Annotated in this window: 50 protein-coding genes and 3 tRNA genes (1 of these 53 running past the window's edge); 21 read left to right on the forward strand and 32 right to left on the reverse strand. The window is 60.3% G+C overall.

Features of this window, described 5'->3' with window-relative positions:
- The 11 genes from QD461_RS25805 to QD461_RS25855 all read right to left on the reverse strand — a co-directional run.
- A protein-coding gene (locus QD461_RS25805; RefSeq protein WP_184702292.1) for a PrkA family serine protein kinase crosses the window boundary here: on the reverse strand, nucleotides 1–554 show its 5' end (the start). It extends 1,393 nt beyond the left edge of the window; the window shows 554 of its 1,947 coding nt (coding positions 1–554); the start codon lies at nucleotides 552–554; the stop codon falls past the left edge of the window.
- A gap of 339 nt (nucleotides 555–893) precedes the next feature.
- A tRNA-Phe gene (locus QD461_RS25810) sits at nucleotides 894–969 on the reverse strand.
- A gap of 196 nt (nucleotides 970–1,165) precedes the next feature.
- Nucleotides 1,166–1,381 carry a DNA gyrase inhibitor YacG gene (yacG, locus tag QD461_RS25815; RefSeq protein WP_414090196.1) on the reverse strand — a complete coding sequence of 72 codons (216 nt, stop codon included), beginning with the start codon at nucleotides 1,379–1,381 and terminating at the stop codon, nucleotides 1,166–1,168.
- Nucleotides 1,382–1,385: 4 nt separating this feature from the next.
- Complete coding sequence (locus QD461_RS25820) at nucleotides 1,386–2,006, reverse strand: Maf-like protein (RefSeq protein WP_184702289.1); 621 nt, start codon at nucleotides 2,004–2,006, stop codon at nucleotides 1,386–1,388.
- A 114-nt stretch (nucleotides 2,007–2,120) separates the two neighbouring features.
- Nucleotides 2,121–2,339, reverse strand: coding sequence for a translation initiation factor IF-1 (gene infA / locus QD461_RS25825; RefSeq protein WP_004117876.1), 219 nt, complete (start codon nucleotides 2,337–2,339; stop codon nucleotides 2,121–2,123).
- A 142-nt stretch (nucleotides 2,340–2,481) separates the two neighbouring features.
- Nucleotides 2,482–2,961: a low molecular weight phosphatase family protein gene (locus QD461_RS25830; RefSeq protein WP_414090197.1), complete on the reverse strand. Its 480-nt coding sequence runs from the start codon at nucleotides 2,959–2,961 to the stop codon at nucleotides 2,482–2,484.
- A 5-nt stretch (nucleotides 2,962–2,966) separates the two neighbouring features.
- Nucleotides 2,967–3,440 (reverse strand): UPF0262 family protein, encoded by a 474-nt coding sequence (locus QD461_RS25835; protein ID WP_184702284.1) that lies wholly within the window; start codon nucleotides 3,438–3,440, stop codon nucleotides 2,967–2,969.
- Between the two features lie 3 nt (nucleotides 3,441–3,443).
- Complete coding sequence (gene hisD / locus QD461_RS25840; protein ID WP_414090198.1) at nucleotides 3,444–4,742, reverse strand: histidinol dehydrogenase; 1,299 nt, start codon at nucleotides 4,740–4,742, stop codon at nucleotides 3,444–3,446.
- Nucleotides 4,743–4,800: 58 nt separating this feature from the next.
- Nucleotides 4,801–5,244 (reverse strand): DUF2948 family protein, encoded by a 444-nt coding sequence (locus QD461_RS25845; RefSeq protein WP_414090199.1) that lies wholly within the window; start codon nucleotides 5,242–5,244, stop codon nucleotides 4,801–4,803.
- Between the two features lie 221 nt (nucleotides 5,245–5,465).
- On the reverse strand, nucleotides 5,466–6,758 hold the full coding sequence (gene murA / locus QD461_RS25850) for a UDP-N-acetylglucosamine 1-carboxyvinyltransferase (RefSeq protein WP_184702277.1): 1,293 nt from the start codon (nucleotides 6,756–6,758) through the stop codon (nucleotides 5,466–5,468).
- Nucleotides 6,759–6,919: 161 nt separating this feature from the next.
- Nucleotides 6,920–7,153: a hypothetical protein gene (locus QD461_RS25855; RefSeq protein WP_414090200.1), complete on the reverse strand. Its 234-nt coding sequence runs from the start codon at nucleotides 7,151–7,153 to the stop codon at nucleotides 6,920–6,922.
- 155 nt (nucleotides 7,154–7,308) lie between these two features.
- Between QD461_RS25855 and QD461_RS25860 the strand changes: the two genes are divergently transcribed.
- Nucleotides 7,309–7,383: transfer RNA gene (locus QD461_RS25860), tRNA-Thr, on the forward strand.
- Nucleotides 7,384–7,496: 113 nt separating this feature from the next.
- On the opposite strand, the gene QD461_RS25865 is transcribed toward QD461_RS25860, so the two are convergent.
- A complete protein-coding gene (locus tag QD461_RS25865; RefSeq protein ID WP_414090201.1) occupies nucleotides 7,497–8,123 on the reverse strand; it encodes a hypothetical protein in 627 nt (208 codons plus the stop codon).
- Nucleotides 8,124–8,405: 282 nt separating this feature from the next.
- Between QD461_RS25865 and QD461_RS25870 the strand changes: the two genes are divergently transcribed.
- A complete protein-coding gene (locus QD461_RS25870) occupies nucleotides 8,406–9,470 on the forward strand; it encodes a D-alanine--D-alanine ligase family protein (protein ID WP_414090202.1) in 1,065 nt (354 codons plus the stop codon).
- Nucleotides 9,471–9,509: 39 nt separating this feature from the next.
- On the opposite strand, the gene QD461_RS25875 is transcribed toward QD461_RS25870, so the two are convergent.
- Entirely contained in the window at nucleotides 9,510–9,857 is a 348-nt protein-coding gene (locus QD461_RS25875; protein WP_414090203.1) for a CAP-Gly domain protein, read from the reverse strand.
- 243 nt (nucleotides 9,858–10,100) lie between these two features.
- Here QD461_RS25875 and QD461_RS25880 point away from each other — a divergent pair, with 243 nt between their 5' ends.
- Complete coding sequence (locus QD461_RS25880; RefSeq protein ID WP_414090204.1) at nucleotides 10,101–11,282, forward strand: four-carbon acid sugar kinase family protein; 1,182 nt, start codon at nucleotides 10,101–10,103, stop codon at nucleotides 11,280–11,282.
- Nucleotides 11,279–12,295 carry a 4-hydroxythreonine-4-phosphate dehydrogenase PdxA gene (pdxA, locus tag QD461_RS25885; protein ID WP_414090205.1) on the forward strand — a complete coding sequence of 339 codons (1,017 nt, stop codon included), beginning with the start codon at nucleotides 11,279–11,281 and terminating at the stop codon, nucleotides 12,293–12,295. The genes QD461_RS25880 and pdxA overlap by 4 nt, the downstream gene beginning before the upstream one ends.
- Here pdxA and QD461_RS25890 read toward each other — a convergent pair.
- Entirely contained in the window at nucleotides 12,292–13,212 is a 921-nt protein-coding gene (locus QD461_RS25890; protein ID WP_414090206.1) for a LysR substrate-binding domain-containing protein, read from the reverse strand. The genes pdxA and QD461_RS25890 overlap by 4 nt on opposite strands.
- 112 nt (nucleotides 13,213–13,324) lie before the next feature.
- On the opposite strand from QD461_RS25890, the gene QD461_RS25895 reads away from it, so the two are divergent.
- The 3 genes from QD461_RS25895 to QD461_RS25905 all read left to right on the forward strand — a co-directional run bounded on the left by QD461_RS25895 (nucleotide 13,325) and on the right by QD461_RS25905 (nucleotide 15,626).
- Nucleotides 13,325–14,071 (forward strand): SDR family oxidoreductase, encoded by a 747-nt coding sequence (locus QD461_RS25895; RefSeq protein ID WP_414090207.1) that lies wholly within the window; start codon nucleotides 13,325–13,327, stop codon nucleotides 14,069–14,071.
- A gap of 102 nt (nucleotides 14,072–14,173) precedes the next feature.
- Nucleotides 14,174–14,647: a VOC family protein gene (locus QD461_RS25900; RefSeq protein ID WP_414090208.1), complete on the forward strand. Its 474-nt coding sequence runs from the start codon at nucleotides 14,174–14,176 to the stop codon at nucleotides 14,645–14,647.
- A gap of 232 nt (nucleotides 14,648–14,879) precedes the next feature.
- The gene (locus QD461_RS25905; protein WP_414090209.1) at nucleotides 14,880–15,626 is read left to right on the forward strand and encodes a metallophosphoesterase family protein; all 747 of its coding nucleotides are present in this window, start codon (nucleotides 14,880–14,882) and stop codon (nucleotides 15,624–15,626) included.
- 154 nt (nucleotides 15,627–15,780) lie between these two features.
- Here the strand turns inward: QD461_RS25905 and QD461_RS25910 are convergent, their stop codons facing one another.
- From QD461_RS25910 to QD461_RS25930, 5 genes are all read right to left on the reverse strand, one after another.
- Complete coding sequence (locus QD461_RS25910; RefSeq protein ID WP_414090210.1) at nucleotides 15,781–18,936, reverse strand: efflux RND transporter permease subunit; 3,156 nt, start codon at nucleotides 18,934–18,936, stop codon at nucleotides 15,781–15,783.
- Between the two features lie 22 nt (nucleotides 18,937–18,958).
- Entirely contained in the window at nucleotides 18,959–20,107 is a 1,149-nt protein-coding gene (locus QD461_RS25915; RefSeq protein WP_414090211.1) for an efflux RND transporter periplasmic adaptor subunit, read from the reverse strand.
- Between the two features lie 59 nt (nucleotides 20,108–20,166).
- Nucleotides 20,167–20,775 (reverse strand): TetR family transcriptional regulator, encoded by a 609-nt coding sequence (locus tag QD461_RS25920; protein ID WP_184711394.1) that lies wholly within the window; start codon nucleotides 20,773–20,775, stop codon nucleotides 20,167–20,169.
- A gap of 229 nt (nucleotides 20,776–21,004) precedes the next feature.
- A complete protein-coding gene (locus QD461_RS25925; protein ID WP_414090212.1) occupies nucleotides 21,005–21,484 on the reverse strand; it encodes a hypothetical protein in 480 nt (159 codons plus the stop codon).
- Between the two features lie 114 nt (nucleotides 21,485–21,598).
- Complete coding sequence (locus tag QD461_RS25930; RefSeq protein ID WP_414090213.1) at nucleotides 21,599–22,030, reverse strand: OsmC family protein; 432 nt, start codon at nucleotides 22,028–22,030, stop codon at nucleotides 21,599–21,601.
- Between the two features lie 334 nt (nucleotides 22,031–22,364).
- Between QD461_RS25930 and QD461_RS25935 the strand changes: the two genes are divergently transcribed.
- Together QD461_RS25935 and dgoD are read left to right on the forward strand one after the other, a co-directional pair.
- Nucleotides 22,365–23,159 (forward strand): FadR/GntR family transcriptional regulator, encoded by a 795-nt coding sequence (locus tag QD461_RS25935; protein WP_414090214.1) that lies wholly within the window; start codon nucleotides 22,365–22,367, stop codon nucleotides 23,157–23,159.
- Nucleotides 23,160–23,190: 31 nt separating this feature from the next.
- Complete coding sequence (dgoD, locus tag QD461_RS25940) at nucleotides 23,191–24,339, forward strand: galactonate dehydratase (RefSeq protein WP_414090215.1); 1,149 nt, start codon at nucleotides 23,191–23,193, stop codon at nucleotides 24,337–24,339.
- Nucleotides 24,340–24,738: 399 nt separating this feature from the next.
- Here dgoD and QD461_RS25945 read toward each other — a convergent pair whose 3' ends face one another.
- From QD461_RS25945 to QD461_RS25970, 6 genes are all read right to left on the reverse strand, one after another.
- The gene (locus tag QD461_RS25945; protein ID WP_414090216.1) at nucleotides 24,739–25,455 is read right to left on the reverse strand and encodes a Bax inhibitor-1/YccA family protein; all 717 of its coding nucleotides are present in this window, start codon (nucleotides 25,453–25,455) and stop codon (nucleotides 24,739–24,741) included.
- A 22-nt stretch (nucleotides 25,456–25,477) separates the two neighbouring features.
- Entirely contained in the window at nucleotides 25,478–26,248 is a 771-nt protein-coding gene (locus tag QD461_RS25950) for an anti-sigma factor family protein (protein ID WP_414090217.1), read from the reverse strand.
- Nucleotides 26,235–26,774, reverse strand: coding sequence for a sigma-70 family RNA polymerase sigma factor (locus tag QD461_RS25955; protein WP_414090218.1), 540 nt, complete (start codon nucleotides 26,772–26,774; stop codon nucleotides 26,235–26,237). The genes QD461_RS25950 and QD461_RS25955 overlap by 14 nt, the downstream gene beginning before the upstream one ends.
- A gap of 65 nt (nucleotides 26,775–26,839) precedes the next feature.
- Nucleotides 26,840–27,763, reverse strand: a complete 924-nt coding sequence (locus QD461_RS25960) for a bestrophin family protein (RefSeq protein WP_414090219.1) — start codon at nucleotides 27,761–27,763, stop codon at nucleotides 26,840–26,842.
- Nucleotides 27,764–27,894: 131 nt separating this feature from the next.
- A complete protein-coding gene (gene msrA / locus QD461_RS25965; RefSeq protein WP_414090220.1) occupies nucleotides 27,895–28,647 on the reverse strand; it encodes a peptide-methionine (S)-S-oxide reductase MsrA in 753 nt (250 codons plus the stop codon).
- Nucleotides 28,648–28,766: 119 nt separating this feature from the next.
- A complete protein-coding gene (locus QD461_RS25970) occupies nucleotides 28,767–28,976 on the reverse strand; it encodes a SlyX family protein (protein WP_414090221.1) in 210 nt (69 codons plus the stop codon).
- A 235-nt stretch (nucleotides 28,977–29,211) separates the two neighbouring features.
- Here QD461_RS25970 and QD461_RS25975 point away from each other — a divergent pair, with 235 nt between their 5' ends.
- The 5 genes from QD461_RS25975 (at nucleotide 29,212) to QD461_RS25995 (ending at nucleotide 34,361) form a co-directional block, all read left to right on the forward strand.
- Complete coding sequence (locus QD461_RS25975; protein WP_414090222.1) at nucleotides 29,212–30,048, forward strand: metallophosphoesterase family protein; 837 nt, start codon at nucleotides 29,212–29,214, stop codon at nucleotides 30,046–30,048.
- Nucleotides 30,045–31,208, forward strand: coding sequence for an ABC transporter ATP-binding protein (locus QD461_RS25980; protein ID WP_414090223.1), 1,164 nt, complete (start codon nucleotides 30,045–30,047; stop codon nucleotides 31,206–31,208). Before QD461_RS25975 ends, QD461_RS25980 begins: the two co-directional genes overlap by 4 nt.
- Nucleotides 31,201–32,124 (forward strand): carbohydrate ABC transporter permease, encoded by a 924-nt coding sequence (locus QD461_RS25985; RefSeq protein WP_414090224.1) that lies wholly within the window; start codon nucleotides 31,201–31,203, stop codon nucleotides 32,122–32,124. Before QD461_RS25980 ends, QD461_RS25985 begins: the two co-directional genes overlap by 8 nt.
- Nucleotides 32,121–32,957, forward strand: a complete 837-nt coding sequence (locus QD461_RS25990; protein ID WP_414090225.1) for a carbohydrate ABC transporter permease — start codon at nucleotides 32,121–32,123, stop codon at nucleotides 32,955–32,957. Before QD461_RS25985 ends, QD461_RS25990 begins: the two co-directional genes overlap by 4 nt.
- Nucleotides 32,958–33,095: 138 nt before the next feature.
- Nucleotides 33,096–34,361: an ABC transporter substrate-binding protein gene (locus QD461_RS25995; RefSeq protein WP_184711366.1), complete on the forward strand. Its 1,266-nt coding sequence runs from the start codon at nucleotides 33,096–33,098 to the stop codon at nucleotides 34,359–34,361.
- 142 nt (nucleotides 34,362–34,503) lie between these two features.
- Here the strand turns inward: QD461_RS25995 and QD461_RS26000 are convergent, their stop codons facing one another.
- Nucleotides 34,504–35,481, reverse strand: coding sequence for a substrate-binding domain-containing protein (locus tag QD461_RS26000; protein ID WP_414090240.1), 978 nt, complete (start codon nucleotides 35,479–35,481; stop codon nucleotides 34,504–34,506).
- Between the two features lie 248 nt (nucleotides 35,482–35,729).
- Between QD461_RS26000 and QD461_RS26005 the strand changes: the two genes are divergently transcribed.
- Nucleotides 35,730–36,650, forward strand: coding sequence for a YncE family protein (locus QD461_RS26005; protein WP_414090226.1), 921 nt, complete (start codon nucleotides 35,730–35,732; stop codon nucleotides 36,648–36,650).
- Nucleotides 36,651–36,840: 190 nt separating this feature from the next.
- On the opposite strand, the gene QD461_RS26010 is transcribed toward QD461_RS26005, so the two are convergent.
- Nucleotides 36,841–38,427 carry an aldehyde dehydrogenase (NADP(+)) gene (locus tag QD461_RS26010; protein ID WP_414090227.1) on the reverse strand — a complete coding sequence of 529 codons (1,587 nt, stop codon included), beginning with the start codon at nucleotides 38,425–38,427 and terminating at the stop codon, nucleotides 36,841–36,843.
- A 248-nt stretch (nucleotides 38,428–38,675) separates the two neighbouring features.
- Between QD461_RS26010 and QD461_RS26015 the strand changes: the two genes are divergently transcribed.
- Nucleotides 38,676–40,190 (forward strand): mechanosensitive ion channel family protein, encoded by a 1,515-nt coding sequence (locus QD461_RS26015; protein ID WP_414090228.1) that lies wholly within the window; start codon nucleotides 38,676–38,678, stop codon nucleotides 40,188–40,190.
- Here QD461_RS26015 and QD461_RS26020 read toward each other — a convergent pair.
- Nucleotides 40,140–40,418, reverse strand: coding sequence for a hypothetical protein (locus QD461_RS26020; protein ID WP_414090242.1), 279 nt, complete (start codon nucleotides 40,416–40,418; stop codon nucleotides 40,140–40,142). The genes QD461_RS26015 and QD461_RS26020 overlap by 51 nt on opposite strands.
- Here QD461_RS26020 and QD461_RS26025 point away from each other — a divergent pair.
- Both QD461_RS26025 and QD461_RS26030 read left to right on the forward strand, forming a co-directional pair.
- On the forward strand, nucleotides 40,402–41,292 hold the full coding sequence (locus QD461_RS26025; protein ID WP_414090229.1) for an amino acid ABC transporter substrate-binding protein: 891 nt from the start codon (nucleotides 40,402–40,404) through the stop codon (nucleotides 41,290–41,292). The two genes, QD461_RS26020 and QD461_RS26025, sit on opposite strands and share 17 nt — an antisense overlap.
- A gap of 200 nt (nucleotides 41,293–41,492) precedes the next feature.
- Nucleotides 41,493–44,054 (forward strand): GcvT family protein, encoded by a 2,562-nt coding sequence (locus QD461_RS26030; protein ID WP_414090230.1) that lies wholly within the window; start codon nucleotides 41,493–41,495, stop codon nucleotides 44,052–44,054.
- Between the two features lie 131 nt (nucleotides 44,055–44,185).
- On the opposite strand, the gene QD461_RS26035 is transcribed toward QD461_RS26030, so the two are convergent.
- On the reverse strand, nucleotides 44,186–45,376 hold the full coding sequence (locus QD461_RS26035) for a DUF418 domain-containing protein (protein WP_414090231.1): 1,191 nt from the start codon (nucleotides 45,374–45,376) through the stop codon (nucleotides 44,186–44,188).
- Nucleotides 45,369–45,983 carry a TetR/AcrR family transcriptional regulator gene (locus QD461_RS26040; protein ID WP_414090232.1) on the reverse strand — a complete coding sequence of 205 codons (615 nt, stop codon included), beginning with the start codon at nucleotides 45,981–45,983 and terminating at the stop codon, nucleotides 45,369–45,371. The genes QD461_RS26035 and QD461_RS26040 overlap by 8 nt, the downstream gene beginning before the upstream one ends.
- Nucleotides 45,984–46,515: 532 nt before the next feature.
- Here QD461_RS26040 and tnpB point away from each other — a divergent pair.
- On the forward strand, nucleotides 46,516–46,692 hold the full coding sequence (gene tnpB, locus QD461_RS26045; RefSeq protein ID WP_414090233.1) for an IS66 family insertion sequence element accessory protein TnpB: 177 nt from the start codon (nucleotides 46,516–46,518) through the stop codon (nucleotides 46,690–46,692).
- Between the two features lie 73 nt (nucleotides 46,693–46,765).
- Here the strand turns inward: tnpB and QD461_RS26050 are convergent, their stop codons facing one another.
- Nucleotides 46,766–47,002 (reverse strand): helix-turn-helix domain-containing protein, encoded by a 237-nt coding sequence (locus QD461_RS26050; RefSeq protein ID WP_414090241.1) that lies wholly within the window; start codon nucleotides 47,000–47,002, stop codon nucleotides 46,766–46,768.
- A 154-nt stretch (nucleotides 47,003–47,156) separates the two neighbouring features.
- Here QD461_RS26050 and QD461_RS26055 point away from each other — a divergent pair, with 154 nt between their 5' ends.
- Together QD461_RS26055 and QD461_RS26060 are read left to right on the forward strand one after the other, a co-directional pair.
- Nucleotides 47,157–47,921 (forward strand): hypothetical protein, encoded by a 765-nt coding sequence (locus tag QD461_RS26055; protein WP_414090234.1) that lies wholly within the window; start codon nucleotides 47,157–47,159, stop codon nucleotides 47,919–47,921.
- Between the two features lie 5 nt (nucleotides 47,922–47,926).
- A complete protein-coding gene (locus QD461_RS26060; protein WP_414090235.1) occupies nucleotides 47,927–48,232 on the forward strand; it encodes a hypothetical protein in 306 nt (101 codons plus the stop codon).
- A 162-nt stretch (nucleotides 48,233–48,394) separates the two neighbouring features.
- Here the strand turns inward: QD461_RS26060 and QD461_RS26065 are convergent.
- Nucleotides 48,395–48,471: transfer RNA gene (locus tag QD461_RS26065), tRNA-Met, on the reverse strand.
- Nucleotides 48,472–48,626 lie beyond the last annotated feature (155 nt).

A 48,626-nucleotide genomic window follows, 5' to 3' on the forward strand; every position in this document is an offset into this window, starting at 1 on the left:
AGGCACCAGGGGCTCATGAGCCCCGTCAGGCGCCGACGGGGAATGCCGTAGCGTTCCTCGATCATCGGCCCCATGGTGACGGGATCGAATAGACTGAGCGGGCTTTCAAAAACCGGGCTCAACTCGTTTCCGGCCTTGAGCACATGAATGGGATGGACTTCCATCAATGATTTCAGCCGCTCGGCGAGCGAAGACTTGCCGCCGCCGACAGGCCCGAGCAGATAGAGTATCTGCTTTCGCTCTTCCAGCCCTTGCGCCGCATGGCGGAAGAAGGCGACGATGCGCTCGATCGTCTCCTCCATGCCGAAAAAGCCCGAAAAAGCCGGATAAGTCCGGATGGTTCGGTTCATGAAGATGCGCCCAAGTCTCGTGTCCTTGGCCGTATCGATCAGCAGAGGTTCTCCCATGGCTGCCAGCAGCCGCTCTGCCGCATTCGCGTACATGAGCGGATCGTCCCGGCACGCCTCCAGGTACTCGGAGAATGACATCTCGACTTCGCGCCGTGCTTCGAAAGTACGGGCGAACGTGTTGAATAGAACATCGTTGTTTGACATGGCGCCCCGTTAGCTTGCTATTGCAAATAAACGCTGGACTTAACGAGATCACTTGATCCCGCTAGTATCTAAGGTGCGGTATCAGTCTCTTCGAATCAATAGGTGACTCGTACAATAATTCGTACGCCTGATTGCAAATGCCATCAACATCTTGAAGTACTCGTACACCGAATTAATGAAGCGCAACCTTCAAGTTGTCGTGATGACAAAGAACTCATCATAGGATGCATATTCTTACTATGGAACTTCCACGGGCTTTGCCTGTGAAAACCCGCTCTTAACGAGAAATGGTCGAAGCCAGCGTCGGGTTCCATTGTCAGCACGATTTGGGAGAAAAGATGGTGCCCAGAGCCGGAATCGAACCAGCGACACGCGGATTTTCAATCCGCTGCTCTACCAACTGAGCTATCTGGGCATCCAGGCTTCGCGTCAAAAGAAGAGCCTTGAGAGGCGCTGGGCGGTTGGTTCGCCCCGGAAGCGAGCGGGGTTATAGCATCTTGTTCGGCCATGTCCAGCAGCAAATGACTCTTTTTTGACAGGAAATGGAATTTTGGTAATTCGCGAACAAAATGAAGGGGTTCGTAAGCTCGGGCAACGCGGGAAAACCGCGTTCAGCTCTGATCGGAGCTGTCGGCCTTCGTCTCATCCTCTGTGACGGGGATGGCATAGGAGCCGTTCAGCCAGCGCGAAAGATCGAGCGAGCGGCAGCGATCCGAACAGAATGGATAGTGTTCGCGCACCGAAGGCTGGCCGCATTCGGTGCAGGGGCGCGTCTTGCGCAGCGGCTCGACCTTCGAGCCCACCTTGATCTCTTCGATTTTCGCCATGTCGCTATCCTTCCTGCCATCCGGCGTGAACATCGAAGCCCTCGCCCGCCAGCAGAAGCATGGTTTCATAAAGCGGCAATCCGACGACATTGGTGTAGGAGCCGACAAGTTTCTGCACGAACGAGCCTGCAAGCCCCTGAATGCCATAGGCTCCGGCCTTGCCGCGCCACTGGCCCGACGCCAGGTACATTTCGATGTCGAAGCCCGAAAGCCGCTTGAAGCGTACCTTGGTCTCGACGACCTTCTGGCGCAGCTTGCGATCCGGCGTGATCAGGCAGATGCCGGTATAGACCACATGACCGCGACCGGAGAGCAGATGCAGCGCCGACGAAGCCTCGTCGACGAATTCCGCCTTCGGCAGAATGCGGCGCCCGACGGCCACCACCGTATCGGCCGACAGGATATAGCTGCCCTGCCAGGCGGCATCGCTCTTGATGGCCGCGTAAGCCGCCTCGCCCTTCTCAGCCGAAAGCCGCCGCGCAAGCGAGCGCGGATGCTCAGACTTCTTAGGTGCTTCGTCGATATCCATCGGCATGAGGCGCGCGGGTTCGATGCCGGACTGATGCAACAGTTCGACGCGACGCGGCGATCCGGAGGCCAGTATCAGCTTATGTTTCAACGCCATCAGACCTCGACCTGTCATGCGGGAATGAAAACGCGCTCCAGAGCATGATGCCGAAAAGTGTTAGGGGATTTCGGACGACATCATGCTCGACTTCTTTGAACAGAGCGCGGCGAACTACTTGAAGCGGTAGGTGATGCGGCCCTTGGTCAGGTCGTAAGGGGTCATTTCCACCAGCACCTTGTCGCCGGCAAGAACGCGGATGCGGTTCTTGCGCATGCGGCCCGCAGTGTGGGCGATGATCTCATGCTCGTTTTCCAGCTTCACGCGGAAGGTCGCGTTCGGCAGGAGTTCGGTGACAACACCGGGAAATTCGAGGACTTCTTCTTTCGGCATTAAAGCTTCTTTTCCTGTCGGTTGGGGTCGGCGCCCATGGCAGAAAGCCGAGGGTCGCCGGAAATTGCGCGGAAACTACACAATCGCCGCGGTTTTGTGAACCTCGTTGATAAGGGTTTCTGCATTTGTTTCATCGGCAGCTCTAAAGCGAACCGCGATGCTCCACAAGTCGGCTTTCAATCAGGCCCAGCAGATGGTCCCGAACACCGCGATAGGCATCAAGAACCTGGTCACGCGTGCCATCGGTCGCAGAGGGGTCCATGGTCGGCCAATAGATGACCTCTATGGCATTCGCCCGCGTCAGCTCAAGCGCCGCGTGATGCGCCTCCGGCGAGAGCGTGATGATGACATCGAAGAAGTCGTCCTCCAGCTCCTCCAGGGTCTGCGGCTGCCGGCGCCCTAGCGAAAGCCCGATCTCATCGAGCACGACGTCTACGAAGGCATTACGCTCGCCGGCACGCACCCCCGCCGAGGCGATATAGGTGCCCTGCGGCAACATACTGCGCGCAATCGCTTCGGCCATCGGCGAGCGGATGGCATTGAGCCCGCACATGAAGAGGATGGCGCCGGGCGCTTTGCCGTTGTACTCGCCCCCCTGCCTCTGCTCCTGCGGCTGCTCCATGCCGGTCACCCGCGCCAATGGAGTACGCAGACGAGCGTGAAGAGCCGGCGGGCCGTGTCGAAATCGACGGTAATCTTGCCGTCCAGCCGGTCCATCAGCGTTTGGGAGCCTTCATTGTGAATGCCGCGCCGGCCCATGTCGATGGCCTCGATGCGGCTTGGCGTGGCCGAACGGATCGCCTCGTAATAGCTCTCGCAAATCATGAAGTAGTCCTTCACGATGCGTCGAAACGGCGTCAGCGACAGAATATGTGTCGCGACGATGCTGCCATCCTCGATGCGGATGTCGAAGACGAGCTTCTGGTTGACCAGCGAGAGGTTGAGCAAATACGGGCCGCCCTTGTGCCCAACGGGCTGGAAGCTGTTTTCCTCGATCAAGTCGAAGATGGCGACGGCGCGTTCGTGCTCGACGTCCGGCGTCGAACGGCCGATCGTGTCGTCCAGGACAACATCGCTCAGCCGGAAGACGCCCTTAGCCATACCTTACCCCTCGAGATTAAGGCGGATCGCAACCGACCGCGCATGTGCGTCGAGCCCTTCGGAATTGGCAAGCGCGATCGCCGCCGGCCCGAGTGCGCGAAGCTGCTCCGGCCCAAGCCGGAGGATAGATGTACGCTTGACGAAATCCAGCACGGAAAGGCCGGAGGAGAAGCGCGCGGAGCGCGCCGTCGGCAGCACGTGGTTGGAACCGCCGACATAATCGCCGATCACTTCAGGCGTATGGMGGCCGACGAAGATCGCGCCGGCATTGCGGATACCGGCCAGCAGCGGCTCCGGATCATCGAGTGCGAGTTCCAGATGCTCCGCCGCGATGCGGTTTGCGAGCGGAATGGTCTGCCTGAGATCGGAAACCAGAATGATGGCGCCAAAATCCCGCCAGCTGGCTGCCGCCGTCTTCGACCGGTTCAATTGCTTGAGCTGGCGCTCGACAGCGCCCTCCACCGCCTTTCCGAATTCGGCGTCGTCGGTGATCAGGATCGACTGCGCACCTTCATCATGCTCGGCCTGCGCCAGGAGATCAGCGGCAAGCCAGTCCGGATCATTGTTCTTGTCGGCAATGATAAGCACTTCGGAAGGGCCGGCGATCATATCGATGCCGACCGTGCCGAAGACATGGCGCTTCGCAGCGGCAACATAGGCATTGCCGGGGCCGGTGATCTTGGCAACCGGCGCGATCGTCTCGGTGCCATAGGCAAGAGCCGCGATGGCCTGCGCGCCGCCGATGCGGTAGATTTCCTCGACGCCTGCGAGGCGAGCCGCGGCAAGCACGGCCGGATTGATGGCGCCGCCCATGGTCGGCACCGCGATGACGATGCGGTCGACGCCGGCGACCTTGGCCGGCACGGCGTTCATCAGCACGGAACTCGGATAGCTCGCCGTGCCGCCCGGAACATAGAGGCCGACGGCTTCGATCGCCGTCCAGCGCGAGCCGAGGCCGACGCCGAGATCGTCTTCGTAAATATCGTCCTTCGGCAGCTGGCGGCGATGATGCGATTCGATGCGGGTCGCAGCGACCTTCAGCGCACCGAGCACTTCGGCCGGAACAGCCTCGATCGCCGCATCGATCTCCGCTTCGCTGACGCGCATGGGTGTGGTTGCGAAATCGATGCCTTCGAATTTCTTGGAATAATGCGCAAGAGCCTCATCGCCGCGTGTCCGCACATCGTCGATGATGCCGCGCACAACGGCGTTCACATCCTCGGATACTTCCCGCTTCGTCGTCAGGAAAGCGGCGAACTGCTGCTCGAATCCTTCCGACGCCTGATCCAGCCAGATAGCCAACGCTGATATTCCTCTTTCACTGCAGCCGCCTTTTGCGGCGAAAACTAACCGCCGTTACCTATTCGCCGGCATCCGGATGTCGCGGCTTATGCGCCGTTTCCCACGCCCCGCCGATATCGGCAAGCTGGGCCTCGATGCATTCGACATCGAGCACAATGGTGGCATTGCCGGCAAGCGCCAGTTCGATCGTGCCGTCGGGGCCTTCGCCCTTCTGCTCGAAGCGGATGGCGAGCAGCGACAGCACGTCGTCGCGCTTGCGCCGATCGATGCCGTTCGAGCGCACCGCCTGCACCCGCTTGAACACGAGCGCGGCACGATGGCGCTCGTAGGACTTCTTGCGCTCTTCCGAGCGCGCCCAATCGAAACGATTGGCAGCAAGCGAGAATTGCTCGAGCTTCGGCGCGAAAGACATGTCGCCGACCTTGAAAACGCTATCCTGCATATGCGCGGAGATGACGGCCAGATCCTCGTTGTCGAGTGCCATTAGCTTGAGATTGCTCATTCGCTCCTTAATCCCCGATCGCGCCAGCAAACGCCGTCTCCGACATTTCTCTTCTGTGGACATAAGATGAGAGCGCCAAAGACGCAACCGAAGAAAGCGGGCTTGCCCGCTCTCTTCACGACAAGAAATGGAATTGACGCATCTTGCAGGGCCATTCGCCGCCATATCGCGGCAAAGGCTGGCCAGGCATCAAAGGCACCGGCCTGGCAGAGCGGATGACCTTAGTCGCTGATGCGCTCGACGATGGCGCCGCAACGGGTCAGCTTGTCTTCCAGGCGCTCGAAGCCGCGATCGAGGTGATAGATGCGCGACACCAGCGTCTCGCCTTCGGCGGCAAGGCCGGCGATGACGAGCGAGACGGAAGCGCGAAGGTCCGTCGCCATGACAGGCGCACCTTTCAGCTTCTCCACACCCTCGATGCGGGCCGTCTGACCTGACAGAGAGATCTTGGCGCCGAGGCGGGCAAGCTCCTGCACATGCATGAAGCGGTTTTCGAAGATCGTCTCGGTGATGTGCGAAATGCCGGACGAGCGCGTCATCAGCGCCATGAACTGCGCCTGCAAGTCGGTCGGGAAGCCGGGGAAAGGATCGGTGACGACGTCGACGGGCTTGATGCCGCCGCCATTGCGCATGATGCGGATGCCGTTGTTGGTCTGCGAAACGTCGGCGCCGGCCCGGCGCAGGCTTTCGAGCGCCGTATCGAGCAGCGCGATGTCGGTGTTTTCGAGCGTGACGTCGCCGCCCGTCATGGCGACCGCCATGGCATAGGTGCCGGTCTCGATACGATCCGGCAGCACGCGATGGCGGGCGCCGGAGAGCGAGGTGACGCCTTCGATGGTGATCGTGCTGGTGCCGGCGCCGGAAATCTTGGCGCCCATGGCGATCAGGCAGTTGGCGAGATCGACGACTTCAGGCTCGCGGGCGGCATTGCCGATCACGGTCGTGCCGCGGGCGAGCGTGGCGGCCATCATCAGCACATGCGTCGCGCCAACGGAAACCTTCGGGAAAACATAGCGGGCGCCGATGAGGCCACCCTTCGGCGCGGTGGCGTTGATATAGCCGCCGTCGATTTCCATGGTGGCGCCGAGCGCCTCGAGACCCTCGATGAAGAGATCGACCGGGCGCGTGCCGATGGCGCAGCCGCCGGGCAGCGAAACGCGCGCCTGGCCCTCGCGGGCGAGCAGCGGACCGATGACCCAGAAGCTCGCGCGCATCTTGGCGACCAGCTCGTAAGGCGCTGTGGTATCGACGATGGTGCGGCAGGTGAAGTGGATCGTGCGGGAATAGCCATCTTCCTGGCGCTCGCGACGGCCGTTGACGGCAACGTCGACGCCGTGATTGCCGAGGATGCGCATCAGAAGCTCGACATCGGCCAGATGCGGCACGTTTTCGAGCGTCAGGGTATCGCTGGTCAGAAGCGAGGCGATCATCAGCGGCAGGGCGGCATTCTTGGCGCCGGAGATCGGAATGATACCGTTAAGCTCATTGCCGCCGACAATCCTGATACGATCCATATGTGCAATACGGGCGAGGCCCGCCTTTCCTGAAGTTCCGTGCGCCAATGTCCACGCGCTTAGGGAAAAAGCGCTGTTTAGACGAAATAGATTAACGCATCAATTCGTTTGATGATGGACGACATGAATCAACGCGATTCGTCCAATTTTGCGGCAGCGCCCTAATCATCCCCTGCTTTTGCCGCCGGCAGCCCATCCGTCTCGTCGGCCTGGCCGGCGCGGCGCGCCCGCACCTGCTGTTTGCGCCGCGACAGATTCTCCCGCAATTTCTGCGCCGCGCGCTCGCGCCGCCGATCCGCCTCGGTGATCTGCTTCACGCCTTCGCCCGCCTCGCCGGGCGTCGAACCACCCTGCAAAGCCTGCTCTTCATCGATTTTCGTCTTGTCTGCACCCATGGCTTTTCCATAGCCGAAAACCTCAGCCTTCAAAAGACCGACACATTTTTTCCAACGATCTTTCAAAGAACTTGCAATTTGCGGCTTGCACTCCGCCCCGACCTATGGCAATAGCCGCCTCGCCCAATACGGCGCACCTATCAGCGCCACGGAATGCTGCTATAGCTCAGGGGTAGAGCACTCCCTTGGTAAGGGAGAGGCCGAGAGTTCAAATCTCTCTAGCAGCACCAGCCTTGCTCTTCCGGCATTAAGATAAATAGAGAAACTGTAGATTGGCTTGTAAAGCCTACGGTGTCACAGTAGCGACGCCTTTTAGCGGTGACCGACTGAACTCTCGATCAAACTAGAAGGGTATGTCGTCATCCATATGCCTCGACATTTTACCTGATGGTGCCCGTGTGTGGTCCGCCAACAAGTTTGGCTTTGGAGGCCCCTCCAGACGTAAAACCTCAGCTTCTTCCTTTTCTTTGTCTTGGCCAATTAAGTGCATGATGGTGGTCACAGCGTTCGGGACATCCGCAAGGAATGCGGTAGTTCCCCCTACACCTGCAGCCAAGAATACAAGTGCGGAGAAGGCGACTCCATATCCCAGTCTTTCCTTGTGGAGTTCGGTGCGAAACTCTTCGATCTTCCCCAAAAGCTTGCGCTTTTTGACATCCTCAAGTTGACTATTTGATACCACATCTCGAAGCTTTGAAAGTTCGCTCTCAATAATACCCTTAGTTCTGCTAGCCAGTCTGACCGAGCGCCCAACTCGCCCCGATGAACTTCTCAGCCTGAATTTTGCAACTACCCCAGTGACGACGCGGGTGAATTCTCGAACATCCTGCTCAACGCTATCAAACTGATCAACGTATTGAACTCCTGCCACCCCTAACTCGTCGGCAGCGGCTGTAACGATTGTCATGTACGAGGTACGGAGCAGGGAGTCGAAATCAGCTGGTGTTTCGTGAGAAATTGCTTTGAGCATGTTCCCTCGACATATCTGCGCTAGTGCCGCGAATTTCAGATGAGGGTCCGAAGGTAGACGCTCGTAGTCCGTCTCTGAGATTAGACCATGATAGATTTCAATTCAGTCGTCACCAGCACCACCATTTGCCACGTAAAGCTGGCCTGTCATGTGAGAGACACTTTGCAGCGTGCCAAGGGGCTTCCGCCCTTATTTCCTCCGCAATCCTCCCCAATTCCGCTGCAATCCCCCATATAAGCCCTTCTCCCATCACATCCATCTTGCCCCGGGAGAGAAGCCTCTATGTCGAAACTACGCGTCGCCGTTCTGTTTGGCGGTCAGTCCAGCGAGCATGAGGTTTCCGTCATGTCGGCCCGCAATGTCGTGAAGGCGATCGATGGCGCAAGGTATGAGATTGCGCCGATCCTGATCGATCGCGCCGGACGCTGGCTGCTGGTGGAGGAAAAGGGCGGGGCGCTGCCGGAGCCGATTGCCTATGAAGGCACGGAAGTCTGCCTGGTTCCGGGCGGCAAGGGCCGGCTGATGGCGCTGGAAGGGTCTGGCGCCCGCGAGCTGCCTGCTATCGACGTGCTGTTTCCGGTGCTGCATGGGCTGAACGGCGAGGATGGCTCCATTCAGGGCCTTGCCCAGATCGTCGGCCTCCCCCTCGTCGGCTGTGGCATTCTGGGCTCGGCCAACGCGATCGACAAGGATATGGCAAAGCGCCTGCTGCGCGAGGCCGGCCTGCCGGTGGCGCGCTCCATTACCCTTCTGCGCGGCGACAAGCCAAGCTTCGATGAGATCGTGAGCGCGCTCGGTTCGCCTGTCTTCGTCAAGCCCACGCGCCAGGGTTCGTCGGTCGGGGTCAGCAAGGTGCAGGATGCCGCAGCGTTCGAGAGCGCACTTGCCGAAGCCTTCCGGCATGACCGCAAGGTGCTGGTGGAAGAATTCGTGCGCGCCCGCGAGATCGAATGCGCCGTGCTGGAAGAACCTAACGGTACGCTCTTCGTCTCCGTGCCGGGCGAGATCGCCACGGCCGCGACCCACGGCTTCTATTCCTACGAGGCGAAATATCTCGATCAGGATGGCGCGGTCGTCACCGTGCCTGCGGATATTCCGGCCGAGACGGCAGAAATACTGAAGCGCATGGCGGCGGATGGCTTTCGCGCGCTCGGCTGCGAAGGGCTGGCACGCGTCGATTTCTTCCTGGCGCCGGATGGCAGCGTCGTCATCAACGAGATCAACACCATGCCCGGCTTCACCAATATCAGCATGTATCCCAAGGCCATCGGCGCCTCGGGCATTTCCTATCCAGAGCTCGTCAGCCGCCTGATCGAGCACGGACTTGCGCGGGCGCGGCAAGCCTAGTTGAGAAGGGCGGCAGGCTCGAGCGCCACCCGCCTGCCGTCAGACCTTCTCCTTCTTCTTGGTCTTGACCTTCGGCTCGGCCGGCGCATCCGGTGTCGGCGCGAGCAGCTTTCTGAGCGATGCGATCTTGTCCTTCACCAGCGGGCGGAAGCGGCTGGCCCGATAGGGCATATCGGCGGCGCCATAGCCCTCCGGGCCGTCATCATTACCGCGATGGATTTCCTCCAGCTTCACGCCGATGAACGTGCCGTCGACATAATGCGTGTATTCGCCGACCCAGCGGATGGTGTAGATCGTTCCCTTGCGGATCAGCTGATCGATGCTGACATGCTTGAACGTGTCGTTGATGCAGACGACCTTCTGGCCCACATGGAAATCGTAGCTCACCCCTGCCCTCCTTCAAGCGGCGGGAGCAACCCGCTGCATCGTTCAGATACAAGCATATTCGTATATGCGCCACGGAGTAAACTCAACGAATGTCGCAGCCCCAGTCAATGAAGCGGTGACAAAGCAACCCGTTGACAACCTTCATGGAAGGCTGAACATAGCCCTTCGTCCAAGCAGCCATAAGGCCTTGCTTTCATGCCCATACCCAATACCCGCAAGGCCCGCTGAAGGCACTAGAAGTCCATGCCCACCCTCCGCCTCATCGCCGACGATCTCACGGGCGCACTCGATACTGCAGTCGAATTCGTCGGCGTCTACGGGCCAATCGAGGTGTTGCGGGAAGACGCGCTTCCCGCAAACCTGCCGGATTGTCTGGCGATCGATAGCGGCACCCGCGAGAAATCGGCCGCCGAAGCGGAGACGATCGTCGGCGGCATCGCGCCGCTGCTGGAAGGCGCAGATCTTGCCTTCAAGAAAGTGGATAGCCTGTTTCGTGGTCCCTGGGTCGCCGAACTTGCAGCTTGCTTCCGGCTCGGCCACTGGGGGCACTGCATCCTGGCGCCGGCCTTTCCGCATCACGGGCGGCATACACGAGGCGGGCGGCAGGTGCTGTTTGCCGGCAAAGACGCCTGGCGCGACGTCAGTGGCGATCTCGTCACCCATTTGCGAGCCGAGGGATTGCCGGCCTTCAATACGACCCTTGATGGTGCTGAAGACCTGCCCATTCCGGATGGCATCCATGTCTTCGATGCTCACACAGATGATGATCTGGATGCCGTCATCGCATGGGTGTCTTCGCAGCTGGAGGGACCGGTCCTCTGGAGCGGTACGGGCGGCCTCGCCCGCGCCTTGGCACGCAATATCGATCTGGCGACGCATTATTGGCCCCGCGAAGCAAAAGTCCCAGATGGACGCCCGGCGCCATCAGTCCCGATTTCGCGCAAGCTGCAGAGACCGGTACTCGGCCTGTTCGGCTCAGACCAGCCAATCACTTTGGCGCAACTCCAGGCCTGCGGCCCCAACTGGCTAAAGCTTGCGGAAGGCGCCGATCCTGATGCCGTCCATTATCAGATCCAGCAAAGCGGCGTGGCGATGGTCAGCCTCGACCTGCCGACAGGGCTCGATCGTGACGATGCAGCCAAGCGCATCGCCGCGACCTTCGGCGGCACAGCCAGGGCACTCGCGGCCCCCGGCACATTGATCGTGGCCGGCGGCGAGACCCTGCGCAATCTCTGTTCGGCGCTCGGTGTCGCAGCGCTCAGTATCACAGGCCAGGCGGCACCCGGCCTGCCGCGCTCTACGATCGTCGGCGGCCCCTGGGAGGGCACCACGGTCATCTCCAAGTCAGGTGCATTCGGCGGCCCGACCTTGTGGCGCGATCTCTTGAGTGAAAATGGGCTGATTGCCGGAGGAGAAGAACCATGACGCGGCACCTGGCGATTACCATGGGCGACCCCGCCGGTATCGGCCCGGAGATCATCATCAAGGCCGCAGCTCGCCTAAAGGACAGGCTTGCAGAAGGTAAGCTAAAACTAACCATAATCGGCAGCGGCCCTGCCCTGCGCTTTGCGGAAAAGCAGTTTGCCCTCGATATCGAAATCCCGGAAGCGCAGATGGAGGGCGACTGGCCGAACCTCTGCTTCATCCAGGCCGATGCTGAAGGTGAACCGATCCTGCCGGGCCGACTTTCCGCCGATGGTGGCCGCATGGCGTTCAAGGCGATCGAGAAGGGTGTTCAGCTCGCACTATCGGGCAAGGTCGGCGGTATCGTCACCGCGCCGCTCAATAAGGAAGCGCTGAACAAGGCCGGCTTCCATTATGCCGGCCACACCGAGCTGCTGGCGGAACTGACCGGCGCACGTGGCTCGGTGATGATGCTGGCCCACGGCAATATGCGCGTCAGCCACGTGACCACCCATGTCGCTTTGGAGGACGTGCCGAAGCGCCTGACGCCCGAACGGCTGCGGCTCGTCATCGACCTCACGTACAAGGCGCTCAAAAATCTCGGCATCGCCAGCCCGAAGATTGCGGTGGCGGCGCTCAATCCGCATGCCGGCGAAGGCGGCCTCTTCGGCCGGCAGGATATCGATATTTCCGCGCCGACCATCGCCAAGGCTGTATCCGACGGTTTCGATGTCGTCGGCCCTGTTCCCGGCGACACCGTTTTCGTCAAGCTGCGCGCCGGCCAGTATGACGCCGTGATCGCGATGTATCACGATCAAGGACATATCCCGGTCAAGCTGCTAGGCTTCGAAATCGATCCGGCAACGGGCAAATGGATGGATCTCTCGGGCGTCAACATCACGCTCGGCCTGCCGATCGTACGCACCTCGGTCGACCACGGCACCGCCTTCGATATCGCCGGCAAGGGCATTGCCAATGAGCGCAGCCTGATCGAAGCGATCGAATTCGCCGAAAGGCTTGCCGCCGCGCGTTAGGACCCAGGGGCCGCCAATGTCTCGCCAAGCAGCGAATCGGTCCGTTCGGCGAGCAGCGCCAGGAACGCTTTCGTCCGGGCAGCCGGTCGCGGCCCCGGCGGATAGATGGCATGCACTTCCACTCGCTTGAACTCATAGGACGGCAGCACGGGAGCCAGCCTCCCTTCCGCGATCTCTCTTCCGCAGACGGCCGCAAACAATGCGCCTATTCCTCGCTCGGCCAGCACCGCCTCCATCAGCGGCCTCCAGTGATTGACGCGCCACTTGGTGTGGATGAGCGCTTCCACAGGTTCACCGTCGGGGCCAATCAGATGCAGCCGCTCGTCTGCCGCGAAGCCGGCAACCCTGATGAACGGATGTGCGGCTAACTCCACGGGTTCCCGCGGCAACCCATGCCGCTCGATATAGCCGGGAGCGGCCAGCATGAGCCGTCGCATCGCCCCCAGCCGGCGGGCGATGAAATTGCYGCTGCCGATTTCACCGATGCGAATGGAGAGATCCACGCCTTCGGTCATCGGGTCGACGAAGCGATCGTTCAAGGTCACGTCTATCGCCAGATCCGGATGCAATTTCTGGAATTCGACCAGCAGCCTCGGCAAAGTCATCTCGCCAAGCCCATGCGGCGCCGCGATCCGAAACGTTCCGGTCAGCGATGTCTCCGCCGACGCGACGGACGCTTCCGCCTCCTCGGTGGCTTCGATGGCGCGCTTGGCATACTCATAGAAGCGCGCCCCGGCATCGGTTGCCTGCACCGAGCGCGTCGTGCGGTAGAGGAGCCGCGCGTTCAAGTGCTTCTCCAGCTTTTCGACGCGTTCGCTGACGGTGGGCTGGCCGAGACCGAGGTCACGCGCAGCAGCCGAGAGGCTGCCGCGTTCGACGACACGAGTAAAAATGCGCATGGCGGAAAGCATATCCATATCAGCACTCTATCGTCTTTTACGATAAATGACATCGCTATTCGCTTCCTTCCCAAGCATATGCCGATCAACGATCTTCAAGCCGGTCAACTATCCAACCGGAGAACCAGCCTTGCAGACCAGCACTATTCCAATCGAAAATACGCAGTCCCACTCGTTCCAGGGACAGAATATCGTCATCATCGGCGGCTCCTCGGGTATCGGCCTGGCAACCGCCAGACAGGCCAAGAATGCCGGCGCGAACCTCTTTCTGGTATCGCGCAATCCTGAACGCCTTCGAGACGCTGCCGAAGCGATCGGCGGCGCGACCCGGATCGTTGCGGATATTGCGGCCCCGCAGCCGGCGATATTTGCCGGGATCGACAGGATCGATCATCTGCTGATCACGGCCGGAACGGTGCACCTGCAGTCGCTCAAGGATCAGTCGGAGGCGGATCTCTCGAAGGTCATCAGCGAACGACTGACCGGCCCGCTACTCGCCCTCAAGGCCGCTCTTCCGCTTCTCCATCCCGCAAGTTCGATCACGATGACCTCAGGACAATTCGCCACCCGCCCAGCCGCGATCGGTGCCGTCGTGGCGGCGGCGGTCGCCGCGGTCGAGAGCACGGTACGCGCCCTCGCTCTCGAATTGTCGCCGATGCGCATCAACGCGGTATCGCCGGGATGGGTGGATACGCCGCTGCTCGACGGATTGATGGGCGAAGCTAAGCGACAGGTCCTTGAACAAACCGCCGCGACCCTGCCCAGCCGCAATATCGGCAGGCCCGAGGATATCGCCCAGGCAATCCTGTTCCTGATGGCAAACCGCTTCATGACGGGAGAAATCTTGCATATCGATGGTGGCGGACGCCTAGTCTAACAGCCCGGCGGCCGGCAAGGCTTCAAAAAAATTCCGGAACCTTGTCGGCCTCATCGCTCTTCCTTCGTCCTAAGGACGTTCAATCGGAGAGAGGAGCACGCCATGTCCAAGATTGCCCCATGCCTTTGGTTTGCGCGAGAAGCGGAGGAAGCAGCGAATTTCTATGTCTCGCTCTTCCCGGATTCCCGGATCGATCATGTGCAGAAGAACGTCATCGACACGCCCTCCGGCAAACCCGATCAGGTTCTGGTCGTCAGCTTCACGCTTGCCGGTCAGCGTTTCATGGCGCTGAACGGTGCTAGCCATGTCGAGTTCAACCATTCGATTTCACTGGCGGTGGATTGCGCCGATCAAACCGAAGTCGATCGTCTCTGGAACGGCCTTGCAGATGGCGGAAAGCCTGTGGCATGCGGCTGGATAACGGACCGCTACGGCGTCTCGTGGCAGATCGTGCCGACGATTCTCATCAAATATATTGCCGATCCGGACAAGGCCAAGGCAGCCCGCGTCATGCAGGCGATGATGCAGATGGTCAAGCTCGACATCGCAGGCCTCGAAGCCGCCTATCGCGGCTAAGCGTTGTGGCCACTCGGAGGTTGCGCAGGAGGCGTGACTTCCGGATGCGTCGATGAAATCTCCCGCCATTTCATCCTTTCCGATCGAGGGCGGCGCCAGCATGACTTGCGGCCGGCCGCAGCTTGGAATACCGTCACGTGCAGACTCGCCCAAAGCGGGTTTCTCAAAACTATTTCAAGCAATTGAACCGCCGTGGCCGTCAGGCTCAACCCGGCGGGAAACGGTCGATTTCATGCAACATCAACGGGATCGTATAGACCTCACGGGGCGCGATTATGCCGCGGTCTATGCAATGAGCGATATTCACGGCTGCTACCACGACATGGCGAAAGCTCAACAGCGCATCGTCGAGGATGCCCGTGGCATTCCTGGCCGGAAACTGCTGATGTTTCTGGGCGATTATATCGATCGCGGCCCGCATTCCAGCGATGTGCTGGCCCATCTCTGCGCGCCGCCGCCCGAGGGCTTCGACCGCTACGCGCTTTGCGGCAATCACGACGACGTCTTCCTGCGCTTTCTGGAGAACCCCGACGCCAACAGCCGCTGGGTCGAGTTCTTCGGCGCGCTACCGACGCTCGCTTCTTATGGTGTGGATGCGAACGAGATCCTGGGCGCCAGAGGTGGCAGCCTGACGGAGCTGCGCGACCTGACGCTCAAGGCGATGCCGCCGGCGCATGTCGATCTGTTGCGATCTCTTGCCGGAGCCGTCACGCTGGGCTCGACCCTGTTCGTCCATGCCGGCGTCAGGCCGGGCATACCGCTGGCTGATCAGACCGATGAGGACCTGATGTGGATCCGTGAGCCCTTCCTGTGGGATGGCCCGCAATTGCCGCTGCTGGTGGTTCACGGTCACACACCAGGCCCTGAGCCGGTCTTTGGCCATGGCCGCATCGGCATCGACACCGCCGTCTCCATGGGTGGAACACTGACGGTTCTCAAGATCGCCGACGGCAAGCAAACGATCCTGCCACCATTCTAGAGCCTTTCTGCTTTTCTTCGAGTCGCGAAAATGCTCCATCTTTTTGTTATCACGCAATTCCGGACGGAAACCCGCTGCGCACTTTTCCTGGAATTGCTCTAGGCAACCCAAACGAAAACCCCGGCCAGAAGCCGGGGTTTGTCTTTCAAGGGCCTCACTCCGCCGCCACAGCCGGCGGCAGCTGGATAGTATTATCCTGCTCTTCGGCCTGATCCTTGGCTGGCGGCTCTGTCGACTTGTGCTTCGGTTCGCGGCCGAAGAACAAGGCATAGCCGGCGGGCAGCACGAAGATCGTCAGGATCGTCGCCACCAGGATGCCGCCCATCATCGCATAGGCGAGAGGACCCCAGAAGACGCCGCGCGAGATCGGGATCAGCGCCAGCACGGCCGTCAGTGCCGTCAGCATGATCGGCCGGAAACGACGCACGGCCGAGCCGATGATCGCCTCGCTTCGCTCCATCCCCGCCGCGATATCCTGGTCGATCTGGTCGACGAGGATAATCGAGTTGCGGATGATGATGCCGAGCAGCGCGATGACGCCGAGGATCGCCACGAAGCCGAAAGGCGCACCGCTGATCAAGAGAGCTACCGCCGCACCGATAATGCCAAGCGGACCGGTCGCCAGCACCAGCATCGCCTTGCCGAAGTGCTGCAGCTGCGCCATCAGGAGCACGACGATGATCACGAGCATGATCGGCGCCTTGGCGGCAATCGAGGCCTGGCTTTCGGCGCTGTCTTCGGCACCGCCCTGGATCTCGACCTTGTAGCCGGCCGGCAGGCTGTTCCGAAGATCGGACATGTCATTGTAGAGCTTGGCCGTCACGTCGTTCGACTGCACATTGTCGGGCAAGGTTGCCCGCACGGTGATGGTCGGCAGGCGGTCACGGCGCCACTCGATGCCCTGCTCCATGACGGGCACGATCTTGGCGACCTGCGACAGCGGAACGAAACCGCCCGAGTCTGTCGGGATATAGATCGAGTTGACCGAGGTCAGCAGATGGCGGCTCTCCTCCGGCTCGCGGGCAACGATCCCGACGGTTTCTTCGCCTTCGCGATAATTGTCGAGCGTGAAGCCGGACATGGAGGCCTGCAGCATCTGGCGGATACGCTGCGAGGTGACGCCGAGAGCGCGGGCACGATCCTGGTCGATGACCAATTTCATGGCAGGCACCTGCTCGAGCCAGTCGTCATGGATGGCGCCGAGCAGCGGATTCTGGGCAAAGCGTTGCTTCACCTGATCGGCTATGTGGCGAACTTCCTGCCGATCCGGACCCATGACGCGCATCTGCACGGGCCAGCCGGTAGGCGGACCAAGGAACAGGCGGTCGACCTTGCCGCGGACGGCAGGGAAGTCCTCTGCCAGAATGTTGCGCATCTTGGCAATCAATCGCTCGCGGGCCGGCTCATCCTTGGCCATGACCAGCAGCTGGGCATAGTTCGGGTTCGTCAGCTGCTGGTCGAGCGGCAGGAAGAAGCGCGGCGCGCCCTGGCCGACATAGGTGGCGATGAAACGCTTGTCCGGATCGTCGGCCATGCGTGCTTCCAGAGCCTGAGCCTGGCGCTCGACTTCCTTGATGCTGGTGCCTTCTGGTAGCCACAGGTCCACAAGAATTTCCGGACGTGACGACTGCGGGAAGAAGTTCTGCGGAATGAACTGGAAGGACCACAGGCTGCCGACAAAGGCGGCAAGCGTCAGAAGCAGGACGATGACGCGATGACGTACGGCCCATGCGACCGACGAATGCAGGCGGCGATAGAAGCGCGTATCGAACACGTCATGATGCTCGCCGGCATGATGCCGCTGCTTGAGGATCATGTAACCGAGCCATGGCGTGAAATAAACGGCCACGAACCAGGAGACGACGAGCGCAATGCCGACGACGTAGAACAGCGAGCGGACATACTCGCCGGCCGTCGATGCCGCAAAGCCCACCGGAATGAAGCCGGCCGTGGTGATCAATGTGCCGGTAAGCATCGGAAACGCGGTCGAGGAATAGGCAAAGCTGGCAGCATCGAGCTTCACCAGCCCCTCCTCCAGCTTGCGCTCCATGAGCTCGACCACGATCATGGCGTCATCGACCAGCAGGCCGAGCGCGATGATGAGCGCACCAAGCGAGATACGCTGCAGATCGATGCCGAGTTCGTACATGATGGCAAAGGTGGCGGCGAGCACCAACGGAATGGCGATCGCGATCACGAGGCCCGAACGCCAGCCGATCGAAAGGAACGAGACGATCAGCACGATAACGAGAGCTTCGCCGAGCGCATGCATGAACTCGCTGATTGCATCGGTGACAACGTCAGGTTGGTTGGCGATCTGGTCGACCTGAACGCCGACCGGCAGCGAGGCTTCGAAGCGCTTATAGGTCTCCTCGACGGATTTGCCGACATCGGTCACCTTGAAGCCCGGAGCCATGACGACGCCCAGCTGCACGCTCGGATGACCGTTGTAGAGGAACTTCGCGGTGTAAGGATCTTGCAGACCGGCGGTGACGCTGGCGATATCGCCGAGGCGCGTGACCTGGCCGCCAGCGGTCAGCCGCAGGTTCTTGATGTCTTCGATCTTGTTGACGTCGCCCCCGACCGAGATGCGTACCGAGCGCGTGCTGGTATCGACATTGCCGGCGGGGTCGACATTGTTCTGACCGACGATGGCATTTCTCAAGTCGTTGAGCGTCAATCCACGCTCTGCCAGAACCTTGGAGGAGACATCGATATAGATCTGCTCCGCCTGGTCGCCGATGATGGTAGCCTTCTCGACACCGGGTGTCGAAAGCAGCATGTCGCGCGCCTGGATGGCAAATTTCTTCAGCTCCGGATAGCTATAGCCGTCGCCGCTGATCGAATGCAGCGTGATGAAGGTGTCGCCGAATTCATCATTGAAATAGGGGCCGAGCAGGCCGGACGGCAGCTCGTTGCCGATATCGCCTACCTTCTTGCGGATCTGGTAGAAGGCATCCTTCACCTCGGCCGTGTTGGTATCGCCCTTGATCTGGACGGTAGTGATGGCAAAGCCGGCGCGGGTGTAGGATTTGACCCAATCGAGATGCGGCGTTTCCTGCAGCTTGCGCTCGATCTTGTTGACCACCTGGTCTTCCATGTCCTGCAAGGAAGCGCCGGGCCACACGGTCTGCACGACCATGACGCGGAAGGTGAAATCTGGGTCTTCCTTCTGGCCCATATGGGTCAGGCCGAGCGCGCCTGCGATGATGATGAGCCCGAACAGGAAACGCGCAATGCTGGGATGGGCGATCGCCCAACGCGACAGATTGAACCGCTTCCTCTCGCCAGAGGTGCTATTGATGGACATGATGTCGTCCCCTCGATCCGGGTCAGCGTACGATATCCGCCGAAGCGGCTTTGGTTTCAGCGGAGGCCTGCTGGGCTGACGCAGCCGAAAGCTTGACCTTCATGTTCTCGGTCATGAATTGCGTGCCCGCGGCAACGACGACATCGCCGGCCTTGAGACCATCGGCGATCCTGACGCCGTCATCGGCGAAATCGGCAACCTTGATGGCGCGGGAATGAACCGTTCCGGCGCTGCGATCGACGAGCCAGACGATCTTCTGTCCGTCCTTCTGCGCAAGCGCGCTCAGCGGAATGGAAACATAGGGCTGGGTATTGTCGGCGAGCGCCTCGATCGTCGCAGTCATGCCGAGCAGCACGCGCGCATCGTTCGGCAGGCTGACACGCACGGCGAAGGTACGCGACTGATCGGCGCTGCCGGAAACTTCCCGCACCTTTCCATCCAGCACGAGGGCTGCGTCGGACCAGAAGCGGGCCTTGACGTTCTTGCCGACCTTGAACTGGGCGATGTCCATTTCCGGCACCGCAACCTGCACTTCTTTCTCACCATCAACGGCAACGGTGACAACCGGCGTGCCCGAGGCGACCACCTGGCCGACATCGGCATTGATTGTCGTGACGATGCCGTTCATGTCGGACGTCAAATCGGTGTAGGCAACCTGGTTCTTGGCCTCTGTCAGTGCGGAAGCAGCGGAATCGCGCGACGAAACGGCTTGCTCATAGGAGAGCTCCGCTTGTTCTAGCTGCGACTTGGAGGTGACGTTCTTGTCGAAGAGTGCCTGCGCACGATTGCGGGCAAGCTCGGCCGTCTGCACCTGCTTTTCCGCCGAATCCAGACTTGCCTGCGAGCGGCGTACGGCAAGCGTATAATCCGTCGGATCGATGCGGGCGAGCACGTCGCCCGGCTTCACTCTCTGGCCGATATCCACCTTGCGCTCGACGATCTTGCCATTGACCCGGAAGCCGAGGTTCATATCCGTCCGCGCCTTGACTGCACCGGAATAATCGAGCTTGCGTGTCGTATCCGCCTTGGCAATCTCGACCACCTTCACCGGCCGGATGACTTCCGCCGTCTCTTCCTTCTTCTCATTGCAGCCAGAAAGTCCGAGCCCGAGGGCGGCAATGAAAGCCGCGCCGGCGAAGGCCCGTAGGGTGTTGGTCGTCAGCGAAACCATGTCGCTCTCCTAGTCGAACAAAAGAGTGAAAGCGCGCCGGCCATCCGGTGCGCGCAGTGTTATTTTTTCAAGGCCCTGATGGCGAACTCGATAATATCTTCGGGTCTGGCCTCGTGTGTCTTATTGAGGCACTGTGCCACCATCTGCGGGTGACAGAGATTGACGGTCGCTGCGCCGTAGCACATGGCTGCGATATGCGGATCCTGCTCGACGAACTCGCCGGCGGCGATCCCCTCGGCGATGATCTCGCCAGTCAGCTCCTGGATGCGTTCGATGAATTTTTCGATGACGTGCCATTCGCGTTCGATGGCGACAACGACCATCTCATGCACCTTCTGCTCATCGAGCATGTTCTCCACGGTTATTCTGTATTGACCCATCGTATAGGCCCGCAGCCGGTCGGCCGCGCTGATCGGCTGTTTGCGGATCGCAAGCGCCATCTGGTAGCTCTGCTCAAGCATCCGCCCGCAAATGGCCTGATGGATCTCCGTTTTCGAACCGAAGAAACGATAGATATTCGCCGTCGACATGCCGAGGTCGCGGGCAATGTCGGCCACGTTGGTCTTGCTATAACCGTAGTGGCGAAAGAGTTTTTCAGCCGCATCGAGAATGCGCGCGATGTTTTCCTGGCGCGCAGGGTCGGCGCTGACATCGGGAAGATCGAGCATGAACAGAACCTGATGGTTTACGAGTGACGATTTTCAATTTTCGTCACTCGTAAACCATCAAGGCGCCGATGTCAACGAAATCGCCTACAACCGCAGGCAGTTTTTGAATGCTAATGAATATGCCGAGAATGCGCCCGACAACCTGAAACAAGGGTTAAGTGATCGCAAACGCTCCGCGCAATCGCGCGGAAGCGTCCCAAATTCTGTTGTGCGAGCGGCAGGCGCCGGATCAGATACCCATAAGTCTCGGGCGGAAGCGACGAATGCTGAGATAACCCACGAGCAGGCAGGCCACCAGCAGCGCCAGCTGCGCCGCAACGATCGGCGGTTCGTTACCGTTGGGCGCCAGCGCATTGAGTGCCGGTATCTTCTGAAACGACTGTATGATCAGCACCAGACAGTTGAAGAAGAGCAGCACCAAGGCACCCACCACGAAGACAGGCCGCCAGATGCCGGCCAGATGAAACCTGTAGCGCGCCAGCGCGGTCGGTATGAAAATGAGAACACAGAGACTGCCGACAATGATCGCGGGCGTGACACCGTGAAACAGAAACAGAAAACCGGTCAAGCTGGTGAGAATGGTCGTGACCATATAGAGCATCGTCGACCGGTCGTGACGGTTGGCGGTAAGAAAGCCCTGCGCGACGACGATGCCGCTCACGATGGCAATCAAGCTTATGACGACGTGAATTAAAAGAATTCCTGACATTCGCCCCTCCCCTGGGCACCGCATTCCAATGAATGACAGCCCAATGCCCGAATGCGGAATATATACGAAACGCGCCGCGCCAACCAGCGCGGCGCAAAAGCCGAAACAGCCCTGTCAGACAGAGTGAACTTCCAGCGAGATGGGAACGGAAGCGAGAGCCTTCGAGACCGGGCAACCAGCCTTAGCCTTGTTGGCGAGTTCGGTAAACGTGGCTTCGTCGGCGCCGGGGATCCGGCCCTTCAAGGCCAGATGGACTGCGGTGATGGCAAAGCCACCCTCGACACTTTCAAGCGTCACCTTAGCAGTCGTTTCCATGCTCTCGGCGGTGAAACCAGCCTCATTGAGGATCAGCGACAGAGCCATGGTGAAGCAGCCGGCATGCGCAGCCCCGATCAGCTCTTCCGGATTGGTGCCGGGGACGCCTTCGAAGCGGCTGGCAAAACCATAAGGGTAGTTGTTGAGCGCACCGCTCTGGGTCGAGATCTGGCCTTTGCCATCCTTCAAACCGCCGGACCATTGAGCCGAACCTGTACGATTGATCTGCATGTCGTCCTCCTTGTCGTTGAGCTGAGCTTTGGAAGCAGAATCCTCGCCTCCCGCGATGATCCGGCGGCGACAATTACGCACGCCGCGCGGACATCCTAATCCTTCTATCCGTCGAAGACGACGCAGCCATAACAGGAACGTCGCCGACTTCGACAAAGCGCAAGACAGCGAATTGTTCCTGTCCGCGATAGGTTGATGCCACTTAATCATCATACAATATCGTTGCTAATGTATGATGATTGGAGTATCTTGGCTTCGATAGGAAATGCGCTTGGGTATCGGCTCCGACATCGCAGGATATGTCCCGCGCGCACATTGATCCGGAGGAGATAGGGTGGATTCGATTGAAGGACAGGGGCGTGCCTCCGCGGCTGAGCCGGCGCGCCGACCACGCGTCCGCAAGAGCGTGACAGCCTCGATCGCCGAAGACATCTGCTCGGAACGCTATCCCTCGGGTTCGCTTCTGCCGCGGGAGAACGATCTCTGCGCGATGTATGGCGTCAGCCGCACGGTGATCCGCGAATCCCTTAAAGTATTGGAATCCAAAGGCCTCGTTCGTGGCAAGCCGCGCATCGGCACCTCCGTCTGCGAAAAGGACGACTGGAACATCCTCGATCAGAACGTGCTCGAATGGATGGGACCTTATATCGCGGCGTTCGATATTCTCGGCTCCATTCTGGAGGCGCGCCGCACCATCGAGCCTGCTGCTGCCGAATATGCAGCGGAGCGGGCCACTGCCCAGGAAATTGCCGATCTCGACAATGCCTGGCGGCAGATGCGCGATAGCAGCCACGACCCCGAAAGCTTCACCGAAGCCGACGTGACTTTCCATAAAGTCTTGTTGAGCGCCAGCCACAATCAGGTGTTCCGCCGCCTGTCGAGCGCCATGCATGCCGGCCTCAGATATGCGCTACACGCCTCGAACGTCGCCGCCTACAGCCGCGACGAGGCGATCGTCGTGCACGGCCAGTTGGTGGAGGCGCTGCGCCTGCGCGACCGCGCCGCCGCCCGTGACTGTGCCAATCGCATGCTCGATCTCGCCGCCCGTGACCTTGCCGCCGAACGAGGGCCGGAAGGCGGGCGAAAAACAAATTTCGAACCTCCGACCTCCGCGGCGCCGCGCCGCTGATACAATCCGAAGCCGAAGTGGAAGCAATCCCATGAAGATCACGAAACTGACGTCCTATATAGTGCCGCCACGGTGGCTGTTCCTGAAGATCGAGACGGATGAAGGCATCGTCGGCTGGGGCGAGCCTGTGGTGGAAGGCCGTGCGCTGACCGTGCAGGCGGCCGTCCACGAGCTCGAGGACTACCTGATCGGCAAGGATCCTTTCCTGATCGAGGATCACTGGAACGTCATGTATCGCGCCGGCTTCTATCGCGGCGGCGCAGTACACATGTCGGCGCTTGCCGGCATCGACCAGGCGCTCTGGGACATCAAGGGCAAGGCACTCGGCCAGCCGGTTCATTCGCTGCTCGGCGGCCAGGTGCGCGACAAGATCAAGGTTTACTCCTGGATCGGCGGCGACCGTCCTTCCGACGTCGCCAACAATGCCAAGGAAGTCGTTGCTCGCGGCTTCAAGGCGATCAAGCTCAACGGCTGCGAGGAAATGCAGATCGTCGACACCTATGACAAGGTGGAAAAAGCAGTCGAGACCATCGCCACCATCCGCGAGGCGATCGGCCCCTATGTCGGCATCGGCGTCGATTTCCATGGTCGCGTCCATCGGCCGATGGCCAAGGTTCTCGCCAAGGAGCTCGAGCCCTACAAGCTGCTCTTCATCGAGGAGCCGGTGCTGTCGGAAAACCGCGAGGCGCTGAAGGAAATCGCAAATCATTGCTCGACGCCGATCGCGCTTGGCGAGCGCCTCTATTCGCGCTGGGATTTCAAGTCGGTCCTCTCGGATGGCTATGTCGACATTCTCCAGCCTGATCTTTCCCATGCCGGCGGCATCACCGAGTGCCGCAAGATCGCGGCCATGGCCGAAGCCTATGACGTGGCGCTGGCCCCGCATTGCCCACTCGGCCCGATTGCGCTTGCCGCCTGCCTGCAGGTCGATGCGGTCAGCTATAACGCCTTCATTCAGGAGCAGAGCCTCGGCATCCACTACAACAAGGGCAACGACATCCTCGACTACATCTCCAACAAGGAGGTGTTCCACTATGCCGACGGCTTCGTCTCGATCCCGCAGGGTCCGGGCCTCGGCATCGAAGTCGATGAGGCCTATGTCATTGAGCGCGCTAAGGAAGGCCATCGCTGGCGCAACCCGGTCTGGCGTCACGAGGACGGCAGCGTCGCCGAGTGGTAGAATGATGGCCCTTTCCTGACGGACGAAGGGCCAGACATCCCAAAATGATTGAAGGCCCGGTTGCTGCAGATCCGCGCTACCGGGCCTTTTCTTTGACCAGTGCTCTTCTTAAGTTCGGCACCTTTCCCCTTTGCCGCTCGGCGGCGAAGATGGCTGCGAAACCGACCTCCTTCATCAGGCTGGCCTCGCCGCGCTTCAACGGTGCGGCGAAACTCCCGATGTTGGCGTTGAACCGATTTCCTGTTCATCAAAAAAATAGCGCCTGCAGTATCGGCGCAGATACTGCAGGCGCGTCATGCGTCTCAACAAGCCCCCAGGGAGACGCATTCCCAGAACATGATCACCAAAGGCGTGGAGTGCCCTTTAGCTGAGATCATGCTCAAGCAGGCAATTTCAGACTTACTCCCGTTCGCCGGTGAGGTTCAGCAGCAGCTGGAAGATGTTGACGAAGTTCAGGTAGAGCGACAGGGCACCGAAGACGGCAAGCTTCTGCTGCGATTCCTGATCGTGGTTCTCGGCATACTGTTCCTTGATGTTCTGCGTATCCCATGCGGTCAGACCGACGAAGACGACGATACCGATGACCGAGATAGCGAACTGCAGAGCGCTCGAACCCAGGAAAATATTGACGATGCTGGCGATGACCACGCCGAACAGACCCATCATCAGGAACGAACCGATGTTGGAAAGGTCACGCTTCGTCGTGTAGCCGTAGAGGCTGGTCGCGCCGAACATGGTCGCGGCGATGAAGAAGGTGCGCGCAATGCTCGTGCCGGTGAAGACGAGGAAGACCGAGGCCAGCGACAAGCCCATGACCGCACAGAACACCCAGAACATCGTCTGCGCCGTGCTTGCCGACATGGACTGAATACGGAACGAGAAGAAGAACACGAAGGCGAGTGGCGCCAGCATGACGACCCATTTCAGCGGCGTCTGGAAGATCGGCACGTAGAGCGCCGGCGTCGTACCGACGATCAGCGCGACGATACCCGTCACGACTAGGCCGATGGCCATGTAGTTGTACACCCGCAGCATGTGCTGGCGCAGACCTTCGTCGAAGAGCGCCTGCGAGCCTGCGCCGGCTCCGTAGCCGTATCGCGGATTGGTCGGATTCATGGTCGTTCTCCTTCAATTCAAACTAATAGAGGCTTCGGGCAAGCTTCTTGGCATCGCCATCGAGCTGCCCCGCCTTGCCGTTGCCGATCAATGCATAGGCGACTTCACCGATCTGCCAGTAGGCAGCCTGGACGTCGTCACGCTTGACGTGGCTGACGTCCTGGACGGCGAAATTGCCCGGACGGACGGCGAAAAGTGACAAATGCCCATCCTCGCCGGCATCGACCATCATTTCGACGCTCGGACCGAACTCGGACGGATAAATCTGCGCGTCGGTAACGCGCCAGTCGCCCGGCAGATCCGGCAGGACGATCGCTGTCGATGCACGAATTTCTTCCGGATTGTAATTCTCGGCCGCCGTTTGCGGCTTGATCTCTTCCCGCACCGCGGTCGTCTTGTAAGCGCGGACCGCATCGTCGACGAAAGCCGGGGCTGGCACGGAGGCATTGACTGTGCTGGCAGTAAATGCGCCGAAGGACGTATGCGCAATCCAACCGGTCGTCACCAGCATGGCAACGGCGGCAACCCGCTGGAACGAGCCGAACATGCGCCCGTAGACCAGCCCGCGCTCCAGCCGCCGTGCGGCTTCGCGCGTTTCTGCCTTGAGCACCGGGCTTTCGCCGGCCAGCGCCATGCGCAGCTCGCCGCGAATACTCATATCCGCCATCACCTTGGCGGCGATCTCCGGATGCTCCGAAAGATAGGATTCCACCTCGACACGGCGGGCGACCGACAGCTCGCCATCGACATAGGCGTCGAGATCGGTATCGATGATCGGATCAACGTTTTTCATTGCCGCCTCCCTCGATAAGCCGCAGATGTGAAACCTTGGAGCTAGCCTCCTCGAAATTGCGCAGGCTGGCGCGAGCCCGCGCAATGCGGGACATCAGTGTACCGACAGGAATGCCAAGGGCAGCTGCCGCCTCCTGATAGGAGAGATCCTCGATCGCCACCAGATGCAGCGCCTCGCGCTGTTCCTCGGGCAGACCGAAGAAAGCTTCGCGGACCTGACTCAAGCGCACCGTATGATCCTGCGGCGCAGGCAATGCCGGCTCGATCTCGGCCGCCGCCTCCTCGTGACGACGGTTCAGCGACTTCTTCTGGCGGATGCGGTCGATATGCACATTGTGCAGGATCGACAGCAGCCAGGTGCGCAGATTGCCGTCACGCCGGAAAGACGCCTTCCGCTCATAGGCCTTGACCAGCGCGTCATGCACCAGATCCTCGGCATCGTCCGCATTGCGCACGAGCGACCGGGCATAACGTCTCAGCGAACCGAGCTGCCCCAAAACATCGAATGTGCGTCCTTTGCGTTCCATACACCTATATACGGAACCACTCCGGATTCTATTCCATGGCCCGACGAATATTTTTTGTTGATTTTTTACATCAGCACGAAATCCTTCGGCTGCGGCAGCGGCGGCAGATCGGTTTCGCCAAGCGCCTCTCGCAGATTGATCTCAATCGTGTCGGCAAGAGCACCGATGGCGAGCGCGTTGGGACGGCGGCCGAAAGGATCCTCCAGCTCGTCGCCCAAGGCATCGAGACCGAAGAAGGTGTAAGCGATCAGAGCCGTGACGAAGGGCGAGCCCCAGCCGAGCGTATCGACATAGCCGAAGGGTAGCAGGAAGCAGAAGAGATAGGCGGTGCGATGCAGAAGCAGCGTATAGCCGAAGGGCAGCGGCGTATTGCGGAGGCGCTCGCAGGCAGCCTGCGCCGCCCCCATCTGGCCGATGGTGATATCCAGCATCTGATACTGGATATCCGAAATCGCCCCTGCCCCTTTTAGCCGTGCGAGATCGGCGGACATGAGACGTAGAATGAGATCAGGCCCGATGCGGGCTGCCCGGTAGAACTCAGCTTCGCTTGGAGTGAGCAGACGCAACACCTTGCTCTCATCACTGCCAGACCGCAAAAGACAGACCAGCGCCTGCGCGAAGGCCATGGTCAGGCGCAGTAGGTTCTTGCGCGCCTCGATGCCCGGTTCGCCCGCGCTCTCCAGCACCAGTGTCTGGCGCGCGAAACCGCGCGCGAGATAGACGAGCTGCCCCCAATCCTTGCGGCCCTCCCACCAACGGTCGTAGCAAGCATTGTTGCGAAAGCCGAGGAAGATCGAAAGCGCGATGCCGAGCAGCGAAAGCGCCGAACCGTTGAAGGATATAATGAGGTTCGGCCGTTCCTCATGGCCCCAGACGATGAGCATGGACAAAAGGAAGATGGCAATGATCTGCGGCAGAATGCGCCGGATGATCGAACCGCGGAGGATGAAGAAAAGCTGGAAAAGATTCGGCCGGTCGCGGACGATCATGGCGAAGCGCACTCTCGATGAATGTCAGGTCGCGCAGAAATACACCAGACACGCAGCGAGTAACGAGCATTTCTTGCAAGGCGGCCGTGACCGGCGGACATCGCTCGCGGGTCAGCCGATCACTCCGTTGGTCAGTTCGCGCCGGCGCTCGCAGTCACCAGAACCGGGTCGGCCCGGTAGTCGCTGGGAAAGAGATGCTGCAGGTTCTTGATCTTCGGCAGATCGTTGATCACGATATAGGGATAGGTTGGATGCGTCGTCAGGAAATCCTGATGGTAGTTCTCCGCGGCATAAAACTGCCGCGCAGGCTCGATCTTGGTGACGATTTTGGCGTCGAAGACCTTGGCGTGATTGAGCTGCTCGATATAGGCGTGGGCTATATCGGCCTGCGACTGGCTGGTCGGGAAAATGGCGGAACGATATTGCGTACCGGTGTCGGGTCCCTGATAATTCAGCTCGGTCGGATCATGCGCCACAGAGAAGTAGATCTGCAGCAGGTGGCCGTAGCTAACCTTGTGGGGATCGAAGACGATGCGCACGGATTCGGCATGTCCGGTGTCGCCGCCGCTCACCATTTCATAATGGGCCGCATTCTTGCTGCCACCGGTATAGCCCGATGTCGCGCTAACGACGCCGTTGACGTGCTGGAACACGCCCTGCACGCCCCAGAAGCAACCGCCGGCAAGCACCGCGGTTTCCGTGGCGGCAGATCCTGCCTTCTCATCCATGGTTGGCGCAGGTATGACACGAGCCTCGTCAGCCGAGGCGCGGCCGACAAGTTGCAGCGCAACGCCGGCAAGCAAGATAGCCGCAGCCGTAAGGCCGGCGAAGCGGGTGACACGTCCCGAATAAATGCGGATCAGATCCGTCGATAGAGTCTTCATGATGATATCCTCTCGACCGCAATGGCAATGCTCCGGTCATAAAGGAATACGGGGAGACAGGCACTTTTGTTACACACCCCCGCGTGTAACACCGAAACGTGAAGAAGCGCAGGCGCTGGTCAGTAGTGCGGCGGCTTGGTGATGGCAGGCGCGTCGAGTGACTGTTCTTCGAGCGTCAGGAAGCGCTCGGTCAGCCGATCGAGCTTCTGGCGCGTCTGCTCGACCACCTTCCATTGCTCCGCAAGTTGGTCGGACAATTCCTCGATCGTCTTCGCCTGATAGGCGACCGTCTCCTCGAGTGTCGTGATGCGGCTCTCTTCGTCTGACATATCCAATCCTCTTCGGCAACGATCTATATCACCCGAACATGGCGCGTACAGGCCTCAATTCATCTCGCGGCGAAGGATGACGCCGTTTGACGGTGATGTGACAAAACTGAAAAACAGCTGAAAACACCCGTTACCTTACTGACATGGGCGCCTTCTAAAGAGAGCACAGAGACGCGTCGGTTTGAAGGCAATCCCTTTGCCGGCGCACCTGTTTTGAAGACTCCGGAGACGCGCCTTGAAGATCATCCAGATCACCGACACGCATTTGAGCCCCAGCAAGCCGCATTTCAACGGCAATTGGGAGCCGCTGGCGAAATGGATCGAGGCGAGCGGCGCCGATCTCGTTATTCATACCGGCGATCTGAGCGTCGACGGCGCCGACAAGGATGAAGACCTCATCTTCTCCATGGATCTGATGCGCCAAATTTCCGTGCCGATGCTGATCGTCCCTGGCAACCACGATGTGGGCCACCTGCCTGGCTCTCATCAGCCGGTAAACCCCGAGCGGCTGGACCGCTGGCGCCGCCTCGTCGGCCCCGACTATTGGGCAAAGGATGTCGACAGCTGGCGACTGATCGGCCTCAACAGCCTGCTGATGGGCTTCGACGATGCCGAAGAGCAGAAGCAGTTCGACTGGTTGCAGGAGATACTCGAAAACCGTGGCGAACGACGCGTCGCCATCTTTGCCCACAAGCCGCTCTTCGTCGATGCGCCGGATGAAGGCGATACCGGTTACTGGAGCGTGCGCCCGTCGCAGCGCCGCCGTCTCTACGATCTGATATCAGCCCATGACGTCGCCCTCTTCGGCAGCGGCCACCTTCACTGGACCTGGGAAGGCCGCTTCAACGATACGAACCTGGTCTGGGCACCGCCCGGCGCCTTCATCCTCGACAAGATGGAACGCGAAATGCCCGGCGAGCGGCTGATCGGCGCGGCGGTCCACGAGCTTGGCGAGACAGTGTCGACCGAGCTCGTCGCTGTACCCGGCATGACCGCCTACTTCCTCGATGACGTCGTCATGGAAGTCTATCCGCAGGCAGCCCCGAAGGCAAAGAAGGAACCGGCCGAATGAGTGCACTCTCGCTTCGCGGCATCGCCAAATCCTTCGGCGGCAACGCCATCCTCAAGGGCGTCGATCTCGACGTTCAGCCGGGCGAATTCATCGCTCTCGTTGGCCCCTCGGGCTGCGGCAAAAGCACGCTGCTGCGCATCCTCGCCGGCCTCGATCACGCCGATAGCGGCGAAATCATCCTCGGCGGCAGCGACGTATCAGGCGTTGCGGCAGCCGACCGCAATATCGCCATGGTCTTCCAGTCCTACGCGCTCTATCCGCATCTGACGGCTTCGGAAAACATCGCCGTGCCGCTCGCCATGCGCCGCCTGTCGCGTGTCCAGCGCCTGCCGTTCGTCGGCTCGCTGATCCCCGGCCAGCGCGCAGCGCGCACCGGCATCATCCGCGACGTGCGCGAAATGGCGACATCGCTGAAGATCGACCATTTGCTCGACCGCAAGCCGGGGCAGATGTCCGGCGGCCAGCGTCAGCGCGTCGCGCTGGCACGCGCCATGGTGCGCCGTCCCGCCGTTTTCCTCATGGACGAGCCCCTTTCCAATCTCGATGCCAATCTGCGCGTCCACGCCCGCGGCGAGATCGTCGATCTGCATCGCCGCGCCGGTGTGCCGACTGTCTATGTCACACATGACCAGGCCGAAGCGCTATCGATGGCAGATCGCGTCGCCGTCATGATAGGCGGTCAGCTGCTGCAGCTTGCCTCGCCGCAGACGATCTACGACGATCCCGCTCATGTCGAAGTTGCCCGCTTTGTCGGCCAGCCGCGCATCAATCTGCTGCCGGCGCTCGCGGAAAACGGCATCGTCGCCTTCGGCGGCATCCGCCTGGCGCTCGAAGACAGCAGCTTTGCCGGCAACAACGTCACGCTCGGCATCCGCCCAGAATTTGTGAGCCTCGCTCAGAATCGCCAGGATGCACTTGCAGCCCATATCGAGCGCATGGAGTTCCTCGGCTCCGAGGTCATCCTCTATGCCAAACTCGACGCCATCGGCGAAACCATGATCGTCAAGCTCGCACCAGCCGAGGCCGCCGGCCTCTCTGCCGGCATGCCCGTCGCACTCTCGCTTGCAGCCGAGCAGGCCCTGGTTTTTGCCGAAGACGGCCGTCGCCTGCGCGCCGTCCCGACGACCGCTGATGCTCGCAGGGAGAAGGCGCATGGCTAGCATTGCCGCCACGTCCCTGCCAATGCAGACGGCCGCGGCCCGCGAACGAAGCGAAGCTCGTACGGCTCTCCTCTTCGCGCTACCCGCCATCATCCTGATCGTGCTCTTCATCATCGTGCCGATCATCGCCGTCGTCGTACTCGGCTTTACGGATTTTCAGCTCGGCGACAAAAGTCTGCGTTTCGTCGCCTTTGAAAACTATGCGCATCTGCTCAAAGATCGCGCCTTCATCAAATCGCTCTGGAATACGGCGACCTATACCGCCATCGTCGCACCCGTCTCGATCGTACTCGGCCTCGGTGTCGCGCTTTTGATCGAAAGCGAAGGCATCGGCCGCAGCTTCTTCCGCACGGCCTATTTCCTGCCCGTCGCCTCGCTGATCGTCGCTATGGCGACCGTGTGGCAGTATCTCTTCCATCCCACAATCGGTCCGATCAACGCGCTACTCGGCGAGATCGGCGTGCGCGGACCGAACTGGCTCGGCTCGTCGGCGACGGCGCTCTATAGCCTTTCGATCATCGGCGTCTGGCAGTCGGTCGGCTTCAACATGGTGTTGTTTCTCGCCGGCCTGACCGCCATCCCGCGCGAGCTTTACGCCGCAGCTGAAGTGGATGGCGCGAAATCGTCATTCGACCGCTTCTGGCTGGTGACCTGGCCGATGCTCGGGCCAACGACGCTCTTCGTCACCACAATCAGCATCATCAATGCGGTGAAGGTATTCGACACAGTGAAAGCTCTGACCGATGGCGGTCCGAACCATGCCTCGGAAGTCCTGCTCTTCACCATCTACCAGGAAGGCTTCGTCTATCTGCGGGTCGGCTATGCCTCGGCGATGACGACGGTATTTCTCGCCATCCTCGTGGTGCTGACCTTCCTGCAATATCGCGTCCAAGACCGGCAGGTGCATTACACATGACCTCGACAGGCTTCACTCCCGGCCGCATCCTGCGCCTCTCTCTGCTGATCCTCGGCTCGCTCATCTTCCTGGGGCCATACATCTTCATGATCTCGACGGCCGGCAAGGCGCAGGACGATATTTTCACCTCCGCATTGAAGCTGATCCCGACGCATTTCTTCTACGTCGAGAACATCGCCAAGGCGCTGAGCAAGGTTTCGATGGGGACGTTGCTGTTCAACGGCGTCCTCGTCTGTGGGCTGATCTTCTTCTTCCAGGTGCTGATCGCCATTCCCTGCGCCTACGCCATGGCAAAGCTAAAGTTCCCGGCTGCCCGCGTCATGATGGTGCTGATCATGCTCGGCCTGCTGATCCCGATCCATGCGACGGCGCTGCCGCTCTATGTCGGCTTCAACAACCTGTCGCTCCTGAACAGCTACACGGCTCTCGTCGCGCCCTTCTCGATCTCGGTCTTCGCGATCTTCATGTTCCTGCAGTTCTTCCGCGCCATGCCTGACGATCTGATCCATGCCGCTCGTCTCGACGGTATGTCGGAACTCGGCATCGTCGCCCGCGTCATCGTGCCGAATGCATGGCCGGCGGTCACGGCTTTCGCAATCTTCTCGGTCGTCGCGCACTGGAACGACCTTTACTGGCCGCTGATCGTCATCAGCAAGCAGGACTATTTCACGCCACCGCTGGGCCTCATGTATTTCCGCGCGGCCGAGGCCGGCGACGATTACGGCGCGCTCATGGCGGCAACCCTCATCATCACCCTTCCCCTCGTCGCGGCATTCCTTCTCGCACAGAAGCGCTTCGTCGAGGGCATCACAATGACCGGTCTCAAAGGCTGATCGGTTCGCCTAGAGCGGATGATTTCAGGTCGCATCGATCTAAAATCTGAATCCGCTCTAGAACCAAAGAAGTAGAGCATGATGTCGTCCGAAAACCGCATGCACTTTTCGGCATCATGCTCGACAGGAGAACGAGCGATGAAGCATATCACCCAGATTCTCGCCGCCGCGGCCATTTCGATGGTCGTGACGGTCCCGGCCTACGCCGAAACGACCCTGACGGTTCACTACCCCATGCCCGGCTTCTTCAAGAACGTGATGGACACGATCTCGAAGAAGTTCATGGAGGAAAACCCGGATATCAAGATCCAGTTCGCCGCTCCTTCGGCCACCTATGAGGAAGGTATCCAGACCATCCTGCGTCAGGCCGGCACCAGCGAAATGCCCGACGTCACCTTCATCGGCCTCAACCGCCTGCGCATGATGGACGAGCGCAACGTCGCCGTCGACCTCGGGCCCCTCGTCAAGAAAGAGGGCAACATGGCCGAGAAGGGCTTCTCGGATACGATCCTGAAGCTCGCCCAGGTCAAGGGCAAGCAGGTCGGCCTTGCTTTTGCGACTTCGAACCCGATCATGTACTACAACGCCGATCTGGTGAAGGCTGCGGGCGGCAACCCGGACAACCCGCCGAAGACCTGGGATGAAGTCATCGCACTCGCCGGGAAGATCAAGGCGCTCGGCAACGGCGTCGACGGCATGGACTTCCGTTGGCAGGGTGACGACTGGATGTTCTCAGCCCTCCTCTTCGGCGCAGGCGGCAAGATGCTGAGCGACGACGAAAGCAAGGTCGCCTTCAACGGTCCGGAAGGACAGAAGGCCGTCGAGATGATCCAGCGCTTCGTGAAGGAAGGCGGCATGCCGGTCTTCACCAAGGCCGCAGGCGAACAGGCTTTCGCTGCCGGCAAGGTCGGCTTCGAATTCCAGACCACCGGTGCTCTCGTCAACACCATCAAGAATGTCGGCACCAAGTTCGACCTGCGTACCGCCAAGATCCCGCTGATCGACCCGGTCAACGGTCGCCTTCCCACAGGCGGCAATGCCGTCGTCATCCTAACCCATGATCCGGTGAAGGAAGAAGCCGCCTGGAAGTTCGCCAAGTTCGCCGCCGGCCCCTATGGAGCCTCCGTCGTCGTTCCCGGCACCGGCTACGTTCCGAACAACGAGCTAGCTGCCAAGTCGGCCGAATATCTCGGCGATTTCTACAAGAAGAATCCGCTGTTCCAGGCCGGCCTCAGCCAGATGCCGATCATGGCACCGTGGTATGCCTTCCCGGGTGCCAACGGCGTCAAGGTCACGCAGACCATCGTCGACAATCTCTCGCGTATCGTCGACGGCTCGGCCGCACCGAAGGAGGCTCTTGATGATGCCGCCTCCGACGTCGAAGGAATGCTGCCGCGCAGCTGATCCGCTCGATCGGACCTGAGATCGGCGCCGCTTCCCAAGGGAGGCGGCGTTTTCGCGTTTCGACGACAAGTGGGGACGGCCTATCTCGTGGTTTCACGCAATCGCGGACGCAAGACTGCTGCGTGTCCTTGCCGGCATTGCTCTAGATGGCGAGATTGCGCACCGTGCCGCCGGGACGCAGCCGGTAGGGAACGATGAGATGGCGTGGCGGTGCTGCATTTTCCGCCATGTCGAGCAGCAGCGAGGCCGCCGCCGCTCCCATGGTGCCATCCGGAATCTCCACTGTTGTCAGTGAAGCCTCCCCGAGAAAGCCGAGCGAGATACCATCAAAGCCCGCGACCGAAATATCGTGCGGGATCGAAAAACCCTGCCGGCGCAACGCACCCATCACCCCCAGAGCCAGAAGGTCGTTGGAAGCGATGATCGCCGTAGGCCGCAGGCGCGAAATCGCATCCGAAAGATCGAGCTGCTCCAGACTGTTCACAAAAGAGATCTCAAGGGCGCCGAGAGGCTCCTGTCCTGCCGCCTCCATCGCCTTGACATAGCCGACATACCGCAGCTTCGCTCGATCGGATGCGGAAAAGTGGCCGGAGATGAATAGAATGCGGCGATGGCCCTTTTGCAGGAGATGTTCCGTCAGATCCCGGCCCGCACCGAAATTATCCGTCGCAACCGCTGCGCCACAGCGCGCTGTCGGCGGGTTGCCGAGCAGAACGGTCGGCGGCAGGGCGGATGACAAGGCAAGGCTACGCTCGGCGTCGCAGACAGTGAGGATGAGACCGGTCGGCTGCTGCTGCAACAACGAGGCGACGGCATCCGCCTCCTGCGCCGGATCGTAGTTCGATTGCGCGATCAGAACGCTGTGGCCGGCATGAACAGCCCTGTTCTGAATACTGGAAAGCGATGCGGCAAAGACCGGGTTCGTGATGCTGGGAATAAGCACGCCGATTGCAGGCCGACCGCTGCCAGCGCGGCTGCCCGCGCGATAGCCGAGCTCCGCCGCTGCCCGGCGCACGCGCCGCACCATTTCGTCGCTGACGGGGCCATTGCGATTAAGCACGCGGCTCGCGGTTGCGACCGAGCAGCCGGCACGAAAAGCGACCTGCTGAAGCGTCGACACGATATCAAGCACCTCCGGCTTCGGACTTCAGCCTCGATTGAAATAGCCCCTGAAAATGATGGGGATTTATATCAGAGCAATGACAATTATTTGACGGGCTCCACTGGGCTGCGGCGTCTCGCCTCTTGAAATTTGCTGCGGTGCAGCAGATGCTCGCCTGATCGCAGCAGCGAATGAAGCTGTCATCATCAAGTGCCATGATTGCCGCGCTGTGATCCGCAGATCCGCCCTCTCGAAAGGATGCTCTCATGTCAGAAGCAGAAGCACGGACGCCTGCCACCTCCGCCGACAAGATCGAAAGACTGTTCTTCCTCGATATCGAGGATGGACGCATTCTCTCCTCCGCCGTCGACGGCACCGATCTCAAGCTCATCGTCCAGCGTCCGGGCCGCAGCCCGGACGGCATTCTCGTCGACAGCGAAAATGGCTGGATCTACTGGACGGAAATGGGCAATGACTACAATGCCCATGACGGCTCGATCGAACGCATGGACCTCGACGGCGGCAACCATATCACCCTGATCCCGCCCGGCAGCACGCTGGTTACGCCGAAACAGATCCAGCTCGACCGCGACAACGGCAAGCTCTATTGGTGCGACCGCGAGGGCATGCGCGTCATGCGCGCCAATATCGACGGTAGCGACATCGAAACCCTCGTGCAGAATGGCGAGTGCCCCGAAGACAGCGCCGATATCGAACGCTGGTGCGTCGGCATCGCCCTCGACCTGCCGCTCGGCCAGATCTACTGGACCCAGAAGGGACCGCCGGATGCCGGCCTCGGCCGCATCTTCCGTGCCGGCATCAATATCCCCGCTGGCGAAACCGCCACAAACCGCAGCGATATCGAGGTCCTGCTCGACAAGCTACCGGAGCCGATCGATCTCGAGCTGGGTCTTGCCACCCGCACGATCTACTGGACCGATCGCGGCAATCTCCCGCGCGGAAACACCGTCAACCGCGCCGAGATGGACGATATCTCGGCAACGTCGGAAGTCGTTCTCGAAGGCCTGGACGAAGGCATCGGCCTCTCGCTCGATCTGCCCAACAACCGCATGTTCTTCACCGACATCGGCGGCAATCTCTATTCCGCGAGCCTGGACGGCTCTGGCGAGCGCGAACTGCTGCACCATGCCGGCTCATTCACAGGGATTGTTTACGCGGAGGTTTGAGGTTTCCAACCGGCTTCAAGTCGTGGAATTGCCCCTCACCCTAGCCCTCTCCCCGTTCTGACGGGAGAGGGACCCATCTGTACTCTCGTCCAACAGGTAGCTGAATGGAAGGCTGCAGGGGCGGCTACCCCCTTCTCCCCGCGAGCGGGGGAGAAGGGGCCGATAGGCCGGATGACGGGCTTTCCGGCGTTCAATATGCCTTGCGCACACCATCCAGCAGATGCGGCAGCGACTTGACGCCCTCGTTGCGAAGCTCCGAAGGCAGCAAGCCTTCCGGCAGATCCTGATAGGAGACCGGACGCAGGAAACGACGGATGGCGAGCGTGCCGACCGAGGTCGTGCGGCTATCCGAGGTTGCCGGGAAAGGCCCGCCATGCACCATGGCGTGGCTGACTTCAACGCCGGTCGGCCAGCCATTGGCGAGAATGCGCCCGACCTTGCGCTCCAAAACCGGCACCAGCTTGGCGGCCGTGGCATAATCATCCGCGTCGATCTGCAAAGTCGCCGTCAGCTGCCCCTCGAGCTTTTCCGCAACCGCGATCATCTGGTCGATGTCCTTGCAGCGGACCAGAAGGCTGGCGGAGCCGAAAACCTCGTGCCCCAAGCGTTCATCCGCCAGGAACTGCTCCACATCGGTCTCGAAGAAGATGCCGGGGCTACGGTTGACGCCTTCGGCCGGCGCGCCATGAGCGACGGTCTTCACCGCCTCATGATCCGCCAGAGCAGCAACGCCCTTATCGAAGGCAGCGTGAATGCCTGGCGTCAGCATCGGGGCCGGCGCACGGCCGCTCAGGGCATCGCCGGCTGCCTGGACGAAGCGGTCGAGATCGGGGCTCTCGATGGCAAAGAGCAGACCCGGATTGGTGCAGAACTGACCGGCGCCAAGTGTGAGCGAGTCGATGAAACCCATGCCGATCGCCTCGGCGCGCGCGGCAAGCGCGGCCGGGAAGAGGAAGACCGGGTTGACGCTGCTCATCTCGGCATAGACCGGAATCGGCTCCGGACGAGCCGCCGCGATAGCGCCAAGTGCCATGCCACCGCCGCGCGAGCCGGTGAAGCCCACAGCCTTGATTCGAGGATCGCGCACCAGTGCAGCACCGGTCTCGTTGGCGCCGGTCAGCAGCGAGAACGTGCCCTCCGGGATACCACATGCGGCAACGGCAGCGCGGATGGCGCGTCCCACCAGCTCGCCCGTGCCCGGATGGGCAAGATGGCCCTTGACGACGACCGGGCAGCCGGCGGCAAGCGCCGACGCCGTATCACCGCCGGCAACCGAGAAGGCGAGCGGGAAATTGCTCGCGCCGAAAACGGCGACAGGACCGAGCGGGATCTGGCGTAGGCGCAGATCGGCACGCGGCAGCGGTTTGCGCTCCGGCAATGCCGGATCGATACGCAGATCGAGCCACTCACCGGCGCGGACAACCTGCGCAAACAGCCGAAGCTGGCCGACCGTACGGGCACGCTCACCCTGCAGGCGTGCGACCGGCAGGCCGGTTTCCTGCGTCGCCCGCTCGATCAGCGCATCGCCAATGTCCATAATGCTGTCGGCAATCGCTTCCAGGAAAGCCGCGCGCTGCTCCGGGCTGGTGGCGCGATAGGTGTCAAATGCCTGGGCGGCCAGTTCACAGGCCCTTGCCACTTCCGTCTCGCTGGCAATCGCAAAGGCAGGTTCCAGATTGGCGCCGGTTGCCGGATTGATGGCACGCGCGGTTCTGTTGTCGCCGGTCGAATCCGCGCCGATCAGCAAATCGCCGTTAATCACAAAAGACTGTGTCATGGATGTTCCTTGATGATGTCGAAGCACGGAAAGTGCGCTCGCAAATGCAGATAGCAGGATGGGGCGACAGATGTAAGATGATAAACGTCATCTAATTATCAAGGCCAAAACAACGAGATCGCGACGGCAGCGACCTTGGGCGCAGCCTCGCGAAAGACGAAATTGGCCAGTTCGTCCGCATATGGCGTTACGGCCTCTTTCGTGCCAAGTTAGAGCCATCCGAAAGACTGAGTGCGGCCAAGTCCCCCATGACCCTTGCGCTTCTTGGTGATCCGATCGTCCAGTTCTGCATCCTGGTCGTCATCGGCACATTCGTCAGCCGCATCATGCTGCGCCATCAGCGTGCCGGGCGCCTGATTGGCCAGCTCATCTTCTTCGCCTCGCTGACCGTGCTCCTGCTCTATCACGGCATCATCCCCTATGAGCCGAGCCCGCCGGAAAACTCGGTGACGCTGCGCACCTTCACGGGCTTTGCCAAGATCATCTGGTGGATCAACGGCGCCTGGGTGCTGATCGCCTTCGTGCGCCTGTTCCTGATCTTCGAACGCAAACCCCGCGAGGGCCGGCTACTGCAGGATCTGATCGTCGGCATCATTTATCTCGGCGCGATCCTCTCCATCGTCGGCGACGTCTTCAGCGTCCCAATCGGCACGCTGATCGCCACGTCGGGCGTCTTCGCCATCATTCTCGGTCTTGCCCTGCAGAGTACATTGAGCGACGTCTTCTCCGGCATTGCGCTTAATCTCGGCCGGCCCTATTCGGTTGGTGACTGGATCGTCCTCGACAATGATATCCAAGGCCGTGTGGTCGAGACCAACTGGCGCGCGACGCAGTTGCTGAGCGGCACAAACGATCTCGTCGTCATCCCGAACAGCGTTCTTGCCAAGACGCGGCTCACCAACCTCTCCTCGCCCGACGAAAGCCATGGGATTAATGTCACCGTCCGCATCCAGCCGACCACGCAGCCCCGCATCGTTGCGGATCTGATGCAGAACGTCCTGATTAGTTGCAATTCCATCGAGAAGACACCGGAACCGAGTGTGTCAATCAATTCGATCGATGGACAGGCCATCGAACTGCAGCTCTCCTGCCGCGTGCGCGACATATCGCAGGCGACGGTGGCAAAGAACGAGATCTTCGATCTTCTCTACCGCCACTCGAAAGCTGCGGGCTTGAAACTCGCCGGCCCGCCCGGGACGATCACGCTCCCGGCGGAGCACAAGACGGAGCCGTCAGGCGAACAGCAACATGCCCCTAGCACGCCGTGGCGTCTGCTCAGCAACATCCCGCTCTTCTCGTCGCTGACCGAAGACGAGAAGGAGCATCTGGCCTCTCACATGCAGCGTCGCACCTATCGCAAGGATGCGATCATTGCCGAACAGGATGCCAAGCTTCGCGCGCTGACGATCGTCCGCTCTGGTGTCGTCAGCATCACCCGGCGCGAAGGACATCGGCAGATCGAACTGACCAGGCTCGCCCCCGGCGACTACTTTGGCGAGAACGGCCTGCTGATGGGAACAGGTGAGGTCGGCACGGTCCGCGCGCTCACCTTTGTCGTCATCTATGAGATCGGCGAAGACTGTCTTTCGCCGCTCCTGCACGACAGGCCGGCCCTTGCGGAAGAGCTTGGCGCCATCATGGCCAAACGCATCGAGGCTGAGCGCCATCTGTTCGCAAACAGCAATATGTTGGTCAACGGTGCTCCCGCCAGCTCACTGACCTCGCGCATCAAGCATCTCTTTCAACTGCAGCAACACGATTGAAGCAGTTCGCAACAAAGAGTGCATCGATTTCCCATCCGGAATGCGGGAGTAATTCAAAGGCAAAAGCATGCCATGGGAACCAAGGTGGCTTTCACCACCTTTGTGCGACGACGCGAGGGCCTTGGACAATCCATCGTTGACAAAAGTCAACCAGGCCATAATCTGCGCCCAAGCCTTTGAGATCGCCAACAGATTTCCGGAGATCAAAACCATGCTGGCGAACTGCATGAGACGATTGATTATGGCAGGCGTTGCTCTGGGCCTCTCTGCCTATGCAGCTATGGCCGCCCAAACGCTGGATCTTATCGCGCAAAAGAGCGTCATCCGTATCGGCTATATCAATGACGAGGCGCCATTCTCCTTCAAGGACAAGGAAGGCAATCCAACGGGCTATGCCGTTGATCTCTGCGGCAAGATCGCCGATGCCGTCGGCCACAAGGTTCCCGACCTGAAGCGTGATTATGTCGAGACGACCCTGGCGGATGGTTTCAACGCCGTGAAGGACGGCCGGATCGACCTTCTATGCGGTGCTTTGACCATCAATCTTGCCAGACGCCAGAGCGTCGACTTCTCGCAGCCGATCTTCCTCACCGGCGCGAGCGCCCTTCTGCGCAAGGATTCGCCCGACTATCTGATGGTGCTTTTCCTCGACAAGCGTCCGACCCTCGCCTCCAGCAAGCAGGCGCCGGCCAAGAGCACGATCGGCGTGCGCTCCGACACCACCACCGGCGCAACGCTACGCGAAGCCCTTGGCTCCGATGTGCCGAAGACGCGCATTGAGGATTTTGCGACACATCAGGACGGTTTGGCCGCGCTTGAGAGCCGCAAGATTGACGCCTATTTCGCCGATCGCGCCCTGCTCTTCGATCTCGCAGCCCATGCCCGCAATCCGTCGACGCTTGCCATCGGCAATCGCCTCTTTACGCACGAACCCTATGGCATCGTGCTCCGGCAGGATGACTCGGCCTTCCGCCTGCTCGTTGATCAGACACTGACCGATCTCTATCAATCGGACGATTTCACGAAGATGCTGACGACTTACTTCGGCAATGAAGGCCCGATCCTGCGCCGCGAAGTCATGATGCAATCCATCCCACAATAGAGTCACGGGCCTAGGTGGGGAAACATGCCGTCGCCTTTGCGACATGGCGAAGAGGCGCCCATTGCAGTGAAATCGCGGCTTCTCGATCGCAGCGACCCGCCGGTCGTCGTGCAAACATCTTGAATATGTCGTAGACAGGCTCTGGTCGGCGTCGCACACATCATAAAATCCGTCTCCAGTATCAATCAGGGTCGCACGCAATGGCAGTATTTCCTCAAAAGGCGAAGGTCGTAATCATCGGGCTTGGCGGCATCGTCGGTGCATCGATCGCCCATCATCTGATCGAGCGCGGCTGGGACGATATTGTCGGTATCGACAAATCCGGCATCCCGACGGATATCGGCTCGACAGCCCATGCCTCCGACTTCTGTTACACCACCAGCCACGATTTTCTCTCCTGCTGGACGACACTCTACTCGATCGATTTCTACGATAAGCTCGGCCACTATGCCCGCGTCGGGGGCCTGGAAGTCGCCCGCGTCGGCGATGATGACCGCATGGCGGAAATCAAGCGCAAGGTTACCTCGGGCAAGGCCTTCGGCACGCGCGTGAGCCTGGTCGACGCAGCCGAGATCAAGGAAAAATTCCCGCTGATCGAGGAAAGCATGGTGCAGGGCGGCATGTGGGATCCGGATGCCGGCCTCGTCATTCCCCGTTCGCAAACCGTTGCCGGCAAGCTGATCGATGAGGGCGAAAAGAGTGGCAAGCTCCTCTCCTTCGCCAATACGCCCGCCCAATCCCTGATCGTCAAGGACGGCCGCATCTCCGGCGTCGTCACCCACCGCGGTACCATCGAGGCCGAATACGTCATCGTCTGCGCCGGCCTCTGGGGGCGCCTGATCGCCGAAATGGTCGGCGAGGACCTGCCGGTCATGCCGGTCGACCACCCACTGACCTTCTTCGGCCCGTACAACGAGTTTGCCAACACGGGCAAGGAAATCGGCTTCCCGCTGATGCGCGACCAGGGTAACTCCGCCTATATGCGCGACACCGGCGACCCGAAGACCGCCGAAGGTGGCCAGATCGAATGGGGTTATTACGAAGAGAAGAACCCGCGCCTCTGCCACCCCCGCGATCTCCTTGAGAAGCACGAAGCCCGCCTCTCGCCGTCGCAGCGCGATCTCGACATGGAGCAGATCATCGAGCCGCTCGAGCGCGCCATGGAACTGACGCCGATCCTCGGCGAACTCGGCTACAATGAAGGTCATTCCTTCAACGGTCTTCTACAGGTCACCACCGATGGCGGCCCATCGGTCGGCGAAAGCCAGAAGGTCCGCGGTCTCTGGTATTGCGTCGCCATCTGGGTGAAGGATGGCCCCGGCTTCGGCAAACTCGTCGCCGACTGGATGACCGACGGCCGCACGCCGATCGACCACAACCGGATCGATTATTCCCGCTTCTACCCGCATATGCTGGAAGAGAAATTCATCGAAGGCCGCTGCACCGAGGCTGCCCAGAAGATCTACAATCCCGCCGTCCATCCGCGCGAACCCTATGCGACCGGCCGCAATGTCCGCCGCTCGCCCTTCTATGAGCGGGAAAAAGAGCTCGGCGGCTACTTCATGGAACTCGGCGGCTGGGAGCGTGCGCACGGTTACGCCGCAAACGAGCACCTGCTGGAAAAATACGGCCATCGCATCCCGGTGCGTGCAAACGAATGGGACAACCGCCATTTCTGGCGCGTCTCCAACGCCGAGCACCTGGCGCTCAGCGAAGATTGCGGCATCATCAACCTCTCGCATTTCGCCATGTACGACATCGAAGGCCCTGACCATGTCGAGCTGCTGGAATGGCTCTGCGCCGCAAAAATCGGCGGCGATGCCAATATCGGCAAGGGCATCTACACCCACTTCCTCGATGATGAGGGCATGGTGCGGGCCGATTTCACAGTCATCCGCATGGCCGACCGCTGCCGTCTGATCGACGGCGCCGATGCCGGTCCGCGCGATTTCCACTACATGCGCCGTGTTGCAGAGGACAAGGGTTTCGACGTCACCATCACCGACGTCACCGAACGCTATGTGACGATCGGCATTTGGGGGCCGAATGCCCGCATCAACCTGCAGAAAGTGGTCGAAAATCCGGAAAACCTCTCTCACGAGAACTTCCCCTTCGCCGCGATCAAGCAGATCCGCATCGCCGGCAAGACCGTCACGGCATTCCGTATCTCCTATGTCGGCGAACAGGGCTGGGAACTGCACATGGCCTATGGCGACGCGCTGGCCGTCTGGGACGCGCTGCGTTCGACGGGCGCAATCGCCGTCGGCGTCGAAACCTATGCCAATAGCCGCCGCATGGAAAAGAGCCTGCGCCTGCAGAATGCCGACCTGCTGACGGAATATAATCTGCTCGAAGCAGATCTCGCCCGCCCGAAGGTCAAAGAGGCCGATTTCCGCGGCAAGGCCAAGCATCTCGAATATCGCGCCCGCGAGCACCAGCCGGCCATGCTCTGCACGCTCGTCGTGACTGACAATATCGACGCAAACGGCGTGGCCCGCTACCCTGTCGGCATTCTCCCGGTCATGGATCCCGAAACCGGCGAAACGCTGGTCGACGAACTCGGCCGCCGCTCCTTTACCACGTCGATCGCCTATGGCCCCACCATCGGCAAGAACATCGCGCTTGCCTACCTCCCGTGGTCCTATGCGCGGGAAGGCCGCAAACTCAATGTGGAGTATTTCGGCGAGACATACCCGGTCGAAGTCGTCAGCGTGGGCTATAAGCCGCTCTACGATGCAGAGAACCTCAAGCCAAGAAGCTGATCCTCTCAGTCGGATTTAGCCAGGGATCAACATCGCCCGTCTGGAACCCAGACAGGCGATGTTGTCTTGTGGATGCGAGGTACGCTACCCCAGGGGGTAAGATGCGGATCGCTTCGACGGCACGCATTCCTTCAGATGTTGCTGCTTCCGCTCGAATCCCAGCGTGGCCAATGACCTATGGTCACGGCACGAAGAAGCCACTCCACCGGTCCATAGTTGAAACGCCGCAGCCACCAGCGACTGCTGACAAGCTGGGCACCGAAAAGGATGGCCGCAACCATCAATGTCGCGGTGAAAGAGAGTTCGCCGATCAATCCGAAACCATAGCCGTGGAAGATCAAGGCGCAGACAGCGGACTGCATGAGATAGTTCGACAGCGCCATACGTCCGGCGCTCGCCAGATAATCGCGGTAAATACCTATCCAACCGGAGTCCAGCGCCATCAACATGGCAGCAATGATGGCGGCGGTCAGGAACGGTGACGTGAGGACGGAGACGGCTACGCCTGCCGTCTCTAGCGACGTGCCCGGAGCAAACTGCGTGGCGCAAGCATAGGCGACGCCGCCCGGCAGTCCGACCGTCAATCCCCAACAGACCGCGCGGCCGAGATATGGCCGATAGAGATCGCGGTTCTGCAGCAGTTTCTGCTGTCCGAACACGAAGCCGATAAGGAACATGGCCAACGCGCAAGGAGCTTGCAGCAGCAATAGCATCGGCAGGAACGATGCTATGTCCTCCCTGTGCTGCCCCATGATGGCAATGGGTGTCCCGCGATAGGCCGCGAGTGCCATCTGCGCGTGGTCCACTACCAATGCGCTATCGTCCCGGTCCGGCGCGCTCCATTGAAGAAATGCGAAAGCGAACCAAAGTGCTGCGGTCGCCACGACGAAAGCGGCGGCCAGACGAATCTTCAATCCGCGACGAACATCCCTCAAAGCCAGCAGCAGTAGGCCGAGAACGGCATAGGTGGTCAGGATGTCTCCGTGAAACAGAACCAGCGCATGAGCCGCGCCGATCAGGAACAATCCCGCCTGCCGGCGCAGCATGCGCGGCAGGAAGGCGACCTCAGCCTTCTGGGCAGATTGCATCTGAAGGGTGACGCTGTAGCCGAATAGAAAGGAGAAGAGCAGGTAGAATTTGAGCTCGAAGATAGCCGAGATCAGGAAGGCCAGCACCACATCCAGAGACGACCACCCATCGGCCGTATGAATGCCGGTGCCATAATATACCGAGGAAAACGCGAGGATGTTGACCAGCAAGATCCCGAACAGAGCAAAGCCGCGCAACGCATCGATATTGGCAATGCGATCGCGGTCACGCATCGGGGTCTCCCTCCACAATGCCAAGAGCGCTGCGGATGGTGGTCAGCAGCGAGGCGCGCTCTTTGGCAGGATCGAATCCGGCATCGATCGACGCTCTATAGAGAATCCCGTCGATCACGATCATGAGGAACCGAACAGCATGCTCAAGCGGTATGATCAGGCTGACCTGCCCCCGCATGGCTGCACCGCGTAAGATTGCAGTCAGCCCATCCGCGAGCAGACGGTCGCCGGCCGTATTCAGCGCCGCGACGTCGCCGTCTCGTGTAGCCTCGGCGGCAATCTCCAGTATCAACCGCCTCTCGGTTGTGTTTCCGGCCAGGAGCAGGATGACATCGAGACATTCCAAAAGCGCGGTCGACAAATCCTCGCGCTGAAGCAGGTCGCCAATATAGTCGCCCAACTGACGCGTCTGCTCGTGGACAACGGCTAGAATGATCGCCTTCTTGCTCGGAAAATAATGGAACAGCTTGCCGGAACTCACGCCGGCCTCGCTGCAAATCGCCTCTGTGCTGGTCTTATGAAACCCGGTACGGGCAAAGCACGTCTTGGCAGCCTCCAGAATGGCCTCCAGTTGCAGGGCATGCTTGTCAGGATCGAGAGTCCGCATGGATACCTTCTTTAATAAAGCGCGTACTCTGTTTATTATTAGACAGCAACCTCTCCGTCAAGCACCTCCCCCTCACCGGTGGTCAACACTCGCTGCATTGCATAAGCAGTCTGTATTTCGGATCGAGCGACAGCCGACTGTGGCGAATGCTTGTAGCGAACCAGCCCTTGCTCTCAAGCAAGCTTGCTCCCGCGATGTTGTCCAGGGGACGCGGCGTACCGTCGCGTTCTCGACTCCAACTGGCGTTTTCCGGGTCTTTGGGATTGCTGAGTATTGAACCTGCGGCCTTGCGGTCATGGTCGGTAGGACGGGGAGCTACCATCACCAGCTCATCTGGCGTCTTTGGATATCTATTTTGAGGGAGATTTTTGGTTGCGGGGCGTACTGCTACCGCAGGCATAGCTTCGTCAGGAAGTCGACTTTCCTCCGCGCTCCTGACGAAGTCGAGAATGCCTAGCAGCTCGCCGCGTAAAGTAGCGTACACCTCGCCCCGCTTCTGGCCGGGCGTGAGCACGATGTCGCCGATTGCGCCATGATGTTCGTTCCGGCCGGCGTAAAGGTTCATCTGGCGTTGGGCTACACCGACATGCGGATGGGTCTCGAGGGGCTCGCTATGCTGGTGCAGCAGGTGCTGAAACAGGGGCCGTTCTCGGGCCATCTGTTCGCCTTCCGAGGCAGACGAGCGTCGATCATGAAGATCCTGTTTTGAGATAGAAACGGCTCTACCTGTTCACCAAGCGGATCAACCGAGGGGATTTGGCAACGTGCTTTACTGCCAATGCTTACAAGGGCTTAGTCCGCTTCGCTAGCCGAACACCAACGCCGCCGCCATTCTCTGGGATGAATTCCACGCCGGCAGCTTCAAACACGGCACGGATTGCTGCTATCGTCGAATCCTTCAATTGCTCCCCGCGCTCCAAACGAGCAACAGTATCCGGCGAGATATTGGCATTTTCAGCCAAATCACGGGTTCCCCAACCGAGCGCTACTCGCGCCATTTTGCATTGAATAGCATTCATTTCGTAACAGTGATACGATTTCTCTTGACCAGGCACTTCAACTACAATATCGTACCAATGATACGATTTATTCGAACTAACTCGCTTGGCAACTGAAAGCGTTGCGGCGCGTTCAGTTGTGTAACCACAACCTAAGCTTCTGGAAGCTCGGATCATGGCTGATACCGACAATACACGATTCTGTCCATCCGTCACACGCAGGACGCTGATGACCGGCACCTTAGCGGCGACCGCTGCATGGCCGTTCCGCAGCGATACGGCGGAGGCCGGAACGGCAGGACCGGAGATGGAACTGCCCTCCCTCGATCCCGCTTTGGCGCTGTGGCTCGAATGGAAGGCGGCATGCCTGGAGGTTGAAGCACTTGCCCGCAAGGAGCAGAAGCTGGAGTTCAAACTGGCTCAGGATATTGGATATCCCTGCGCATTTGTTGAAATCCCAAACGACATGGAACGTCTCTCTGTCTTCTCGTTGGAGCAGATTCGCGAACTCCTCGGCAATGATCCCCCTACGGCACATATCCTTATCGCGGCCGAATCGGAGCTTGCGGCTCATCGCGCCCGCTGGAATGCGGCCGATGAAGAGATTGGCTGGTCCGCTGTCAAAGGACATAAGGCAAAGGCTGTCGAGCGTGAGGAGGCATTGGCCGATGCGATGATCGGCACGCCCGCCATGACGATCGCTGGTATCGCGGCCAAACTTGATGTCGTTCTGCGGGAAGGCGAAACCTGGGAAGACAGTTCGGATTTTCCCTGGCCGCAGATCCGCTCGGCGCTCCATGACATGGTCCGTATCGAACGTGTCGTACATCCAGATTCGCTGATGCCGGGCGGTGACCATGAGGGCCCCTACCCTCGCCAGCACGGCAGCTACTATTCCATGCGGATCGCGAAACCTGTTCACGCAGCCACGGGAGCATGAGAAATATGGAGACCAGGGAGAATGCTCACGCAACGAGACCTGATAAACGAACGGCGGCAATTGCCCGATGCGGTAGGCTAGCCCTGCCGGGCGACTTTCGTCAGGCCGATACTACGATCCTGGAGGATATTACGCCGCAGGCGATGACAGAACTCATCATTGATCTGTTCGGTCCGGCCGCCGTCACCGCCGCCGCATGGTGTGCCTTCTCTGCCTATTGCGAAGCCGAAGATGCCGAATATCGGTTCTGGTTTTCCGTGTTTAGCCAACTGGGAGGCGCGGTTCCAGCAAACGCCGAGAAAGATCTCTGATCTCTCGCGGGCGCAGATTGGTTTGCACTGCCAATTCCCAGGCGGTGAGGTTTTGAGCTATTGCCGGGATCATGACCGTAGTGCAGCGGTCTGTATACGGCCTGCCGTGGCGCGCCCTTCGGCGTCGTTCAAATGATTACATTGATTGATTTATGGGAGAATTGGTTGCGGGGGCAGGATTTGAACCTGCGGCCTTCAGGTTATGAGCCTGACGAGCTACCGGGCTGCTCCACCCCGCGTTACCAGCGTAAGTCCGCTTGGGGCTTATCGCGTCACCTTAGAAGCGACAAAGGCCGCGAGAGCGGCCTATTGTAGCACGGCCTTGCCGTTTGAGCATAAACCTTTTGGGTTTATCGCGGATGTGATGAGAAGATGTTTTTGCATTGAAGTTGCG

The organism is Rhizobium sp. BR 314, assembly GCF_047445805.1.
In the GTDB taxonomy this organism is placed as follows: domain Bacteria; phylum Pseudomonadota; class Alphaproteobacteria; order Rhizobiales; family Rhizobiaceae; genus Rhizobium; species Rhizobium lusitanum_B.

Coding starts and splice junctions, on each gene's coding strand:
- yacG (WP_414090196.1), bottom strand. CDS start 1,381: ATGGCGAAAATCGAAGAGATCAAGGTGGGCTCGAAGGTCGAGCCGCTG.
- QD461_RS25820 (WP_184702289.1), bottom strand. CDS start 2,006: ATGGCGTTGAAACATAAGCTGATACTGGCCTCCGGATCGCCGCGTCGC.
- infA (WP_004117876.1), bottom strand. CDS start 2,339: ATGCCGAAAGAAGAAGTCCTCGAATTTCCCGGTGTTGTCACCGAACTC.
- QD461_RS25830 (WP_414090197.1), bottom strand. CDS start 2,961: ATGGAGCAGCCGCAGGAGCAGAGGCAGGGGGGCGAGTACAACGGCAAA.
- QD461_RS25835 (WP_184702284.1), bottom strand. CDS start 3,440: ATGGCTAAGGGCGTCTTCCGGCTGAGCGATGTTGTCCTGGACGACACG.
- QD461_RS25845 (WP_414090199.1), bottom strand. CDS start 5,244: ATGAGCAATCTCAAGCTAATGGCACTCGACAACGAGGATCTGGCCGTC.
- murA (WP_184702277.1), bottom strand. CDS start 6,758: ATGGATCGTATCAGGATTGTCGGCGGCAATGAGCTTAACGGTATCATT.
- QD461_RS25855 (WP_414090200.1), bottom strand. CDS start 7,153: ATGGGTGCAGACAAGACGAAAATCGATGAAGAGCAGGCTTTGCAGGGT.
- QD461_RS25865 (WP_414090201.1), bottom strand. CDS start 8,123: ATGCTCAAAGCAATTTCTCACGAAACACCAGCTGATTTCGACTCCCTG.
- QD461_RS25870 (WP_414090202.1), top strand. CDS start 8,406: ATGTCGAAACTACGCGTCGCCGTTCTGTTTGGCGGTCAGTCCAGCGAG.
- QD461_RS25880 (WP_414090204.1), top strand. CDS start 10,101: ATGCCCACCCTCCGCCTCATCGCCGACGATCTCACGGGCGCACTCGAT.
- pdxA (WP_414090205.1), top strand. CDS start 11,279: ATGACGCGGCACCTGGCGATTACCATGGGCGACCCCGCCGGTATCGGC.
- QD461_RS25900 (WP_414090208.1), top strand. CDS start 14,174: ATGTCCAAGATTGCCCCATGCCTTTGGTTTGCGCGAGAAGCGGAGGAA.
- QD461_RS25905 (WP_414090209.1), top strand. CDS start 14,880: ATGCAACATCAACGGGATCGTATAGACCTCACGGGGCGCGATTATGCC.
- QD461_RS25910 (WP_414090210.1), bottom strand. CDS start 18,936: ATGTCCATCAATAGCACCTCTGGCGAGAGGAAGCGGTTCAATCTGTCG.
- QD461_RS25915 (WP_414090211.1), bottom strand. CDS start 20,107: ATGGTTTCGCTGACGACCAACACCCTACGGGCCTTCGCCGGCGCGGCT.
- QD461_RS25920 (WP_184711394.1), bottom strand. CDS start 20,775: ATGCTCGATCTTCCCGATGTCAGCGCCGACCCTGCGCGCCAGGAAAAC.
- QD461_RS25925 (WP_414090212.1), bottom strand. CDS start 21,484: ATGTCAGGAATTCTTTTAATTCACGTCGTCATAAGCTTGATTGCCATC.
- QD461_RS25930 (WP_414090213.1), bottom strand. CDS start 22,030: ATGCAGATCAATCGTACAGGTTCGGCTCAATGGTCCGGCGGTTTGAAG.
- dgoD (WP_414090215.1), top strand. CDS start 23,191: ATGAAGATCACGAAACTGACGTCCTATATAGTGCCGCCACGGTGGCTG.
- QD461_RS25945 (WP_414090216.1), bottom strand. CDS start 25,455: ATGAATCCGACCAATCCGCGATACGGCTACGGAGCCGGCGCAGGCTCG.
- QD461_RS25950 (WP_414090217.1), bottom strand. CDS start 26,248: ATGAAAAACGTTGATCCGATCATCGATACCGATCTCGACGCCTATGTC.
- QD461_RS25955 (WP_414090218.1), bottom strand. CDS start 26,774: ATGGAACGCAAAGGACGCACATTCGATGTTTTGGGGCAGCTCGGTTCG.
- QD461_RS25960 (WP_414090219.1), bottom strand. CDS start 27,763: ATGATCGTCCGCGACCGGCCGAATCTTTTCCAGCTTTTCTTCATCCTC.
- msrA (WP_414090220.1), bottom strand. CDS start 28,647: ATGAAGACTCTATCGACGGATCTGATCCGCATTTATTCGGGACGTGTC.
- QD461_RS25970 (WP_414090221.1), bottom strand. CDS start 28,976: ATGTCAGACGAAGAGAGCCGCATCACGACACTCGAGGAGACGGTCGCC.
- QD461_RS25980 (WP_414090223.1), top strand. CDS start 30,045: ATGAGTGCACTCTCGCTTCGCGGCATCGCCAAATCCTTCGGCGGCAAC.
- QD461_RS25985 (WP_414090224.1), top strand. CDS start 31,201: ATGGCTAGCATTGCCGCCACGTCCCTGCCAATGCAGACGGCCGCGGCC.
- QD461_RS25990 (WP_414090225.1), top strand. CDS start 32,121: ATGACCTCGACAGGCTTCACTCCCGGCCGCATCCTGCGCCTCTCTCTG.
- QD461_RS25995 (WP_184711366.1), top strand. CDS start 33,096: ATGAAGCATATCACCCAGATTCTCGCCGCCGCGGCCATTTCGATGGTC.
- QD461_RS26005 (WP_414090226.1), top strand. CDS start 35,730: ATGTCAGAAGCAGAAGCACGGACGCCTGCCACCTCCGCCGACAAGATC.
- QD461_RS26010 (WP_414090227.1), bottom strand. CDS start 38,427: ATGACACAGTCTTTTGTGATTAACGGCGATTTGCTGATCGGCGCGGAT.
- QD461_RS26015 (WP_414090228.1), top strand. CDS start 38,676: ATGACCCTTGCGCTTCTTGGTGATCCGATCGTCCAGTTCTGCATCCTG.
- QD461_RS26025 (WP_414090229.1), top strand. CDS start 40,402: ATGCTGGCGAACTGCATGAGACGATTGATTATGGCAGGCGTTGCTCTG.
- QD461_RS26020 (WP_414090242.1), bottom strand. CDS start 40,418: ATGCAGTTCGCCAGCATGGTTTTGATCTCCGGAAATCTGTTGGCGATC.
- QD461_RS26030 (WP_414090230.1), top strand. CDS start 41,493: ATGGCAGTATTTCCTCAAAAGGCGAAGGTCGTAATCATCGGGCTTGGC.
- QD461_RS26035 (WP_414090231.1), bottom strand. CDS start 45,376: ATGCGTGACCGCGATCGCATTGCCAATATCGATGCGTTGCGCGGCTTT.
- QD461_RS26040 (WP_414090232.1), bottom strand. CDS start 45,983: ATGCGGACTCTCGATCCTGACAAGCATGCCCTGCAACTGGAGGCCATT.
- tnpB (WP_414090233.1), top strand. CDS start 46,516: ATGATGTTCGTTCCGGCCGGCGTAAAGGTTCATCTGGCGTTGGGCTAC.
- QD461_RS26050 (WP_414090241.1), bottom strand. CDS start 47,002: ATGAATGCTATTCAATGCAAAATGGCGCGAGTAGCGCTCGGTTGGGGA.
- QD461_RS26055 (WP_414090234.1), top strand. CDS start 47,157: ATGGCTGATACCGACAATACACGATTCTGTCCATCCGTCACACGCAGG.
- QD461_RS26060 (WP_414090235.1), top strand. CDS start 47,927: ATGGAGACCAGGGAGAATGCTCACGCAACGAGACCTGATAAACGAACG.